This window comes from Streptomyces sp. 549, from assembly GCF_030124175.1.
In the GTDB taxonomy this organism is placed as follows: Bacteria; Actinomycetota; Actinomycetes; order Streptomycetales; family Streptomycetaceae; genus Streptomyces.
This window is the reverse complement of record NZ_JASKMT010000006.1, coordinates 216,648-273,417: the sequence shown is the minus strand read 5'-3', so window position 1 is coordinate 273,417 and position 56,770 is coordinate 216,648. Positions and strand designations below refer to the sequence as shown.

At 71.7% G+C, this 56,770-nt stretch carries 49 protein-coding genes, 1 other RNA gene and 5 pseudogenes (1 of these 55 running past the window's edge); 35 read left to right on the top strand and 20 right to left on the bottom strand.

From position 1 onward, the window contains the following. On the bottom strand, positions 1-390 hold the start of the coding sequence (locus tag QNO07_RS10665; RefSeq protein WP_283991513.1) for a bifunctional glycosyltransferase/CDP-glycerol:glycerophosphate glycerophosphotransferase. 1,821 nt of this gene lie to the left of the window's left edge; the window shows 390 of its 2,211 coding nt (coding positions 1-390); it begins with the start codon at positions 388-390; its stop codon lies beyond the left edge, outside the window. Between the two features lie 243 nt (positions 391-633). Beyond that, the gene (locus QNO07_RS10660; protein WP_283991512.1) at positions 634-3,771 is read right to left on the bottom strand and encodes an FHA domain-containing protein; all 3,138 of its coding nucleotides are present in this window, start codon (positions 3,769-3,771) and stop codon (positions 634-636) included. A gap of 576 nt (positions 3,772-4,347) precedes the next feature. On the opposite strand from QNO07_RS10660, the gene QNO07_RS10655 reads away from it, so the two are divergent. From QNO07_RS10655 to QNO07_RS10635, 5 genes are all read left to right on the top strand, one after another. Further along, on the top strand, positions 4,348-6,072 hold the full coding sequence (locus QNO07_RS10655; protein ID WP_283991511.1) for a serine/threonine-protein kinase: 1,725 nt from the start codon (positions 4,348-4,350) through the stop codon (positions 6,070-6,072). Positions 6,073-6,193: 121 nt separating this feature from the next. After that, on the top strand, positions 6,194-7,393 hold the full coding sequence (locus QNO07_RS10650) for a serine/threonine-protein kinase (RefSeq protein WP_283991510.1): 1,200 nt from the start codon (positions 6,194-6,196) through the stop codon (positions 7,391-7,393). A gap of 40 nt (positions 7,394-7,433) precedes the next feature. Continuing rightward, on the top strand, positions 7,434-8,549 hold the full coding sequence (gene prfB, locus QNO07_RS10645; RefSeq protein ID WP_283991509.1) for a peptide chain release factor 2: 1,116 nt from the start codon (positions 7,434-7,436) through the stop codon (positions 8,547-8,549). Positions 8,550-8,784: 235 nt separating this feature from the next. Then, positions 8,785-9,399, top strand: a complete 615-nt coding sequence (locus QNO07_RS10640) for a LuxR C-terminal-related transcriptional regulator (protein ID WP_283991507.1) — start codon at positions 8,785-8,787, stop codon at positions 9,397-9,399. A 344-nt stretch (positions 9,400-9,743) separates the two neighbouring features. Next, positions 9,744-10,424 carry a hypothetical protein gene (locus QNO07_RS10635; protein ID WP_283991533.1) on the top strand — a complete coding sequence of 227 codons (681 nt, stop codon included), beginning with the start codon at positions 9,744-9,746 and terminating at the stop codon, positions 10,422-10,424. Positions 10,425-10,577: 153 nt separating this feature from the next. Here the strand turns inward: QNO07_RS10635 and QNO07_RS10630 are convergent, their stop codons facing one another. Beyond that, on the bottom strand, positions 10,578-10,775 hold the full coding sequence (locus tag QNO07_RS10630) for a hypothetical protein (RefSeq protein WP_283991505.1): 198 nt from the start codon (positions 10,773-10,775) through the stop codon (positions 10,578-10,580). Between the two features lie 263 nt (positions 10,776-11,038). Between QNO07_RS10630 and ftsE the strand changes: the two genes are divergently transcribed. The 5 genes from ftsE (at position 11,039) to ssrA (ending at position 14,906) form a co-directional block, all read left to right on the top strand. Continuing rightward, entirely contained in the window at positions 11,039-11,728 is a 690-nt protein-coding gene (gene ftsE / locus QNO07_RS10625) for a cell division ATP-binding protein FtsE (protein ID WP_283991504.1), read from the top strand. Between the two features lie 9 nt (positions 11,729-11,737). After that, positions 11,738-12,649, top strand: a complete 912-nt coding sequence (gene ftsX / locus QNO07_RS10620) for a permease-like cell division protein FtsX (protein ID WP_283991503.1) — start codon at positions 11,738-11,740, stop codon at positions 12,647-12,649. Positions 12,650-12,727: 78 nt separating this feature from the next. Next, complete coding sequence (locus QNO07_RS10615) at positions 12,728-13,873, top strand: S41 family peptidase (protein WP_283991502.1); 1,146 nt, start codon at positions 12,728-12,730, stop codon at positions 13,871-13,873. A gap of 17 nt (positions 13,874-13,890) precedes the next feature. Next, positions 13,891-14,370 carry an SsrA-binding protein SmpB gene (gene smpB, locus QNO07_RS10610; protein WP_283991500.1) on the top strand — a complete coding sequence of 160 codons (480 nt, stop codon included), beginning with the start codon at positions 13,891-13,893 and terminating at the stop codon, positions 14,368-14,370. Between the two features lie 163 nt (positions 14,371-14,533). Next, positions 14,534-14,906, top strand: a transfer-messenger RNA (tmRNA) gene (gene ssrA / locus QNO07_RS10605). 82 nt (positions 14,907-14,988) lie between these two features. On the opposite strand, the gene QNO07_RS10600 is transcribed toward ssrA, so the two are convergent. Continuing rightward, positions 14,989-15,300: a 4a-hydroxytetrahydrobiopterin dehydratase gene (locus tag QNO07_RS10600; RefSeq protein WP_283991499.1), complete on the bottom strand. Its 312-nt coding sequence runs from the start codon at positions 15,298-15,300 to the stop codon at positions 14,989-14,991. A 308-nt stretch (positions 15,301-15,608) separates the two neighbouring features. Between QNO07_RS10600 and QNO07_RS10595 the strand changes: the two genes are divergently transcribed. Next, entirely contained in the window at positions 15,609-16,517 is a 909-nt protein-coding gene (locus QNO07_RS10595; RefSeq protein ID WP_502961812.1) for a glycoside hydrolase family 19 protein, read from the top strand. Positions 16,518-16,558: 41 nt separating this feature from the next. On the opposite strand, the gene QNO07_RS10590 is transcribed toward QNO07_RS10595, so the two are convergent. After that, positions 16,559-18,025, bottom strand: a complete 1,467-nt coding sequence (locus tag QNO07_RS10590) for an MFS transporter (RefSeq protein WP_283991498.1) — start codon at positions 18,023-18,025, stop codon at positions 16,559-16,561. A gap of 85 nt (positions 18,026-18,110) precedes the next feature. On the opposite strand from QNO07_RS10590, the gene QNO07_RS10585 reads away from it, so the two are divergent. Next, complete coding sequence (locus QNO07_RS10585) at positions 18,111-19,070, top strand: LysR family transcriptional regulator (protein WP_283991497.1); 960 nt, start codon at positions 18,111-18,113, stop codon at positions 19,068-19,070. Positions 19,071-19,415: 345 nt separating this feature from the next. Here QNO07_RS10585 and QNO07_RS10580 read toward each other — a convergent pair whose 3' ends face one another. After that, positions 19,416-20,372: an LAETG motif-containing sortase-dependent surface protein gene (locus QNO07_RS10580; protein WP_283991495.1), complete on the bottom strand. Its 957-nt coding sequence runs from the start codon at positions 20,370-20,372 to the stop codon at positions 19,416-19,418. 588 nt (positions 20,373-20,960) lie between these two features. On the opposite strand from QNO07_RS10580, the pseudogene QNO07_RS10575 reads away from it, so the two are divergent. From QNO07_RS10575 to QNO07_RS10560, 4 genes and pseudogenes are all read left to right on the top strand, one after another. Further along, positions 20,961-21,308 (top strand): annotated as a pseudogene (locus tag QNO07_RS10575) (LysR family transcriptional regulator); the annotation flags it as partial. A 277-nt stretch (positions 21,309-21,585) separates the two neighbouring features. Next, positions 21,586-22,170, top strand: a complete 585-nt coding sequence (locus tag QNO07_RS10570) for a hypothetical protein (protein WP_283991494.1) — start codon at positions 21,586-21,588, stop codon at positions 22,168-22,170. Further along, positions 22,171-24,345 (top strand): annotated as a pseudogene (locus QNO07_RS10565) (bifunctional polysaccharide deacetylase/glycosyltransferase family 2 protein); the annotation flags it as partial. A gap of 569 nt (positions 24,346-24,914) precedes the next feature. Beyond that, the gene (locus QNO07_RS10560) at positions 24,915-26,066 is read left to right on the top strand and encodes an acyltransferase family protein (RefSeq protein ID WP_283991493.1); all 1,152 of its coding nucleotides are present in this window, start codon (positions 24,915-24,917) and stop codon (positions 26,064-26,066) included. Positions 26,067-26,112: 46 nt separating this feature from the next. Here QNO07_RS10560 and QNO07_RS10555 read toward each other — a convergent pair whose 3' ends face one another. From QNO07_RS10555 to QNO07_RS10530, 6 genes and pseudogenes are all read right to left on the bottom strand, one after another. Continuing rightward, positions 26,113-26,385: a hypothetical protein gene (locus QNO07_RS10555; RefSeq protein ID WP_283991492.1), complete on the bottom strand. Its 273-nt coding sequence runs from the start codon at positions 26,383-26,385 to the stop codon at positions 26,113-26,115. Between the two features lie 233 nt (positions 26,386-26,618). Continuing rightward, positions 26,619-27,017, bottom strand: a complete 399-nt coding sequence (locus QNO07_RS10550) for a hypothetical protein (RefSeq protein WP_283991491.1) — start codon at positions 27,015-27,017, stop codon at positions 26,619-26,621. Positions 27,018-27,139: 122 nt separating this feature from the next. Next, complete coding sequence (locus QNO07_RS10545; protein ID WP_283991490.1) at positions 27,140-28,258, bottom strand: helix-turn-helix domain-containing protein; 1,119 nt, start codon at positions 28,256-28,258, stop codon at positions 27,140-27,142. Positions 28,259-28,503: 245 nt separating this feature from the next. Continuing rightward, positions 28,504-28,632: pseudogene (locus QNO07_RS10540) on the bottom strand (helix-turn-helix domain-containing protein); the annotation flags it as partial. Between the two features lie 42 nt (positions 28,633-28,674). Further along, positions 28,675-29,331 (bottom strand): hypothetical protein, encoded by a 657-nt coding sequence (locus QNO07_RS10535; RefSeq protein WP_283991488.1) that lies wholly within the window; start codon positions 29,329-29,331, stop codon positions 28,675-28,677. 117 nt (positions 29,332-29,448) lie between these two features. Further along, positions 29,449-29,853: a hypothetical protein gene (locus QNO07_RS10530; protein WP_283991487.1), complete on the bottom strand. Its 405-nt coding sequence runs from the start codon at positions 29,851-29,853 to the stop codon at positions 29,449-29,451. Positions 29,854-30,592: 739 nt separating this feature from the next. Between QNO07_RS10530 and QNO07_RS10525 the strand changes: the two genes are divergently transcribed. Continuing rightward, a complete protein-coding gene (locus tag QNO07_RS10525) occupies positions 30,593-31,192 on the top strand; it encodes a dihydrofolate reductase family protein (protein WP_283991486.1) in 600 nt (199 codons plus the stop codon). Positions 31,193-31,474: 282 nt separating this feature from the next. Continuing rightward, positions 31,475-32,278, top strand: a complete 804-nt coding sequence (locus tag QNO07_RS10520; RefSeq protein WP_283991485.1) for an SCO4225 family membrane protein — start codon at positions 31,475-31,477, stop codon at positions 32,276-32,278. A 117-nt stretch (positions 32,279-32,395) separates the two neighbouring features. Here the strand turns inward: QNO07_RS10520 and QNO07_RS10515 are convergent, their stop codons facing one another. Both QNO07_RS10515 and QNO07_RS10510 read right to left on the bottom strand, forming a co-directional pair. Further along, entirely contained in the window at positions 32,396-32,644 is a 249-nt protein-coding gene (locus QNO07_RS10515; protein ID WP_283991483.1) for a DUF397 domain-containing protein, read from the bottom strand. Continuing rightward, a complete protein-coding gene (locus QNO07_RS10510) occupies positions 32,641-33,477 on the bottom strand; it encodes a helix-turn-helix domain-containing protein (protein ID WP_283991482.1) in 837 nt (278 codons plus the stop codon). The genes QNO07_RS10515 and QNO07_RS10510 overlap by 4 nt, the downstream gene beginning before the upstream one ends. Positions 33,478-33,590: 113 nt before the next feature. On the opposite strand from QNO07_RS10510, the pseudogene QNO07_RS10505 reads away from it, so the two are divergent. Next, positions 33,591-34,019, top strand: a pseudogene (locus QNO07_RS10505) (ATP-binding protein); the annotation flags it as partial. Positions 34,020-34,092: 73 nt separating this feature from the next. Here QNO07_RS10505 and QNO07_RS10500 read toward each other — a convergent pair. Beyond that, positions 34,093-34,845: a peptidoglycan-binding domain-containing protein gene (locus tag QNO07_RS10500; RefSeq protein ID WP_283991480.1), complete on the bottom strand. Its 753-nt coding sequence runs from the start codon at positions 34,843-34,845 to the stop codon at positions 34,093-34,095. 259 nt (positions 34,846-35,104) lie between these two features. Continuing rightward, positions 35,105-36,145 carry a helix-turn-helix transcriptional regulator gene (locus QNO07_RS10495; RefSeq protein ID WP_283991479.1) on the bottom strand — a complete coding sequence of 347 codons (1,041 nt, stop codon included), beginning with the start codon at positions 36,143-36,145 and terminating at the stop codon, positions 35,105-35,107. Between the two features lie 165 nt (positions 36,146-36,310). Here QNO07_RS10495 and QNO07_RS10490 point away from each other — a divergent pair, with 165 nt between their 5' ends. The 11 genes from QNO07_RS10490 to QNO07_RS10440 all read left to right on the top strand — a co-directional run bounded on the left by QNO07_RS10490 (position 36,311) and on the right by QNO07_RS10440 (position 48,075). Continuing rightward, a complete protein-coding gene (locus QNO07_RS10490) occupies positions 36,311-36,457 on the top strand; it encodes a hypothetical protein (protein WP_283991478.1) in 147 nt (48 codons plus the stop codon). Between the two features lie 40 nt (positions 36,458-36,497). Further along, on the top strand, positions 36,498-37,703 hold the full coding sequence (locus QNO07_RS10485; RefSeq protein ID WP_283991477.1) for an ATP-grasp domain-containing protein: 1,206 nt from the start codon (positions 36,498-36,500) through the stop codon (positions 37,701-37,703). Continuing rightward, positions 37,700-38,566 carry an ATP-grasp domain-containing protein gene (locus QNO07_RS10480; protein WP_283991476.1) on the top strand — a complete coding sequence of 289 codons (867 nt, stop codon included), beginning with the start codon at positions 37,700-37,702 and terminating at the stop codon, positions 38,564-38,566. Before QNO07_RS10485 ends, QNO07_RS10480 begins: the two co-directional genes overlap by 4 nt. Before the next feature lie 283 nt (positions 38,567-38,849). Further along, positions 38,850-40,238, top strand: coding sequence for a nitrate/nitrite transporter (locus QNO07_RS10475; RefSeq protein ID WP_283991475.1), 1,389 nt, complete (start codon positions 38,850-38,852; stop codon positions 40,236-40,238). 258 nt (positions 40,239-40,496) lie between these two features. Beyond that, positions 40,497-41,627: a uroporphyrinogen-III synthase gene (locus QNO07_RS10470; protein ID WP_283991474.1), complete on the top strand. Its 1,131-nt coding sequence runs from the start codon at positions 40,497-40,499 to the stop codon at positions 41,625-41,627. Positions 41,628-41,898: 271 nt separating this feature from the next. Further along, a complete protein-coding gene (locus tag QNO07_RS10465) occupies positions 41,899-43,101 on the top strand; it encodes a hypothetical protein (RefSeq protein ID WP_283991473.1) in 1,203 nt (400 codons plus the stop codon). Between the two features lie 59 nt (positions 43,102-43,160). Further along, positions 43,161-43,850, top strand: a complete 690-nt coding sequence (locus QNO07_RS10460) for a hypothetical protein (protein WP_283991472.1) — start codon at positions 43,161-43,163, stop codon at positions 43,848-43,850. A gap of 65 nt (positions 43,851-43,915) precedes the next feature. After that, the gene (locus QNO07_RS10455) at positions 43,916-44,056 is read left to right on the top strand and encodes a hypothetical protein (protein WP_283991471.1); all 141 of its coding nucleotides are present in this window, start codon (positions 43,916-43,918) and stop codon (positions 44,054-44,056) included. Positions 44,057-44,394: 338 nt separating this feature from the next. Next, on the top strand, positions 44,395-44,934 hold the full coding sequence (locus QNO07_RS10450; RefSeq protein WP_283991470.1) for a sigma-70 family RNA polymerase sigma factor: 540 nt from the start codon (positions 44,395-44,397) through the stop codon (positions 44,932-44,934). Further along, positions 44,931-45,629 (top strand): anti-sigma factor family protein, encoded by a 699-nt coding sequence (locus tag QNO07_RS10445; protein ID WP_283991469.1) that lies wholly within the window; start codon positions 44,931-44,933, stop codon positions 45,627-45,629. The genes QNO07_RS10450 and QNO07_RS10445 overlap by 4 nt, the downstream gene beginning before the upstream one ends. Positions 45,630-45,768: 139 nt before the next feature. Continuing rightward, complete coding sequence (locus QNO07_RS10440; protein ID WP_283991468.1) at positions 45,769-48,075, top strand: HelD family protein; 2,307 nt, start codon at positions 45,769-45,771, stop codon at positions 48,073-48,075. A 280-nt stretch (positions 48,076-48,355) separates the two neighbouring features. Here QNO07_RS10440 and QNO07_RS10435 read toward each other — a convergent pair. Next, positions 48,356-48,556: pseudogene (locus QNO07_RS10435) on the bottom strand (cold-shock protein); the annotation flags it as partial. A gap of 257 nt (positions 48,557-48,813) precedes the next feature. Between QNO07_RS10435 and QNO07_RS10430 the strand changes: the two are divergent. Both QNO07_RS10430 and QNO07_RS10425 read left to right on the top strand, forming a co-directional pair. Next, positions 48,814-50,238: an NAD-dependent malic enzyme gene (locus tag QNO07_RS10430; protein ID WP_283991467.1), complete on the top strand. Its 1,425-nt coding sequence runs from the start codon at positions 48,814-48,816 to the stop codon at positions 50,236-50,238. A 300-nt stretch (positions 50,239-50,538) separates the two neighbouring features. After that, positions 50,539-50,820: an HU family DNA-binding protein gene (locus tag QNO07_RS10425; protein WP_007382399.1), complete on the top strand. Its 282-nt coding sequence runs from the start codon at positions 50,539-50,541 to the stop codon at positions 50,818-50,820. A 159-nt stretch (positions 50,821-50,979) separates the two neighbouring features. Here the strand turns inward: QNO07_RS10425 and QNO07_RS10420 are convergent, their stop codons facing one another. The 3 genes from QNO07_RS10420 to murA form a co-directional block, all read right to left on the bottom strand. Beyond that, positions 50,980-51,699 carry an HAD family hydrolase gene (locus QNO07_RS10420; RefSeq protein ID WP_283991465.1) on the bottom strand — a complete coding sequence of 240 codons (720 nt, stop codon included), beginning with the start codon at positions 51,697-51,699 and terminating at the stop codon, positions 50,980-50,982. Between the two features lie 124 nt (positions 51,700-51,823). After that, complete coding sequence (locus QNO07_RS10415; protein ID WP_283991464.1) at positions 51,824-52,564, bottom strand: GntR family transcriptional regulator; 741 nt, start codon at positions 52,562-52,564, stop codon at positions 51,824-51,826. A 344-nt stretch (positions 52,565-52,908) separates the two neighbouring features. Further along, a complete protein-coding gene (murA, locus tag QNO07_RS10410; RefSeq protein WP_283991463.1) occupies positions 52,909-54,237 on the bottom strand; it encodes a UDP-N-acetylglucosamine 1-carboxyvinyltransferase in 1,329 nt (442 codons plus the stop codon). A 180-nt stretch (positions 54,238-54,417) separates the two neighbouring features. Here murA and QNO07_RS10405 point away from each other — a divergent pair, with 180 nt between their 5' ends. The 3 genes from QNO07_RS10405 (at position 54,418) to QNO07_RS10395 (ending at position 56,693) form a co-directional block, all read left to right on the top strand. After that, positions 54,418-54,978, top strand: coding sequence for a YqgE/AlgH family protein (locus tag QNO07_RS10405; RefSeq protein ID WP_283991462.1), 561 nt, complete (start codon positions 54,418-54,420; stop codon positions 54,976-54,978). An 85-nt stretch (positions 54,979-55,063) separates the two neighbouring features. Then, a complete protein-coding gene (locus QNO07_RS10400) occupies positions 55,064-55,357 on the top strand; it encodes a DUF3039 domain-containing protein (RefSeq protein ID WP_283991461.1) in 294 nt (97 codons plus the stop codon). 112 nt (positions 55,358-55,469) lie between these two features. Continuing rightward, the gene (locus tag QNO07_RS10395; protein ID WP_283991460.1) at positions 55,470-56,693 is read left to right on the top strand and encodes a tetratricopeptide repeat protein; all 1,224 of its coding nucleotides are present in this window, start codon (positions 55,470-55,472) and stop codon (positions 56,691-56,693) included. Positions 56,694-56,770: the final 77 nt, after the last annotated feature.

The following is a 56,770-nucleotide window of genomic DNA, read 5'->3' as shown; positions in this document are numbered from 1 at the left end:
GTCGCTGCCGCCGTGCCAGAAGGCGCGCAGGTGCTCGAAGACCAGCACGTCGGGGTCGGCGGTGTCCTCCAGCCGGTCGGCGACCGCCTGGAGCGCGCCGGGGGCGAGGGCGTCGTCGCTGTCGAGGAACATGACGTAGTCGCCGCGGGCGTGCGCCAGGCCGGCGTTGCGGGCCGGGCCGGGGCCGGACTGCTCCGGCAGGCGCAGCACACTCATGCGGGGGTCGGCGGCGGCCGTCTCGGTGAGGATGCCGGCGCAGGCGGCGGGTGAGCAGTCGACGACGGCGATCAGTTCGAGGTCGGTGAAGCACTGGGTGAGGACGGACTCCAGGCACTCAGGCAGGTACGCCTGGGCCTGATGGGCGGGAACGATGATGCTGAATCGAGGCACGGCGGCACATCCAGGGGGCACCTCCCAGCCCGTCCAGGCTGGGGGAGGGCGAGCGCGGTCAATTAAGCCGATAATGCGCGCTTTGCCTATCTGTGCCGCATGACCTGGCGGGGCCGGGACCAGAATGGTCCGTTCGGCCCAACGACTGCTCGGGAATCCGCAGGGCCCGGTGCCGGGCGGCACCCGGGCGGCACCGCCCGGGTGCGCGGTGCGCGGCCCTGTGCGCCGCGCACCCGGTTGCGCTCAGACGGGCGGTGCGACCGGGGTGGCGCCGGACTCGCGGGCGGCCCGCTCGGTGGCGCTGGCCAGCAGCGCGAGGTCGGTCGGGCCGTTGCCCAGCTCCCGCACCGGGCGGCGGGACGGCGGATCGCCGGCCCTGGCCCAGTCGAGCGGCACCACGGTCGGCCGCAGGGTGGCGGTGCGCGGAATGCGGCCGGTGACCCGGCCGCCCTGGAACGGCGTCACCGAACCGTCGGGCCGGTGCAGCACACCCCGCCCCGGCTTGGGCTCCTCCGACGCCGGGTCGCTGCCCAGCGCCACCCGCATCGTCGCGGCCTGGTCGGCCGCCGTCTGCGCGGTGCGGTCCGGGCGCCCGGTGGCGGCGATCAGGTGGACGCCCAGCCGCACGCCCTCCCTGGCGACGGCCTCCAGCGCCCGCACCACCGAACCGGCGGCCGGGCGGCCCGGATTGCCGAGCGCCGGATCCACCAGCACGTCGAAGTCGTCCACCAGCACGACCAGCCGGGGCAGCGCGTTGGCCGCGACCTTCGCGGCACCGCCGGGAGCGGACCTGGCCCGCAGCCGCACGGTGCCCCGGTCGCTGTCCGGCCCGGCCGTACCGGCCGGAACAGCCGCGGCGGTGCCCTGCACGAACGCCTCGTAGTGCGCCTGGCCCAGCAGCTCCGAGCGCCGCTTCACCTCGCGGCTCAGCGACTGGGCGAACTCCCGCATGCCCACCGGCTCCCCGGCGCTGAGGTACCGCACGGCGTGGGGCAGTTCCGCGCACACCCGCAGGCCGTCGCCGTCGCCGTCGACCAGGACCAGGCCCAGCCGGTCCGGACGGTCGCCCGCCGCCAGCGCGGCGGCCAGCGAGCACAGCAGCTCCGTCTTGCCGCTGCCGGGCGCACCGCTCACCAGCAGGTGGCTGCGGTCGGTGGCCAGGTCGGCGGTCAGCGGCCCGCGCGGCCCGGCGCCGAAGACCAGGGCGGCGCTACCGCCGCTGCGGTCGGGCACCGCCGACCAGCGGGCCAGCAGCGCGGCGGGTGTGGCGCGGGCCAGGCCCAGTTCCTCCAGCAGACGGGAGGACGGCGGCAGCGCGGCCGGGACCCGCGCGGCCGGCACCGCGCCGGTGGCCGGCTCCGGTTCGCGCACCGGTGCCAGCGCCCGGGCGAAGCGTTGCGCCCATGCGGCGGACACGCCGTCGACCGTGGCGACACCGCCGGCCGGTTCGCCGCCGCGCGCCACCACCCGGACCGCGGTGCCCACCGCGCCGCTGAGCAGGGCGGCGGTGCCGCACTCGCGGAACGCGGGGGAGGCGGCGTAGGCCGTGGCGAGGGTGTCCGACAGCGGAGAGGAGGGGGTGGCGGCGGGCGCGTCGGCCAGGCACAGCACGTGCACGCCGACGACGGAACCGCCCCCGGCGAGCCGCGCCACCGTCTCGCGCAGCGCCGCGGTGCCCGGATCGCCGTCGACGACCAGGACCGTCGACGGGCCGCGGTGCCGTGCCGCGGCGGCGGCGATCTCGGCGCGTTCGGCGGTGACCCAGCCGGCGCCGAGCGGGCCCTCGTCGACGCGGCGCACCAGTTCCTCGGTGCGGGCCGCGGCCTGGTCCCGGTCGAAGCCGAACAGCAGCCGGCAGTCCTGCCCGTGGGAGGGGCGGGTGTGCGGCAGCCAGCCCAGCCACGACCAGTCCTCGGCCCGGCCGCAGCGGCCGGACGCGACCAGCACGATCTCCAGCGTGCTCGGCGGGTGCAGCGCGGCGAGCTGCGCCAGCGCCGAGCGGACCAGCGGCAGCAGGCGCTCCCGAGGCCCGGCCAGGCCCAGCGAGCCCGCCTCGCGCAGCGAGACGGTGACCGGCACGTCGGGTCGCGAGGTGTGGTGGGCGGTGCCGAGCCGCACCGCGAGCGCGTCGGGGTGGTCGGCGCCGCGCTCCCACAGCCTCGGGCCGGGCCCGAGCGCGGTGAGCAGCACCTCCGCCGAATCCGGCCAGCGGCCGGGGGGATCGGCGTCCGCAGGCGGGCCGGTGAAGCCCGGCGCGGGCTCGGCCGGGTGGATCGTGCGGCCGGGGGGCTCCGGCGCGGGCGCCTCGGCGCGCCGACCGCCGCCGAGACGGCGGGCCCAGCCGCCTATGCCGCGTCGCCGCTCCTCGGCGGCGGAGGCCGCCGGGCCGACGGGCGGCCGGACGAAGCCGGCGCCGTGCGTGCCGCCGGAGGCGGGGGGCGCCGGCGCCCGGCCGTGCTCGATGTGCTCGGCGCCCTCCGGCCTGGCGACCGGAGCGGCGCGCTGCCGGGGCGGGCTCTGGGGCGGCTGGCTCTGGGGCGGCGGGGGAGCGGCGGCCGGCTGCTGCGGCACGAAGGGCGCGGCGGTGCCGCGCAGCGGGGTGGGGCGGCGGGCCGTGCCGCCGGGTGGGCTGTTGCGCTGCGTCGCCGCGGAACCGACCCGGGCCGCCGGCACGGCGGCCTCCGAGCCGGGACCGCCGCCGGTGCCGCCGCCGGAACCGATTCCGGGGCCGCCGGGCCCGCCTGCGGCAGCGCCGGAGGCGTCGGCCAGGGCGGCCGGGCCGGCGTGCAGGCGCAGCAGCGTCTCGCCGACGCGCAGCGCGGCGCCGGGACGCAGCGGGAGCGGGCGGCCCAGGACGGGTACGCCGTCGACGGTGGTGCCGTTGGTGGAGTCGAGGTCGGTGACCGTCACCGCGCCGGTGCCCGCCACGGTGACGGTGCAGTGCAGCCGGGACACGTCGGGGTCGTCCAGCACCACGTCGGCGTCCGCGGAGCGCCCGATCCGGACGTGGCCGCCGTGCAGCAGGTGCACGCCGCCCGAGTCAGGGCCGGCGACGACGTCGAGCCGGACGCCGTCGGGCAGCGGGGTGGCGGGCTGCTCGCTCGGGCCGTGCAGCGAGATGACGGCGCCGTCGACCAAGGGCGGTTCGCCGACCATCTGGCGCTGCGGGTCGAGGCGGCGCGGGCCGAAGTAGACGGGGACCGGGTCGCCCGGGGCGGCCGGGGTTCCGGTGACCGAGGCGAGCGCGGTCGCCAGGCCACCCGCCACCGCCGCCAACACCGTGCCGGGCGGGGCGGTGACCAGTACGTCGCAGCACTCCGCTCCGGCCTGCTGCGGGCCGCAGCGCGGGCCACGCACAGTGAGCCGGATCTGGTTCGGCATCGGCCCCTCCCGGTTCATTCACCTTGCGCCAGACCGTAGCCGCATCCTCGCACCTGTGACTGACATTCCGTCCCGCGACCGTCATTCAATGATCTTGATTGGCTGGGGGGATACAGGCCGGTGCTCACATGTGGTCGAGTTCACATCCGATCGGCGGCGCATTGTGACCGGGTTTGTCACTCGGTGGGCGCCGTGCCTGTACGGAATGTCGTTTCGGTCCCGCCTCGCCAGGCTCCGGGCGGCTTCCGCCGCAAACCGCGCCCCCGGCGGCGCCGGGCGCGATCGGCTCGGAATCTGGCCGGAACACGCCGGTCCGCTATCCCGTCCGACACCGGCTGCGCGAGGTTGACGCACGCGGTCCGCAGGCGTGCGCCGGGCGCTGCCCGCAGCCCTCCGCGCAACCGAAGACGCGGCCCGTACGTCTGGAGGAGCAGAGCGGTTTCGACCGGACGGCGGTCCGCGACGGACCTGTGGACAGCGCCCGCCCGGCTGTCGAGACCGCACTACAGTGGACCGGAACCGGCCGCCGGGCAGGCGGCCGACCGGGACAAGCGACACGACCAGGGAGCCGATGACGTGCGGCCGGTAGGCAGCAAATACCTGCTCGAGGAGCCGCTGGGACGCGGCGCCACGGGCACCGTCTGGCGCGCCCGCCAGCGGGAGCGGGCGGGCGCCGAGGCAGCGGTCCCGGGGCACCCCGGGGAACTGGTCGCCATCAAGGTCCTCAAGGAGGAGCTGGCCGGCGACGCCGACATCGTGATGCGCTTCCTGCGCGAGCGCTCGGTGCTGCTGCGGCTCACCCACGAGAACATCGTGCGCACCCGCGACCTGGTGGTCGAGGGCGACCTGCTGGCCCTGGTGATGGACCTGGTCGACGGCCCCGACCTGCACCGCTACCTGCGGGAGAACGGCCCGTTCTCACCGGTGGGCGCGGCGCTCGTCACCGCCCAGATCGCCGACGCGCTGGCCGCCAGCCACGCGGACGGCGTGGTCCACCGGGACCTGAAACCGGCCAACGTGCTGCTCGCCGAGACCGAGCAGGGCATGCGCCCGATGCTCACCGACTTCGGCATCGCCCGCCTCGCCGACTCCCCGGGGCTGACCCGTACCCACGAGTTCGTCGGCACCCCCGCCTACGTGGCCCCGGAGTCCGCCGAGGGCAAGCCGCAGACCTCGGCCGTCGACATCTACGGCGCCGGCATCCTGCTCTACGAACTGCTCACCGGCCGGCCGCCCTTCGGTGGCGGGTCGGCGCTGGAGGTGCTGCACCGGCACCTCAGCGAGGAGCCGCGGCGCCCGCCGCACGTGCCCGAACCGCTGTGGACGGTCGTCGAGCGGTGCCTGAGCAAGAGCCCCGACCGCCGTCCGTCGGCGGACGCGCTGGCCCGCGCGCTGCGCACGGTCGCCGCCGGGCTCGCCCCCGGAGCCGGGGCCGAGGCGTACGCCGCCGCGCTCGGCGTCGGCGCGCTGCTCGCGCCGGACCCGCGTCCGGCCCCGGTGCCGGGCACCGGCGGCGGCGCCGACGACGCCACCCAGATGCTGGGTGCGGCGGGTGCGGCGGGTGCGGCCGGCGGCTACGACCCGAACGCCGCCACCAGCTTCATCCCGCACACCACCTCCGACGCCGACCCGACGTCCGTGCTGCCGCGTTCCGGTGGTCCTGACGCCGAGGCCACCTCGGTGCTGCCGCAGTCCGGCGGCCCGGGTGAGGACCGCACCTCCGTCATGCCGCCGGTGCCGGACGGCCCGCGCGCGGAGGACCCGCACCCCTGGCAGAACCAGTTGCGGGCCGCCCGCGACCGCAACGAGCAGACGCAGCTGCGCCCGCTCGACCCCGAGCAGGACCCGCTGCGCCGCCGTCCGCCGCGCCGCCCGCAGCAGCCGCAGGCCTACGGTCAGCAGGGCTACGGCCAGCAGGGACAAGGACAACAGGGACACGGGCAGCAGCAGGGGTACGGCCAGCAGCAACAGCAGGGCTACCGGCAGCAGCAGGCCCCGCAGCAGCAGCGGTACGCGCCGCCGCCGCAGCAGCAGCCCCCGCCGCAGCGCTACGAGCCGCAGCGCCCGGCCCCGCGGCCGCCGCGGGAACCGCGCCAGCCGCGGCAGCGCAGCTCCAGCCCGATGCGCATCCCGGGCCTGGGCTGCCTCAAGGGCTGCCTGTTCATGATCCTGATCATGGCCGCCATCGTCGCGCTCATCTGGAACTTCACCCCTGTTCCGGAGTGGGTCGCCGGAGGCCGCAGCTTCTGGCAGACCATGAAGGACTGGTTCAACTCGGCCCGCGAAGCCGTCGGCTACTGAGCCACCGGGGTCGCCCGGTCCGGTGATTTGTCGACATATGAAGGGGTCTTTACCGCCCAGAAGTGGCGCTTGTCGTCATCCGGGCCCCCCGAGGTGCCTCCTGCCGCGTAACTTTGTCGTCATGGCACGGAAGATCGGCAGCCGGTACACCGCCCACCAGATCCTGGGGCGCGGCAGCGCGGGCACGGTGTGGCTCGGTTCTGGACCGGACGGGCCGGTGGCCCTCAAGCTGCTGCGCGAGGACCTGGCGGCCGACCAGGAACTCGTCGGCCGCTTCGTGCAGGAGCGTGCGGCGCTGGTCAGCCTGGACCACCCGCGGGTGGTCGGGGTGCGCGACCTGGTCGTGGACGGCAACGACCTGGCACTGGTGATGGACCTGGTCCGCGGCACCGACCTGCGCACCCTGCTCGACCGCGAGCGCCGCCTCACGCCGCACGCCGCCGTCGCCCTCGTGGCCGACGTCGCCGACGGCCTGGCCGCCGCCCACACGGCCGGGTACGTGCACCGGGACGTCAAGCCGGAGAACATCCTGCTCGACGAGGGCACCGGGCGCGCCCTGCTCACCGACTTCGGGGTCGCCAAGCTGATCGACGAGCCCCGCAGGGGCGGCGGCGGTCGGGTGGTCGGCACACCCGACTACGTGGCGCCGGAGATCGTCGAGGGACTGCCGCCGCGCGCGGCCGTGGACATCTACGCGCTCGCCACGGTGCTCTACGAACTGCTCGCCGGGTTCACCCCCTTCGGCGGCGGCCATCCCGGCGCGGTGCTGCGCCGGCACGTCACCGAGGCGGTCGCGCCGCTGCCCGGCATCCCGGACGATCTGTGGCGGCTGATCCACCAGTGCCTGGCCAAGGCCCCGGCCTCCCGGCTGCGGGCGGCGGAACTGGCCGCACGGCTGCGGGAGCTCCAGCCGTCCCTGGCCGGGCACCCCGCGCTGCAGATCGACGAGCCGGAGCCCGAGCCGGTCCACGAACCCGAGCCGCCGGTCCACGAGCCCCCGGTCCGCGGCGCCGTCCCGCTGGTGCACGGCACGGCCGCGCCCGACTCGGCGAACCGCGAGACGCACACCAGCATGCGGGTTCCGGGCGCGGACGAACTGGCGGGTGGCGCGCACGGCACCGCGCGGGCGCCCCGCGCGCCCGGTCAGCCCCGCGCCGGGTCCGCCCGCCACCGCGCTGCCGAGCGCCGACGCCGGATGAAGATGGCCGTCGCCGCGACGGCTGCCGCCGCGGCGCTGGGCGTCGGCGGCTGGCTCGCCTTCGGCCCCTCCGACTCCGCCCCGCCCCAGCCCGCGCCCCCGGCCGACACCTCCACACCATGACCGTGGACGCCCCGGCCGGGGCAGCCGGTAGGCTGGAGCCGTGGCAGTCCTCGATGTATCCGAAGCGCTGAAGTCCCTCTCCTCCACCATGGAGTCGATCGAGGCCGTACTCGACCTCGACAAGCTGAGGGCCGACGTCGCCGTGCTCGAGGAGCACGCCGCGGCGCCGTCCCTGTGGGACGACCCCGACAACGCCCAGAAGGTGACGAGCAAGCTCTCCTTCCTCCAGGGCCAGCTGCGAAAGATCGAGGAGCTGCACAGCCGGATCGACGACCTCGGCGTGCTCTTCGAGCTGGCCGAGGGCGAGAACGACGCGGACACCCGTACCGAGGCCGAGGCCGAGCTGGCCTCGGTGCAGAAGTCGGTGGACGAGCTGGAGGTCCGGACCCTGCTGTCCGGCGAGTACGACCAGCGCGAGGCCATGGTCAGCGTGCGGGCCGAGGCGGGCGGCGTGGACGCGGCCGACTTCGCCGAGCAGCTCCAGCGCATGTACCTGCGCTGGGCCGAGCGCCGGGGCTACCCGACCGAGGTGCTGGACACCTCCTACGCGGAGGAGGCGGGCATCAAGTCCACCACCTTCTCGGTGAAGGCGCCCTACGCCTACGGCACGCTCTCCGTCGAGCAGGGCACGCACCGCATGGTGCGCATCTCGCCCTTCGACAACCAGGGCCGCCGCCAGACCTCCTTCGCGGGCGTCGAGGTGCTGCCCGTGGTGGAGCAGACGGACCACATCGACATCCCGGACAACGAGCTGCGCATCGACGTCTTCCGGTCCTCCGGTCCGGGCGGTCAGTCGGTCAACACCACCGACTCGGCGGTGCGCATGACGCACCTGCCGACCGGCATCGTCGTCTCCTGCCAGAACGAGAAGTCGCAGATCCAGAACCGCGCCGCCGCGCTGCGCGTGCTCCAGTCCCGGCTGCTGGCCCACCGCAGGGCGGAGGAGCAGGCCAAGATGGACGCGCTGAAGGGCGAGGGCGGCAACTCCTGGGGCAACCAGATGCGCTCCTACGTGCTGCAGCCGTACCAGATGGTGAAGGACCTGCGCACCGAGCACGAGGTCGGCAACCCGCAGGCCGTGCTCGACGGTGACATCGACGGTTTCCTGGAGGCCGGTATCCGCTGGCGCAAGCAGCAGGACCAGGCCGCCGGCTGACGCCCGCCGCACCCGTTCGTGCGGGCCGTACCCCGCGGGGTACGGCCCGCAGGGCGTTCCCGGCCCGCTGCGGCGCCGCGTCGCGGCACGACCGCGCAGGTGGGGAGGGGTGATAGTGCCCGGCGATAGCGTTGCCCGCACTCTTCGTTACCCATCCGGTGCGTACCGTGCACAACCCTCGGTGCGGCTGGGGGATCTGCCTTGGTGGGCGTGTGCCGTGGCGGAGGGAGAGCGTGTGACCAGAGTGCTGGTGGCCGGCGACGAGCGGATGGTTCGGGAGCTGATGGTGGCGGCCCTCGACCGCGAGCCGGACCTGCGAGTGGTCGCCGAGGTGGCCACCGGGGCCGAGGTCGCCCCGGTGGCCTGCCGGGTGGGGCCCGACGTGGCGGTGCTCAGCGCCTCGCTGCGGGACCTCGACGGCGTGGACGCGGTGACGGCGCTGCGGCGTTCGGTGCCGGGGTGCCGCTCACTGGTGCTCGCCGCGCGGCCCTCGCCGGGCCTGGTGCGCAGCGCGCTGGCCGCCGGCGCCTCGGGGCTGGTCCACACGGACCTGTCACTGGCCGAACTGCTGGGCGCGGTCCGCGGGGTGGCCGCGGGGCGGCTGGTGGTCGCCCCCGAACTGCTCGGCGCCGCAGCGGAGGTGGGACGCAGTCCGCTCAGCGCCCGGGAGACCGACGTGCTGCGCCGGGTCGCGGAGGGGCGCCATCCGACGGACATCGCGCGGGAGTTGAGCCTGACCGTCGGCACGGTCCGCAACCACCTCAGTGCGGTGCTGCGCAAGCTCGACGCCCGGACCCAGATCGAGGCGCTGGCCATCGCGCGGGACCGCGACTGGCTCCGACCGGGCTGACGGGACTGTCGGAACTCTCGGGGCTGTCGGGCGGGACGAGTGGCCCCGGGAGCCGACGACGCGTCAGGTCATGCGTGTGCTCGATCACACCTGACGGAAAGGTTGGGTAAGTGACCGTCCACTGCGGACATTTCGACTGACCCGGCTTGACGCTGTTGTGAAAAGTGGGAAGGGTGTTGGCTCGGCAGACGTGTGCAGGGACATGTGCGTTGCGGGGGCGAACGGACGGCCCGGTCACCGAGGTGGCATCGGGCTCCGTGGCCGGCCTCCCGATGATCCGCGTCCGGTACAGCTGCTCCATCAACCATGACTACTGGGGGTAGTTGGTAGTGACCAATTCCAAGATGCGGGTGCGCATCGCGCGGATCGCAGCCGGTGCGGTGTTCGCCGCCGGCGTTTCGCTGACCGCGGCGGGCGTGGCGCAGGCCGTCGACCTCGGCGTGGACGCCAAGATCGACATCGCCGCGGACGACGACCCGGACAACCCCGGCGACCCGGAGCCGGACCCGGACGACCCGACCGACCCGGACCCCGTGGACCCGGACCCGACCGACCCCGACCCGACGGACCCGGACCCCGTGGACCCGGACCCGACCGACCCCGACCCGGGTCAGACCACCGGCGGTAACGGCGGCGGCAACGCCGGCGGTTCCACCGGCGGCAACGCGGGTGGTGGCGACAGCGGCGGCGGTTCCACGGGCGGTTCCACGGGCGGCTCGACCGGTGGCTCCACCTCCGGTGGCAGCACAGGTGGCGAGGGCGGCTCCACCGGCGGCCTGAACCCGGACACCACCGGCGGCACCGGCGAGACCGGCACCACGCCGGACGGTGCCGGCAAGGAGCAGATCAGCACGCCGGAGCAGCCGGCCGCGGCGGGCAACGCTCCGAAGGAGCAGCTGGCCGAGACCGGTGCTGCGGAGACCACCTTCCTGCTGCTCGGTGCGGCGACGATGATCGCCGGCGGCGTCGGCTTCCGCATGCTGCCGCGCCTGGTGAACCGGGACGGTGGCGCCGCCGCGGCCTGACCCGGCAGCTCCCGGCGTACGCTCGGTCGCCTCCCGGACCCCGGGAGGCGCTGACGCGGGCGTCGGCGGCCACGCAGAAGTGAGGGTCCGGACACTCTGAGTGTCCGGACCCTCACTCGTGCTGTGTGGTCGGTTCGGGGCGGGCGCGCAGGCTCAGAAAGCGGCGGCCTCGCGGGCCAGCAGGGCCACGGCCAGCAGCGTCAGCAGCAGTGCCAGCAGGGCCGCGGGCGGGAGGCCCGCCAGGGGGCTCTGCTCGCGGTGCTGACGGGCGCGCTCGGCGCGGCACACCGAGCAGCGGGCCTCGCTCACCGGGCCCGCGCAGTTGGCGCACACCAGTCGATCGCATGTCATGCGAACTCCTCCTCCTCTGCGCCAACGCCACGGTGGGGTGAAACGTTCCCCAATGGTCCGTGTCTCCACTGTGCCAGCATTCGCCGCAGAACGCAGAGGGGCGGGAAAGGAGGTGTTTTTGCGGGGGAATGTCCTGTGGGGATCACACCAAAAGACGGATGCCGTCTGCGGGCCCTCCCCGGCTTCGCGTAGGGTCGCTCCACCGACGGCCAGCCGTTCCGCGGTTGCCGATGCCCCTACCCAGGTCGACATGGTGTGAATCAGTGATTCGGTTCGACAACGTCTCCAAGAGCTATCCCAAGCAGACCGGCCCCGCGCTCCGCGACGTCTCGCTGGAGATCGAGCGCGGCGAGTTCGTCTTCCTGGTGGGCTCCTCCGGCTCCGGCAAGTCCACGTTCCTGCGCCTGGTGCTGCGGGAGGAGCGGGCCTCGCACGGCCAGGTGCACGTGCTCGGCAAGGACCTCAACCGCCTGTCCAACTGGAAGGTGCCGCAGATGCGGCGCCAGCTGGGCACGGTCTTCCAGGACTTCCGCCTGCTGCCCAGCAAGACCGTCGGGGAGAACGTCGCGTTCGCCCTGGAGGTCATCGGCAAGTCGCGGGGCCAGATCCGCAAGACGGTCCCCGAGGTGCTCGACCTGGTCGGCCTCGGCGGCAAGGAGGACCGGATGCCGGGCGAGTTGTCCGGTGGTGAGCAGCAGCGGGTGGCGATCGCGCGCGCGTTCGTCAACCGGCCGCTGCTGCTGATCGCCGACGAGCCGACCGGCAACCTGGACCCCCAGACGTCCGTCGGCATCATGAAACTGCTCGACCGCATCAACCGGACCGGGACGACGGTCGTGATGGCGACGCACGACCAGCAGATCGTCGACCAGATGCGCAAGCGAGTGATCGAACTCGAAAAGGGCCGTCTTGTGCGCGACCAGTCGCGCGGTGTCTACGGCTACCAGCACTGAAAGGACGCCATGCGCGCCCAGTTCGTTCTGTCGGAGATCGGCGTCGGTCTCCGCCGCAATCTCACGATGACCTTCGCGGTGATCGTCTCGGTGGCGATCTCGCTGGCGCTGCTCGGTGGTGCGCTCCTCGCCCGGGAGCAGGTCAACTCGATGAAGGGCTTCTGGTACGACAAGGTCCAGGTCTCCATCTACCTCTGCAACAAGAACGACGCGGAGACCGACCCGCAGTGCGCCAAGGGCGCGGTGACCGGTCAGCAGAAGCGCGAGATCAAGGCGGACCTGGAGAAGCTCAAGGTCGTCGACACCGTCTTCTACGAGTCCAGCGACGACGCGTACAAGCACTACAAGGAGCAGTTCAAGGACTCGCCGCTGGCGTCCTCGCTGACTCCGGACCAGATGCAGGAGTCCTACCGGGTCAAGCTCAAGGACCCGACCAAGTACGACGTGATCCAGACGGCGTTCGGCGGCCGGGCCGGCATCCAGGAGGTGCAGGACCAGCGAAGTCTGCTGGAGAACCTGTTCAACCTGCTCAACGGCATGAACCTGGCCGCCCTGTTCATCATGGCGCTGATGCTGGTCGTTGCGCTGCTGCTGATCGTGAACACCGTCCGGGTGTCCGCGTTCAGCCGTCGCCGCGAGACCGGGATCATGCGCCTGGTCGGCTCGTCCAGCTTCTACATCCAGATGCCGTTCATCCTGGAGGCCGCCATCGCGGGGCTGCTGGGCGCGGGCATGGCCTGCCTGCTGCTGTTCAGCGGCAAGTACTTCCTGGTGGACAACTGGCTGGCGGACCGCATCCCGTTGATCCAGTTCATCGGCTGGGACTCGGTCGTCAAGGTGCTGCCACTGATCCTGGCCGTGGGTGTGCTGATGCCTGCCGTTGCCGCCTTCATCGCGTTGCGCAAGTACCTGAAGGTGTGAAGAAGGTGTGACGAACGACGCGGGCGCCCCCGGGCCAAGCTGCCCTACGGCGCTCTGCTCTGTCCTAGACTCCGCAACATGTCGGGTCCGTGGATGTTCGTCCAACCTCACCGCTTCCGCCGTGGGGCGGCCCTGACGTTGGTGTTCGCCGGTGTCCTGGTCACCGGCTTCGCCTCCGGTTCCTGGACCGGCGGTGCCGCGCAGGCCGGTCAGGGCCCCGAGGGCTCGCCGATAAGCCCCAGAGTCGTCGAGGAGCAGCACCCGGCGGACGCGCACCGGCTGGTCAGCCGCAGCGGCGACCGCTGGTCAGCCGCCTACACGGCCCGCGAGTACGAGGGCCTCCAGCAGGAGCTGGAGGGCAGCTACGTCGGTGTGGGCATCGCGGTCCGCGCCGGCCGTGACGGCCGGGTGGAGGTCGCCCGGGTCACCGGCGGCAGCCCCGCCGAGCGGGCCGGGGTGCGGCCAGGGGACCGGGTGCACACGGTGGACGGCGAGGACGTGACGGGTCTGCCCGTCACCGAGGTGGTGGCCCGGCTGCGCGGCGCGGAGCCGCAGGACGCCGCGCCCGCGGCGGGCGAGACGGTCGTGGTCGGCCTCGGCCGGGACGGCCGCCGCTGGGACGAGCCCCTGGAACGGGCGGTGCTGGAGACCGAGTCGGTCACCGTGCGCAAGCTCGGCCAGGACGTGGTCCGGCTGCGGGTGGAGTCCTTCACCAAGGGCTCGGGCGCGCGCGTCCGGGAGGCACTGGACGAACTCCCCGAGCGCGGCGGTGTGCTGCTGGACCTGCGCGGCAACTCCGGCGGCCTGCTGCACGAGGCAGCCGCGGTGGCCTCGGCCTTCCTCGACGGCGGCCTGGTGGCCACCTACGACGACGGCGGCGAGCAGCACGCCCTGTACGCGGAGGCGGGCGGCAGCCAGGACGTGCCGCTGGTGGTCCTGGTGGACGGCGGCACGATGAGCGCCGCGGAACTGCTGGCCGGCGCCTTCCAGGACCGGGGCCGGGCCGTGGTGGTCGGGTCGCGCACCTTCGGCAAGGGCTCGGTGCAGATGCCGATGGAGCAGCCGGACGGCTCGGTCGCGGAGCTCACCGTCGGGCACTACGCGACGCCTGCGGGCCGGGAGCTGGAGGGGCAGGGGCTGACGCCGGACGTCGAGGTCCGCGCCGGTCAGCGCGTCGAGGACAAGGCCCGGACGGTATTGGGTGGCCTCGCACGCCGCGGGTGAGGAACAATGGCACGGCTATGGCTAAAGAGACAGGTCGCAAACTCATCGCGCAGCACAAGAAGGCGCGGCACGACTACCTGATCCTGGACACCTGGGAATGCGGGCTGGTCCTGACCGGTACCGAGGTGAAGTCGCTGCGCCAGGGGCGGGCGTCCCTGGTCGACGGCTTCGGCCAGGTCGACGGCGGTGAGGTGTGGCTGCACAACGTGCACATCCCCGAGTACAGCCAGGGCACCTGGACGAACCACAGTGCGCGCCGCAAGCGCAAGCTGCTGATGCACCGGATGGAGATCGACAGGCTCGTCGGCAAGCTCCAGGAGAGCGGCCTGACGCTGGTGCCGCTGCAGCTGTACTTCAAGGACGGCAAGGCCAAGGTGGAGATCGCGCTGGCCCGGGGCAAGCGCGAGTACGACAAGCGGCACACGCTCCGCGAGAAGCAGGACCGCCGGGAGACCGAGCGGGCCGTATCCGCCGTCCGCCGCCGCCAGAAGGCCTGAGCCCGGGGCCCGTGCCGGGCTGACCAGCGGGCCCTACCAGCTGGGCCGGCGGCTCGCGCGCCGGGAATGCGCTGGCCGTTCCCGGGGTTGTTCCCGTACGATGGACGCAGTGCCACCGGGGCGCACCGCAAGGTGGGTCCGGGTGTGCTTGTCAACACAACATGGGGATGATCGGTTTCGACAGCGGATGTCGGAGCAGGGGAAGCGAGCCGAGGAACGCGGCAATGATCTCGTTAACCATCTGCCGCAAAAAAAATAATCGCCAACACCAAGCGCGATTCCTTCGCCCTCGCTGCCTAAGTAGCGACTTGCGAAGTGTCAGCCCGGGTGCGTTCCCGACCCGGTTCCTGGCATCAGCTAGGGAACTCACCGCGTAGGCCCGGTCACGGGGTCTGCCGGGACATCAAACAGTGACTGAGCCCGTCGGCAGCTTGTCTGCGTGACTGCCGGGGCTGAGAAAAGCGAAGCAGACTGCGCTCGGAGAAGCCCTCCTTCTTCACCGTTGGACGCGGGTTCGATTCCCGCCATCTCCACTCATCCCATGTGGGCCTCCGCCCCGCGAGTTCTCTCGCGGGGCGGAGGCTTTTCTGTGCCCGGGCTGTTCCGCCTCCCGTTGCCTCAGTCCGTCGGTTCGGCGTGGTGGGTGGCGGCCAGGGCGCTGATGCGTGCGGCCAGGGCGGTGTCCTTCTCGGTGATCGCGCCACCGGCACTGTGAGTCGTGAGGGCGAGGTCGACCGTGCCGTACAGCACGGTGATCCTGGCGTGGTGGTCGGCCTCGTCCTCGGCGGTGGCGACAGCGGCGTAGAAGGCGGGCACACGGGCCCGGTCGGCACGGTAGGAGGCGGTCAGTTCGCCCTCCTTCACCGTCCAGCCGGGCAGTCGGCCCAGGGCCGCTTCGAGGTCGGCTTCGGTGAGCGGGGTCGGGGGCACGGTGTTCTCCTTCGGTTGCTCCCAGGCGGTCGCGTACGGTCGCTTCCCACTTGCTCATGTCGGCCTGCCCGGCGTCCAGTTCCACCGCGGGGCGCGTCGCCTGTTTCTGCCCGCTGCCACCGGTGAGCGCCGTTGGCGGGCAGCGGGCGGGCGTCGGGTGTGCCCGCTCGGGGGTGCGGAAACGTTCAGGCTCTCGAATCGCTGTCAGTATTGGTCTATACCTTGACTGGTTCAGACCAGACCCTTTGACTGTCCTCCAACAACCCCCCACGCCTGCGGCGACGCCGCATGGAGGTACCAGTCACGTGCTGAAACAACGGATCATCGCGTTCTTCGCCGCGTCCGCCCTGCTCGGCGGCCTCGCCGCCGTCATGCCGGCGGCCACGGCCACGGCAGCCGCCGCACCGGCCTGCGCCCCCTCCTGGAGTGCGTCCACCGTCTACTGGGGTGGTGACACCGCCTCGCTGAACGGGACCAACTGGCGTGCCAAGTGGTGGACGCAGAACGAGCGTCCGGCCGCGGGGGTCGCCGTCTGGGAGAGCCAGGGCGCCTGCGGCGGCAGCGGCCCCGGTGACCCGGGCAACCCCGGGAATCCGAGCGGATTCGTGGTGAGTGAGGCGCAGTTCAACCAGATGTTCCCGAACCGGAACCCCTTCTACACGTACCAGGGCCTGACCTCGGCGCTGAGTGCCTACCCGGGCTTCGCCAAGACCGGTGACGACACCACCAAGCGCCGCGAGGCCGCCGCCTTCCTGGCCAACATCAGCCACGAGACCGGCGGTCTGGTGCACATCGTGGAGCAGGACACCAGCAACTACCCGCACTACTGCGACTCCTCGCAGCCCTACGGCTGCCCGGCCGGCCAGGCCGCGTACTACGGCCGCGGCCCGATCCAGCTCAGCTGGAACTTCAACTACAAGGCGGCCGGTGACGCGCTCGGCATCGACCTGCTCAACAACCCCTGGCTGGTGCAGAACGACCCGGCGGTCGCGATGAAGACGGCGCTCTGGTACTGGAACACCCAGTCCGGTCCCGGCACCATGACCGCGCATCACGCGATGGTCAACGGGCACGGTTTCGGCCAGACCATCCGCAGCATCAACGGCGCGCTGGAGTGCGACGGCAAGCAGCCCGCCAAGGTGCAGAGCCGCATCACCAAGTACCAGCAGTTCACCCAGATCCTGGGCACCACCCCGGGTGGCAACCTGAGCTGCTGACCACATCCGCCCCGCCGCGCACTCGCGGCAGCGGCGGTGGTCTAGACGGAGGGCGCGGCCGAACGGCCGCGCCCTCCGCGCGTGTTGCGGCGGGTGAACCCGGCGGTGGCGAGCGCCGCCCCGAGCAGAGCGGCGGCCACCGGGGCGGCGTAGCCGCCTGCGCCGGGCAGCTTCTCGGCGGCCCAGCCGCCGACCGCCGCCCCGGCCGAGATGCCGGCCAGCAGCGCGGTCACGGCCAGCGTCATGCCCTCGTTGAGCCGGGCGGGCGGGGTGTGCCGCTGGATCAGCGTCATGCCCGTCACCATCGTGGGCGCGGTCGCCATGCCGGCCAGCAGCAGTGCGGGGGCGAGCAGCAGCAGGCTGCCGCCGCCCGCGGCCCACGCGGGCAGCAGCATCAGCGCGGCCATCGCCGCCACACACCGCACGAACCGGCGCTGCGGCGGGCCGGACAGCCGCAGCAGGCCGAAGCCCAGTCCGGCCGCGCAGGACCCGGCGGCCTGGAGCGCGAGCAGGACTCCGGCGGCGCCCTTCGCGCCGAGCCCGTCGGCGAAGGCGATGGTGGCGACCTCCATGGAGCCGAACACCGCGCCGATGCAGACGAAGGTCAGCAGCAGGATGGGCATGCCGGGCAGGCGTGCGGGGGACCGGCCGCTGCTCGCCTCCCGGGGCGCGACCGGGGGTTCGGTCCGGCGCTGCGCGGCGAACAGCAGCGTGCCGCACAGCAGCAGCACGCTTGCGGCGAGCGTGCCGGCGGTGGGGAAGAGGCCGACGCACAGGAACGCGGCCAGTACCGGTCCGGCCATGAAGCACAGCTCGTCCAGGGCCTGTTCGAAGGAGTTGGCGGTGTGCCGGGCAGCGGCGGCTGCCGGGTCGCCGCCCCGGTGCAGGTGCGCCCAGCGGGCGCGGGCCATGCCGCCGGTGTTGGGTGCGGTCGCCGCCGCCGCGGAGCAGGCGAACAGGGTCCAGGTGGGTGCGCCGGTGCTGACGCACAGCACCAGCAGCAGCTGGGCGAGGACGGCGAGGAGCACGGCGGGAACCGCCACTCGGGCCTGCCCGTGCCGGTCGACGAGCCGGGCCGTCAGCGGTGCCAGCAGCGCGGTGGCCGCCAGGCCGGACGCGGAGACCGCTCCGGCGAGGGCGTAGGAGCCCCGGGTCTGGGAGATCATCAGCACCGCCGACACCCCGAACATGCCCATCGGCAACCGGGCCAGCAGCGCTCCGGCGCTGAAGGCGCGGGTGCCCGGGGTGGCGAACAGCGTGACGTAGGGCGCACACCAGGCCGGGCGGCGTGGTCGCCTCTTCCGCCGGGGCGCGAACGCGCGGCGGTCGGGGCTGCGGTGGCCCTGGTAGCCGTGCTGGTCGGGGCGGTAAGGGCGGTCGGGCTGGTCGGCGTGGCGGAGGTCCACCGCGACGAGGGTGGAGCCGCTGACCGCGAGCAGGGCGGAGGGCGTGCGGGAACCGGAGGAGGGCGGGAGGTGCAGGGGTGTCGGGGAGGTGGAATGCGGCATGGCTTCACCCTCAGGGCGGCCACCGGCAGCCGTCCAACACCTGATGAACGGATATTCACATCGCAGGCGTGTCAGTATGGGACCGATGCCACAGGACCCCGACCCGCGACTGCTGCGTGCGTTCACCACCGTCGCGGAGGAACTGCACTTCACGCGGGCCGCCGCCCGCCTCCACACCGCGCAGCAGGCGCTCAGCCGGGACATCCGGCGGCTGGAGCAGCTGTGGTCGACGCCGCTGTTCGCGCGGACCACACGACAGGTCTCGCTGACCGCCGACGGGGAGCGGCTGCTGCCGCACGCCCGCCGGGTGCTGTCCGCCTACGGTGATCTCGGTACGGCCGTCCACGGCGCGGGGTTGCCCCTGGTGGTGGACGTCTCGGCGCCGGTCGCCACCGGGCAGCTCGTCCTGGACGCCGCCCGGGAGGCGTCGCCCGACGCGGAGTTCGTCGCCCGCTTCCGCAGCGGCCTGACCGGTGCCGCCGCCGAGATCGCCGCGGGTCGCATCGATGTGTCGTTCGGCCGGGTGGCCGGTCTCGACCCGGCGGTGCTGGCGCTGCTGGAGCATCGGCTGGTGCGTTTCGAGCGGGTGGCGGTGCTGCTGCCCGCCGGCCACGGGCTGGCGCCGTTGGTCGAGGTGCCGCTGCACGCGTTGGCGGGCGAGACGTTGTACGCGGGGGCGGGTAACGCGGACACGGCGGAGTGGACGGACTACGCCAGGCTGTTGTTCGCGGGTCGGGGTATCGAGGTGGCGGACCCGTATCCGCGGATCGACGGCGGGGAGGAGTTCGCGCGGGCGGTGGCCCGGCGCGGCTGGTCGGTTCTGGCCAGCGAGGTGTTCATGGACCTGCCGGGCATGGTGCTGCGACCGCTGGTGGACCCGGTGCCGCTGTCGCCGATCTCGCTGGTGTGGCGACGTGGTCTGCGTCACCCCGGGCTGGACGCGCTGCTCGGCGCGGCCCGCTCGCTGGCGGCACGCCATCACTGGCTGGAGCGCCCGCCGGGAGCCTGGCTGCCGGACACCGACCGCCGAGTACTCACCGGGTGATGGCCGAAGGTGCCCGCTGACGTGCCGTAACCCGTGACGCACCGCTCTTGGCCGGTCCGAGGCGAGTGGCTTCCGTCCTCGTGTGTGAGGTGGGAGGCGCGCCTGCCTTGTGGCGGAAGCGGGTTCAACCGGCTGGTTGGCACTGGCAGGCCGTGACGGGCCGGTGCCGACATCAGTGACAGAAGGCGATGTCCACCGAGCGTCTTCCGGTCGAGGTCGTCCTGGCCCCGGGACCTGCCCGTGGCCGGACGATCGTCGACCGCCGCCCCTGCCCGAGGCGGCCGAGCCGCACGACGGCCCGGGGCTGAGGGAACCGCGGGCCGTCGTGGGGTGTTCCGTGCGGAGTTACGCGATGCGCTTCGCCGCGCGGCGGCGGGTCGCGATCACGAGGGCCGCGCCGCCCGCGAGGAGCGCCGCCGCACCGATGACGATCGGGCCCGTGTTGCCGTCGGCGCCGGTCTCGGCGAGGTTGCCGCCACCGTTCGGCTTGGGGGCCGGAGGCGAGGTCGACTCTGAGGTGGACGGGGTCGGGGTGGACGTGTCCGTCGCCGGCGGGGAAGACGGCTCCGCCGGCTCGGACGGGGTCGCCGGCGGGGTCTGCTCGGCCGGCTCCGTCGGGGTCGCGGGCGGCGGGGTCGCGGGCGGTGCGGAGACGGGCGGCGTGGAGGCGGGCGGCTCCTCCGCCGGCGGCGTCGTGCAGTCCTTCGTGCCGCCGTTCCACGCCGCGATCAGCTTGTCCTTGATGACCGGGCGGTCCGGGCCCTTGGGCAGCTCGCCGTGCTCGAAGCCGTCCTTCGCGTCGAGCCGGCCGTCGAACTTCACCGCGCCCCGGTAGAGGTCGATCTGCCCGTAGCAGCCCTTGTCGGGGATGGCGATCTTGAGCGAGTCGGTGCCGCCCGGCTTGACCGTCACCGTGTCGAAGTCGACGAACACCTGCTCGCCGGAGGTCGCGAAGGTCGGGCCGTGGGCGAGGTAGGACGCGAGGGAGGCCGTGCAGGTCGCTGCGTCACCGGCGGTGCGGACCTTGATGCGGACCTTGCCGTCGTCGGTCGGCTTCAGGTTCTGGTCGTCGAGCTTGACCGAGTCGTGGAAGTTCGTGCCGTCGAGTGAGAACTGGCAGCGATCGGTCCCGGTCTCCGTGCCCGGGCCCGCCCCGGGCTTGTAGCTGCCGCCGGACGACCAGCCGTCGCCACCGGGTGTGCTGGTGGCGAACGCGGTCGTGGCGGAGGCGGCGCAGAGGGCGAGGGCCGCGGCGCCCGTCCCCAGCAGGCGTCGCGCGGTGACACGTCTCGTTATGGACATGCGGATCCCATTTCTTGGCGTGTGCCGGAACCCGGTGACGGCATGCGGGCAGCGCTCGGCTGCCGGGCCGTACCAAGGGTGAGTGGTCTGAAAAGCACTGGACTCATTGGTCACATGCGCCTCAGTGCGCCCCATCGTGGCCGCGCCGCAGCAGGCTGTCAACCTGCGGGCATGGAGAGGAAGTTGGCCAACCATCACACTTTCATCACAGCGGGAATGGATCACTCCGATCAACCGGATGGCCCGTTTTTCCGGCATTCTGGACAGGTTCCCTGCCGTCGCCGTATGCCCTGCAACGGGGACCACGTGACCGGTCGCTCCACCCTCGACTGTCGTCCCGGGATCGACCGGTGGCGCCAGGCCCGTCGTCTGCCAGGCCTGTCCCCGCAGCTTCGCCGACGCCGACGGCCTCGGCGACCCGTGCGGCATCACCCGCCGCCTCACCCACCTCGCCGCCCTGGGCGTGGACGCGCTGTGGCGCCTGGGAACGGGTGCCCGACGGCCAGCGGCACCTGCACCTGTTCGCCGCCGAGATCGCCGCGGGTCGCATCGATGTCTCGTGGCCGGGTGGCCGGTCTCGACCCGGTGGAGTGGACGGACTACGCCGGGCTGTTGTTCGCGGGTCGGGGTATCGAGGTGGCGGACCCGTATCCGCGGATCGACGGCGGGGAGGAGTTCGCGCGGGCGGTGGCCCGGCGCGGCTGGTCGGTTCTGGCCAGCGAGGTGTTCATGGACCTGCCGGGCATGGTGCTGCGACCGCTGGTGGACCCGGTGCCGCTGTCGCCGATCTCGCTGGTGTGGCGACGTGGTCTGCGTCACCCCGGGCTGGACGCGCTGCTCGGCGCGGCCCGCTAGCTGGCGGCGCGGCACCACTGGCTGGAGCGCCCGCCGGGAGCCTGGCTGGCGGACGCCGACCGCCGGGTACGCACCGGGTGATCATGAGTGAACGCCTTCTGACGTGCTGCGACCTGCGGAGCACGCCCCTCCGGTGATTCCGCTTCCGGCTCCGACGACCCGCGGAAGTGCCGTGTGGCGCGCCTGCCGAAGCGGCGGAAAGTGACGAGACGGGCGGGGCGGCGATAACGGGCTCAAACGTTTGACACCTCCCGATACCAAAGTGTCATCTGATTTAATCAGCGCCCTGTACAACCCTGGCTGCCACTACCTTGTCTGGCTCTCAGGACAACTGTGAGCCCGGGGGCGAGTGCAAGACGTGAACAACACCACCCAAGAGGTCCGCGGCAACGCGGATGAGCCAGTATTCGTCGACGAAAGCGGCAGGCGGCGGCGGACACTGCGCAGACTCGGCTGGGTCCTCGGACTCGCCTGCGCCTGCTACGCCGTGGTGCTCGTGGTGAGCCTCGCAGGGGGCAACGCCGCCGCGCCCTGGCTGCCGATAACCGGGCAGGCGGACCAGGGCACCGAGAAGGTCACCGTGGAGGGCGAACCGGAGGCCGACGAGGAGGCCGAGAAGGTCGAGGAAGAGACCGTGGACGCCACTCCTGTGGCCAACCCCGGGGAGATTCCGGTTTCGCCCGGCACGAGTGCCGGCGTCCCGGCCGCACCGGCCGCCAACAACGGCGTGACCATCCCGCAGCCCACGGCGTCCCAGGGAGTCACCACACCCCAGCCGAGCGCGACCCCCAGCGCCTCTGCGACCAAGACCCAGCCTCCCGGCTCCGCAAGCGGCGGGGGCGGCGGCGCCGAACCGCCCAAGACGCAGGAACCACCGGTCGACGTGCCCGGTCCCACCGAGCCGCCTGTCGGCGAGGAGACCGCAGCCGGTGGTGGCGAGTAGATGACCTCACACTCCCGCAAGCGGCGCCGTCGCAGGCTGCCGCTGCGGTACCTCGTCCCTGCCCTGCTGCTGCTCGCCGTCATCACCATGCTGCTGCTGCGCGGCTACGTGAACAGCGAGTTCCTCGCCGACCACCGGATCAACGAACCGGCCGGCAACCACAAGGTCCCTGCCGAGATCCTCGAGGGCGGGCCGATCATCGACGTCCGCGGCGAGCAGCCGGCCACCCACCGGGTGCCGGACAACACCATGGTGCTCACCTTCGACGACGGCCCCGACCCGAAGTGGACGCCGAAGGTGCTCGACGCCCTCGCCCGCCACGACGCGCGCGCGGTCTTCTTCATCACCGGCACCATGGCGTCCAAGCACCCCGACCTGGTCCGCCGGATGGCCGACGAGGGCCACGAGATCGGCCTGCACACCTTCAACCACCCCGACCTCTCACTCCAGTCCAAGGCCCGCATCGACTGGGAGCTGGCGCAGAACCAGCTCGCGCTGGCCGGCTCGGTCGGGGTGCGCAGCTCGCTGTTCCGACCGCCGTACTCCTCGCACTCGTACGCGCTGGACAACAACTCGTGGCCGGTGACGGAGTACATCGGCAAGCGCGGCTACATCACCGCGCTGAACGACACCGACACCAAGGACTGGTCGCGTCCGGGCGTCGACGAGATCATCCGCCGGGCGATGCCGGAGAACGACGGCGACGGCGCCGTGGTGCTGATGCACGACTCGGGCGGCGACCGGTCCCAGACCGTCGCGGCGCTCAACCGGATGCTGCCGGAGCTGAAGAGCAAGGGCTACCGGTTCACCAACCTCACCGAGGCACTGGACGCGCCCAGCGCGCACACCCCGGTCACCGGATTCGAGCTGTGGAAGGGCAAGGCGTTCGTCGGCGCGGTCGGCGTCTCCGAGCGGGCCATGGGCGTGCTCACCGTCGCGCTCGCCATCGTCGGCTCGCTGGTCTTCGCCCGGTTCGGTCTGATGCTGATCCTTTCGTGGGTGCACGCCCGCCGGGTACGGCGCCCCGACTTCCGCTGGGGTGAGCCGGTCACCGAGCCGGTCACCGTCCTGGTGCCGGCCTACAACGAGGCCAAGTGCATCACCCACACCGTGCGTTCGCTGATGGACAGCGACCACCCGGTGGAGATCCTCGTCATCGACGACGGCTCCAGCGACGGCACCGCCGAGATCGTCGAGGCCCTGGGCCTGCCCGGGGTGCGGGTGCTGCGGCAGCAGAACGCGGGCAAGCCAGCCGCGCTCAACAACGGCATCCGCAACGCCTCGCACGACATCATCGTGATGATGGACGGCGACACCGTCTTCGAGCCGTCCACCGTGCGCGAACTGGTCCAGCCCTTCGGTGACGCCCGGGTGGGGGCCGTGGCGGGCAACGCCAAGGTCGGCAACCGCGACAAGCTGATCGGCGCTTGGCAGCACATCGAGTACGTGATGGGCTTCAACCTGGACCGCCGCCTGTACGACGTGCTGCGCTGCATGCCGACGATCCCCGGCGCGGTCGGCGCGTTCCGCCGCGAGGCGCTGGACCGGGTCGGCGGCATGAGCGAGGACACGCTCGCCGAGGACACCGACATCACCATGGCGCTGCACCGCGACGGCTGGGACGTCGTCTACGCGGAGAACGCCCGCGCCTGGACCGAGGCGCCCGAGTCGGTGCAGCAGCTGTGGTCGCAGCGGTACCGCTGGAGCTACGGCACCATGCAGGCGATCTGGAAGCACCGCCGGGCGGTGATCGAGAGCGGCCCGTCGGGCCGGTTCGGCCGGGTCGGACTGCCGCTGGTGTCGGCGTTCATGGTCGTCGCGCCGCTGCTGGCGCCGCTCATCGACGTGTTCCTGCTGTACGGCATCATCTTCGGCCCGACCGGCAAGACCGTCGCCGCCTGGGGCGCGGTGCTCGGCATCCAACTGATCTGCGCGGCCTACGCGTTCCGCCTGGACCGGGAACGCATGACGCACCTCATCTCGCTGCCGCTCCAGCAGATCCTGTACCGGCAGCTGATGTACGTGGTGCTGCTCCAGTCGTGGATCACCGCGCTGACCGGTGGTCGGCTGCGGTGGCAGAAGCTGCGCCGCACCGGCAACGTCGAGGCCGCCCCCGGCACGTCCGGCCCGTCCGGCGCCGGTGGCGCCCCCGCCCCCGCCGCCCGCCCGGTCGCGGCGGCGACGGGCGCGCGGCCCGCCGCGCCGCCCGTCGCGCAGCCCACCGCGGACGACGGCACCCGGCCGCTGCCGCAGGCGCGGCGCGACACCCCGTCGCGCGCCTTCCCCTACGAGGACGGAAGCCCCTACGTGGACGGCAGCCCTTACGTGGACGGCAGCCCTTACGTGGACGACAGTCCCTACCAGGACGGCAGCCGTCACGAGGACGACACCACCGCGCCGCACACCGCGCCCACACCCCAGGGCGGCGCGCGCTACGCGCTCGACGACCTGTACGCCCGCGACGAGCGATACGGGCGCGGCATCCCCCGCCCCGACCCCGGCCCGGACCACCTGGCCCAGCCCGTCCGCGCCCCCGGCCACCTGGCCGACCACGGCACCGGCCAGGACGGCCGCCCCTACCCGGGTGGCTTCCCGGACGACGGCTTTCCCCGCGGTGACGCCCGCCCGTACGGCGGCCACCCCGGCGGCGGCTTCCCGGACGGTGACGGCTTCCCCGGCGGCGGCTTCCGGGACGGCGGATACCCGGACGGCGGCTACCCCAACGGCGACAAGAGGCCCGTCGTATGACCACCAGCACTCCCGCCCGTCCCGGGGCGGAGGCGGCGCGCCCGCCTGTCGTCCGGGACCGCTACCTCGACCTGCTGCGGGCCCTCGCCCTGGTACGCGTGGTCGTCTACCACACGTTCGGCTGGGCCTGGCTGACGTTCCTCTTCCCGTCCATGGGCGTGATGTTCGCGCTGGCCGGCTCGCTGATGGCACGTTCGCTGCAACGCCCGGCGCTCGGCGTCATCCGCAGCCGCGTCCGGCGGCTGCTGCTGCCGCTGTGGCTGTACGGCGTGCTGGTGCTCAGCATCCTCTTCGCCCAGGGCTGGGGCCCGGCGAAGGGCGAGGAGACGTGGTTCTGGCTGCGCATCGTCTGCTGGGTCGTGCCCGTCGGCAGCCCGCCGTTCCCGTGGCACATCGGCAGCGAGGACGGCTTCCTCACCGACACCTGGGCGGTGCAGGCCGCCGCCCCGCTGTGGTACCTGCGCGCCTACTTCTGGTTCGTGCTGCTGTCGCCGCTGCTGCTGAAGGCGTTCCGCCGCATGCCGTGGACGACGCTGCTGGCGCCGCTGGGCCTCACGGCGATCGTCGGCACCGGCCTGGTCACCATTCCCGGCCAGACCGGCAGCGCGGTCACCGACTTCGCCACCTTCGGCGCCTGCTGGGTGCTGGGCTTCGCCCACCAGGACGGGCTGCTGAAGAAGATCCCCGGCTATCTCGCACCCTCGGTGGCACCGTTCCTGATGGTCTTCGGGCTGTGGTGGGCGACGGCACATCCAGGGCCGGACGGCCTGGACCTGAACGACATCCCGCTGGCACAGGCTTTCTGGTCGTTCGGCTTCTGCCTGATCCTGCTCAGCTTCAGCCCGAGCTGGGAGCGGCTGCCGGGCCGGCTGGCTCGCTGGGAGAAACCCGTCACGCTCGCCAACAACCGGGCGGTGACGCTCTACCTGTGGCACGAGATCGCGCTGATCGCGACCATCCCGCTGCTCGACCCGCTGTGGAAGATCCCCGGCGTGTGGCCCGACCACGCGGACCTGCTCACCAGCATGTACCCGCCGCTGATGTTCATCCTGGTGTGGCCGCTCACCGCGCTGTTCATCCTGCTCGTCGGCTGGGCCGAGGACGTGGCGGCCAAACGCCGCCCCCGCCTCTGGCCCACCACCCGCTGAGCCGCTGAGCCGCAGGGCGCCCGGACCACGCGGTCCGGGCGCCCGGTCAGTTGAGGAGGTAGAGCGACACCACCGCGCTGACCGACCACGCCACGAGAACTCCGACCAGCAGCCCGCCGATCCACTCCCGCCGCCTGACGGCCGGGACCGCGTACGCGGCGAAGACCAGCACGCCGAGCAGTGCCGAAGGCCAGTGCCGGAACGGGAGCACGACGGTGCCCCACCCGGCGTCCCGCACGTCGCGCACCCACGGGTAGGCCGCGATCAGCGCCATGCACACCAGCCACGCCCCCAGGGCGACGCGACGTCCGGTGGACATCGTCCCGTCCTCACGGACAGGTCCGGCCTCTGACTGCGACACGGCGCTCCTCCTTCTGACGTGGCGGGTTCTGCTGGGGGCGTGCTACCAATAACGGCGCGGCTTGGCGTGTTCGCCGTACTGGCTTGGTGCTCGTAACACCGTGACCCGAGGCGTCCTCGCGGCCTCAAGGGGTTCACCTGGTATCCAGCCGATCGTGAGGGTGATGAAGCCCTATTCGGGGGCTGCCCGTTTCAACAGCCGTTGCTCACCCGGGTGACAAGGCCAGTCGTTCCGTGTGAGTACTTCTTGCTTCCCACCTTGTTCGCGGGCACGAGTAGGCACTCGATGTGGTATTCGTCTGCGCTTGCCATCCGCACCTCCACGTAGAAGTTCCGCAGACACGGATTGTTGTAGTGCACAGTGGTAGTGGTTATTCCCTTCTTCCAGCGCAGGGTGGCCTGGCCAGCGACCGGTGTGGGCCCGCAGAGGATAGTCAGGCTTCTGGAAGAACTGGACTCGATAGGGGCTACCGTCTCCGCAGTCTGCTCAGAACCGGCATTCGGGGTAGCGCCGGCCACGCCGGCGTTCAAGGACATCGCTATGGCGGCGGCTGCGACCACGGGGAAGACGCGCGGGATCGTACGAGGCATACGTTTGATCTCCCAAAGTCGACGGCTTGTGGGAGCAAGGCTTCCAGGAGTTGTGACGCGCGTCTTCGACCACCGGTGCACGGCCAGTTGATTGTCCGTGCCAGCGGTCAGGAACGAACCGTTCACTCTGCGCGGCGGGAAGCCGAATCCTCGAGCCGACCGGAACCCGGTGGTGGGCATGGCCATGCGGAGTCGGTGGCGGCACCGGAGACAGGGGGCGAGCCTTCGGGGCGTGTTGGGGGTGTGCTGCGGGGCGTTGGTGAGTCGGCTGGAGCGATGTTGCGGTGCTCGGAAGGGGACACGGCAAATGTGTTGCGGAAGGATCGGGTGAATACGGCTTGATGCCGAAAGCCCCAGCGAGCGGCGATTTCATGGACCGGCACCGCTGCTAGCGCTGGGTCGGACAGGTCACGATGCGCTCCTGCGAGTCGCTGTCGGCGGATGCTCTGCGCTACCGGCTCCTGCTCGCCCTCGAACAGTCGATGCAGGTAGCGGACCGAGATGTGGTGGGCACCTGCCACCAGAGCGGGGCACAACTCGGGGTCTGCCAGGTTCTCCTGTATGAATGCCCGAATCCGTAACCGCAGTACCCGGCTGCGGGTCTCCGGCGGCTGCGTGTTCTCCGTGTCGGATGCCCGAGCGAGAAAGGCGGTGAGAAGGTCGAGAAGGATCAACTCAAGTCGTGGGGCGTCGGCCGCTTGGTAGCCGGAGTTCCGACAGAGTTGGGTCAGGCAGAGCGCAAGCAGTGCCCCTACGCCTTCACGGCCGGAGAGGCGCTGGCCGACTGCGCGGTCCACCTGGCGGGGAGCGAGCGGGATGGCAGTTCGTGGTACCTCCACCCCGACCGACTGCACGAGTGCGCCCTCGGCGGCGGGTCCGGTCCGCACCCGCGCGGGTGCGGAGGACACCGTGGTGAGCAGGTCGTCACTGCCGTAACGGGTCCCGGACTTCCCCCAGGCGGCCTCCGCGCCGCCGCTCACTATGAGGAAGACATGGCACGTCTCGGGGTCCGTCTGCCTGACCAGGCTCGCAGAACGGTCGAAGGTCAGAGCGTGATAGCTCGCCGGCCACACGGAGAGCGCGCCCAGCTCCAGCACCCGTAGCTCCGCGCGGAAATCCTGGTGATGGGGGCTGTGCACTTCCATTGGAGACAGCGAACCCGCCATGTACTCCCGCCACCGCTCGAACCGTTCCGCAGCCGGCACCTCGGCCGTGTTGAAATAGAGCTTCTCCGTCAGCACAGTTCCCCCTGGTCACGCGGTCGCCCTCAGGCTTCGCACCAACGGCAGGAAGCTGGAGGTCACCAGTTGCCTTTCCCGATCGGTGTGGCCTGCCTACAGTCTCCCAGCCCTTGGAGCGATCGGTAGAGGCAACCTGGCCATCCACAAAGCCAGCGAGCACTCTCAGCGCCGTCTCTCCAGGGTGAGAACGGCCTTGGTGATGACTGTCAGCCGTTCGGGCTGATGTGCGGGCTCTGCGGAAGATCTGCCAGGACGGATGCGTGGGCGGTGCCGACGGATTTCCCGGATCCGGCCGCGATACGGGCGAGGGCGTCGTGGCGGCGCAGGTACAGCAGAGCGGCGAGCGCACGCTGGTCCGGCGGGAGTGTGCACCGCCCTCACCAGCGCCACCCGATCAGTGGCCACGCTGAGAACGCTCACTCAGCCGGCGCCGGTGCCGCGCATGACTTCCACCCCTCCCCCCACCGAGGCGCATCGGTGCTGGCAGCAGTCACGACCTCACTGATTCGACTTCCGCCACCGCCGTCAGGTCCGATAGTGGTGACCGTGCGGTCGGGGTATTCACCACCATGATCCACGTATTCGAAAGTGATGAATCCGTCATTCCGCTCCCATTTGGCCCCACCTTTGGTGACCTTGGCGTCATCAGGGATCGCCTTGGGTCCGAAGAGCTCCTTCAGTAGTACTCGAACGGTGATTGGATGGGGTTCAGGCATGACGTCTGTGGACTGGGAACATGCACGCCAGTCACGGATCTCCAGTTTCTCAGGGCTCTCCGATTCCCACCAGCGCTCCTCGGCCAGGCCGTAGTCACCTTCGATGCGGAAGTGGATTACAGATATATCACCCGACCGGTGGAGGGCAGAGATGTTGACGCTAGTGCCCGTTGAGCCTCGGGGGTCATCCCGAGGCGTACTTCCAAGATCTGACGTCTCACGAAAAGTCACCCGAAGCGTTTCTGTGTCCCTGTCGGCCGAGGGCTGCGACTCGGCGCATCCAATCGGGATCAGGATGCCGCCAAAGACCGCAACGACCACCAGGACAAGCGGCGACGCTTTCTTCGCTCTTTCCACGCCATCCACCCCCACTGCGCTCCACAATGAGCTGCGAGATTCCTCGGAACTGGTGCTACGGGGTGGCCGGCTCCAACTGTGACCAGCCACCCCGACCTGCAATTCCAGCGTTACCGATCAGCAGGTGAAGCGATTTGAGGGGCTTGAACCGCTACCACTCTGGGTGCCACGACGCACCGTGCCGTGAGTTCGGTAGTTCTGGTTCCCGCTGTCCTTGCAGCTTTTCACGAACCTGACGTGGAGGTAGTCACTCTTGTCCTTCACCGAATCCATCGTGCTCCACCCATGCCACCGATGACGCTGCAGATAGCCGGAGAGCTTGTGGTACTTGCAGTAGTTGTTCGACTGGACGACACCCTCCACGTTGCTGCCGTTCTTGTATGGCTGATACGTCCTGAGCAGGCACTGATTGAGAGCCGAGAAGTCACCCTCGGCCTCCAGGCCTACCATGGCAGGGGAGGCGCTGTTCTTCTCCTGGGAGGCCACTGCCGACCCCGACAGCGACAGGACTGTCGTCGCCACCAGGAGCACACCAGTTCCCGTACTGACGATCCGTGAAGAGAAAGACAATTTCACTCCTTTGTCAAGGAGGAGCACTCACGAGCTGGAAAAAGCCCCGTACCCCCCCCGCTCGTCGGGCAATGAGACCACCGCCCGAATCAACACGCAGCTACTACACGGTTGGCTGGTAGCCGTGGGGCCGGATCACCTCATCGCCCTGGAAATTCTCAACGAATACAGTGAAGCGGCTGAATTTCTGATCAGTAGGAGATTGACACCGTGGCGAGGCAAGGACAGGCGGGAGAATCTCGCATCGACGGATTCCCAAGCCATCCTCCCTGCGGCGGCGACTGCCGCGTGCCGGTCCGATCAGCCCTCCCCATCCTCGACCGACACCGAGTGCCACTGCCGACAGCGAACGAGCAACCATTCCGCGCTCATGCTCCGCCTCTTCCCTTTAGGGTCATCGCCCGATGTCGAACGCCGGGCCATGCGCAAGGCGCTCACCCCGCCCCCGGCAACCGCCTTCCCTTGAAGATTCCCAGAGACCCACGTGTTCGTCTTTGACCGGTGACGCACGGATGGTTGACCGGCAGTGCACAGCCGGTCGAACTCCGGCACCCGTGCCCGTGCGCGGCGATGCCGTGAATGCGGCAGATCCGGCTGGCAGTCGGACTCGGCGTTCCACGCGCGATGAGTTCTGCCATGCGCCCTCGTCCGTATCCACAACGCGCCATCAACCGCATGCGAGGAGAGCGCCATGACCGCTGCCTACACCTGGGACGTCTTCACCACGCTCGACGGATACGGCTCCTACGGGCCCGACGGCGACGGGGGTGGCTACTGGGGAAAGCAGGGGCCCGAGTTCCTTGAAGACCGCCTTGCCTCGATCAGCGAGGAGCAGCGGATGGTTCTCGGGGCCAACACCTTTCGCCAGTTCGTGGAGCTGCTGGGCCCGATCCCGGAGGCCGACCTCGACCCGGTGAACTCCCGGATGCGAAGCATGCCGACGACGGTGGTGTCGAAGACGCTCGCGGGACCCGTCGCAGGGCCGGACGTGACCGTGGCGGCTGGCGACGCCGTTGAGGTCGTCGCCCGGCTCAAGGAGGAGTCCGAGGTGCCGCTGCGCTCGCACGGCAGCCTGTCGCTGAACCGGGCGCTGATGGCCGCAGGGCTCGTAGACCGCGTCCAGGTGACCGTCTTCCCCGTGATCAGCGGCAGGACCGGAACCGACCCGGTCTTCGCGGGTGCAGCCGACTTCGACCTCGAACTGCTCGGGAGCCGGACGTTCGACGGCCGCATTCAGGAACTCGTCTACCGGCCCGCCCCCGCGCCGGTGAACACGCCCATTCCCAGCTGAGCCTCCGGGCGCCCGACCCCCGTGCGGGCGCCCGGTCTCAGCGGCCTGCGGCGTCAGATGGCGTAGGAACCGGTCGAGCGCGTCTGTGGGGGCCTCGCCGGTACATGGGGAAAATGGCTGCTCGGTTTCTCTGCGGTAGTTGTCGTGCTGGGCGGCGATTTCACGCTCACCGAGGTTGCTTTTCTCCCTGGCCACCTCCGGACGCGGCCAGAAGCGATGCATGAATCGCGGTGGGGGTTCTGGCACTCTTCGAAACCCGTGCCGCTGTGAGTACCTGTACTCATGCTTGATCGCGCATCCCGGTCCAGTGTGGAGAGCGTCAACCTGAGCAACCCGAAGGAACTCGCGATGCCGCATGCCTCCACCCCGCGCCGCCTCCCGCGCACGCGTCGGCTCCTTGTGCTTGCCACGGACAACTGGCTCGCCCGGGGCTACTTGGCCCTCGTCGTCGCCTCGTTCTTCTTCCCGGCGAGTGTCTTCTTTCCAAACCCCCTGATGCTCACGGCACCCCTCTCCTTTCTAGTCCTGTTCCTCCCCTTCGGCCCCGGCACTGCGAGCAGCATGGCGGTCGGGGTGCTGGCCCTCGGCCTCTGGACCGTATGGCTTCTCCTGTGTGCCTTGGCGAACGCCGCCGTGCTCGGTGCCCTCGTCAAGAGGGTCCCCGCATCACCCAGCCTGCGTGAGTCGCTCCCGCAGCTCTCGGTTCCTTCCACACGGCAGGTGTCGGAAGAGGCGCTTACTGCACACTCCCGCCTGCGGAGGGCCCGGACCCTGCTGGCGCCCGCGGTGGACAACTGGCTCGCGCGCGGGTACCTGGTCGTGGTTGCGGGGGCGCTGGGTCTCTACCTCGGCACCATGTATCTGATGCCGGACCCGGGATACACCGCGGCCTGGACGATCTTGGCCACGGCGCCGTTCGGTCTCCTGGCCTTCCTGGTGTCGATACCGGCGGAGTATTCCTCGCTTATCTGGCTGCACCCGCTGGTGTTCATCGTCGGCGCGGTCCTGTCCGGGCTGTTCAACGCCGTGCTCCTCGGTCGGCTCGCACGCACTCTGAGGGCACCGGAGCTGCGCCCGGCCGCCTGAGGGGGCGTTGGGTCCGACTCCGGTGATGCCACGTCCGGGGGATACCGCCGATGCGGCGGTCCGCGTGGGACGTCCCACGCGGACGCGCGGCGTTCGGGGCGCCCGGAACGCCCGGGGTCAGTGGGACTGGCGGCGGGCGTGGGTGGTGAGGGCGGTGAAGGCTGCGGGGGTGACGGTGAGGACGGGGCCGTCGGGGTTCTTGGAGTCGCGGATGTGGACGGCGTCGGGGCAGGTGGCGACCTCGACGCAGTCGCCGCCCTCACTGCCGCTGTAGGAGGACTTGCGCCACTGGTAGGCGACTTCGAGGCAGGCGCCGCCTTCGTCGCCGCTGTGGCTGGACTTGAACCAGTTCAGTGCGGTGCTCATGCCTCTCCCAGCAGTCGGTCCAACAGGTCCCTGCTCTCCTCGGAGTTGAGAGCCTGGGTCCGCAGCATCGCATATTTCCTGGCCAGGATGCTGACCTCGTCGGGCTCGGAAACCAGCTGACTGCCGCGCTGGGTCTCGGTATAGGCCAGGTGTTCGTGGTCGGGGGTCTCCAGCAGGACGAAGGGCCCGTCCAGCCCTGCGTGGGTGCGGCGGCCGAAGGGCATGATCTGCACGGTGACGCCCGGTGTGCCGCAGCTCGCCCGCAGGTGGCGCATCATCTCCCGCCAGGTCTCCATGCCGCCCAGGCGGTCCATCAGCACGGCGTGGGAGACCACAAAGCTCACACTCGGCGGCACCCGTTGCTGGAGGATCTCCTGGCGTTCCATCCGGGACGCCACCTGCTGCTCGATCTCGTCCTCGTCGAGCACGGGGACGCGGCTGCGGAACACCGCTCGTGCGTAGGCCTCGGTCTGAAGCAGACCCGGCACCACCTGGTTCTGGAACGACGAAAGGGTCAGCGCCTCGCGTTCGCGGTCTACGAACTCGGCGGCCCAGACCGGGTACTTGTCCATCTCCGGCAGGTGCTCCAGTGCCACCGCCAACGCGCCGCCGGTGTGCAGCAGGGTGTCCAGTTCCTCGGCCAGCTCCGGTTTCAGCGGGCGCCTGCCCTGCTCGATCGAGGCGACCGTCTCGTACTCGGCGCACACCCGGGCCGCCAACTGCTCCTGGGTGAGTCCGGCGTTGCGCCGGAACAGGCCCACCTGGGCGCCGACCAGCCTCATCGCCGAGGCGTTCTTCCTGCGCTGCTTGCGCGGTGATGTACGTGGCTGCATACGTGCGTTACTCCCCCTGCCGACCCGGAAACGACCGGAAATCGACCCGTACGGACAATCTGTACGGGATCACTCCGTGGTGAAGGCTAGTCACTGGACGCGACCATCGGGGCATGCAAGAGGACTTTCAACACAAGCGGCTCCGGGAACGCCTCTTCCGCCGGGAGCGCCGCTCGGTACCGGCCGCTCGGGTGTTCGCCGCCCGCGCGCTCCTGGAGTGGGACCAGCTCGGCCGTGCCGAGGACGTACTGCTGTGCGTCAGCGAACTCGCCACCAACGCCCTGCTGCACGGCGTGCCGCCGGGACGCGGCTTCCGGATGCGCGTCGGGCTGACCCTGGACGGGTGCCTGACGGTGGAGGCCCATGACAGCGGTGGCGGACAGCCGCACATCCCGCAGCTATCGGATGGGGACGAGGCCGGGGCGGAGGCGGCGGCTCGCTGTGAGAGCGGGCGCGGGCTGCTGCTGGTTCGGGCGCTGGCGGACGAGTGGGGTGTGCGGGACCGTTGCCCTGGCAAAGTCGTCTGGTGTGTGTTCGACCCTCCCGAGCCGGTGCGCACACCGGGCCCGGCAGGGGCGTGCGGTCCGGCGGGGGCGCCGGGGGCGGTCGTCCCGCTCAGGTACGTGCTTCCAGATCCGCCCGGGTCCGGTCGCCGTACACCCCCGGTGCGTCACCGGTGATGCCGAAGAACGTCTGGTACTGGGCGACCGCGCGGCTCAGGTCCTCGTCGAACGTGCCGTCCACCCGCCGCTGCGGGTAGATCGACGGGAGGCCGCTCAACCGGGTCTGGAGGTCGGACACCGCCGGGCCGGTGTCGCCGCGCTGCAGTGCACCGCCGACCGTGTCCGGTTCCGGCTGCGGCGGCACGGGTGCGGCCGGCGGCAGCGGGGCCGTGATCGGTGGCTCCGCGTCCTCGTCCGCGCCGCCGTTCACACCCGTGCCGCCGTCCGCACCCGCGCCGGCTGACGGGTCGCCCGCCCCGGCGCTCGGCGGTGCGCCGGGTGCGCCCTGCTGGGCCGAGGACTGCTGCGAGGTGCCGAACGCGCCCCACTCCTCCAGCGGCGGCAGCGCGCCGGAGGACAGCAGCGTGATGGCGAGCGCGAAGCCCGCGCTGCCGGTCAGCACCGTCCAGGCGGCGGCCCGCAGTGGGCGGCGGCGCCTGCGCTGCGCCTGTTCCCAGTCGGACTCGTGCCGCATCGACGGCAGGAAGCCGGGGTCCTCGTCCCGGATCGGCGGAATGAGCCGGGTCGCGGACATCACCTGGGTGGCGTCCTCCGGCCCGGCCGGTCCGGGTGCGGACCGGCCGTCCGCGTTGCGGAACAAATGCAGGTCGTCCTCCCACGAGTGGGACCCGTGCCGGGGTGCCATCACAACCTCCTGTGCCGCATGCCTGCGCGGGTGGCTCCGCATGTACTGCCTGACCTGACCTGACCTCACCCCGCCCGGCCCGCCAGTTCTCCGCAGCCGTGCGAGTTCCCTCCGACGGAATACGCAGCGCGGCGGCGGGACGCTCAACGCAGCCGCGGATCACTTCGCCGAATCGTTCTCGGCGACCGGGGTGCGCGATCCTTTCGGCGACCGGGGGTGCACGGCCGGGCACCGGCACTCCCGCCGGGCGGGACGCGCGTCAGGAGAGCCAGCCGTTCATGGCGGCGCGCACCCCGGCCTGGAAGCGGCTGGTGGCATCCAGCCGGTCCATCAGGTTGGCGACGATGCGGCTGACCGAACGCGGCGAGATGCCGAGCTGGTGCGCGATCACCTCGTTCTTCTTGCCGCCCGCCATCAGCAGCAGCACGTCCCGTTCCAGCTCGCTCGGCTCGGAGCCGCCACCTTCCAGTCCCACACTGCCCACACCGCCCTCGTCGCCTCCGGCGCCCTCCCGCTCGGCCTCCTGCGGCGCGGTGAACTCCAGGCCGCGCTCCCAGTGGTGGTCGAACAGCCGCCGCAGGAAGCCCAGCATCGCCGGGTCGCGGACCAGGACGACACCGGCCGCCGGGTTCGCCGGATCGACCGGCAGCACCGCCGAACCGCGGTCGGTGATGAGCATGCGCGACGGCAGCACCCCGGTGCTGCGCACCTGTGCGCCCGCCGCGCTGATCCGCGCCGCGTACCGGGCGGTGGGCCGGTGCTTCTGCGCGCTGTGCTGGAACAGGGTGCGCATCCGCACGCCGCGGGCCAGCGTCTCCAGGTCCAGGGGGAGGGCCGAGCCGATGCTCGCCTCGTTCATGCCGCCGCCCGGCACCAGAGCGTCGACCGCCGTCGTGCAGTGCCGCGCCAGGTCGTCCATCACCGAGCGGATGCTGTCGATGCCCTCGATGACCTCGATGCTGCCCTTGTCCGAGCGCATGCTGCGGGCTTCCAGGTACTCGCCGGTGAGGGCGTGCAGCCGCGCCCGGGTGCTCGCGATGGCCGTCTGGCGCTCCAGTACGTCCTTCTGCGCGTTGGCCAGCAGCGTGTCCGCGGCGGTCTCCGGGCTGACCGCGGCCCAGCCGCCACCGGGCGCCGTCTGGAGCAGGCCCAGCGCGGCGAGCCGGGCCTCCGCCGCGGCGACGGCCTCGGCGGTGAGTCCGGCACGTGCCGCGATGCGTTCGGCGGTGTCGGTGGCGTGGATGACCCGAAGCCGGTAGACCCGGGAGGCCGTCGCGTCTATTTCGCCTGTCTCCAGCACAGTCCCAGCTTCCTTGATCTCATCCGAGCCTCCTGAGGCGACAACGTGCCAGGCGACATGCCGCCAGGGCAAACCCCTTGGAACCGCTGCCGCGCCACGTGAATATCAACCGTGGAATGCAGCGGTCGGTTGGGGACGCTGCCGAGTTCAACAGGGAGGAATCTTGTGAAGAGGTTCACTCGCGTCTTTGCCGTACCTTTCATCATCGCGCTGGCGTTCGGCGGCGCCCAGCTGGCCTCCTCGGGGGCGAGCCAGGCACCCGTCGCGGCACAGGTCGAGGCGTCCGGGGACACCAGCTGGTCCTGGGGCTGACACTCCCGTCGCAGCCGGCTGACACTCGGAGAATCTGCAGATGACCACGCTCGTCGTCAACGGTGGTCCGAGCGACGACTACGCGGAGATGCTTCCGGAACTCGCCTCCGACATGGTGGTGTTCACCGGGAATCCGCTGCCCGGACCTGAGCGGTACGCGCACTACGAGCAGGTCACCGGCATCGCGGCCGGGTCTTACGCCGAGCTGGCCGCTCTGCGGATGGCCGCCCGGGCAGTCGGTCAGGCGCCCTTCGAGCACGTCCTCACGGACAACGAGTACGACCTCGAACGGGTCGGCCGGCTGCGGGACCGGCTCGCCGTGCCCGGCCAGAGCGAGGCCAGCGCCCGGGCCTTCCGGGACAAGGCACTGATGAAGGACCTGGCCGCGCAGGGGGTGCCCGTTCCGGCGTACACCCGGCTGCGGTCCTTCCGCGACCTGGAGGGGTTCGTCGCCGAGCGGGGGTACCCGGTGGTGGTGAAACCCGTCAGCGAGGGCGGCTCGCGCGGGGTGACGGTACTGAGGTCGCAGTCGGACCTCGCCGCCTTCGGCGCACGGAGGTGGCGGCACGACCTGATGGCGGAGGAGTTCGTCCGCGGCGAGGTGTACCACGTCGACGCGGTCATCGCCCCGGACTTCCGCTTCGTGTCGGCCGGCCGCTACTACACCGGCTGCCTGGAGGCGCTGTCCGGCGCCAACAACGGCTCGGTCCTGCTCCACCCGCACGAACCGATGTCGGCACGGCTCGCCGACTTCTTCGACACGCTGATGAAAGTGATGCCCGCGCCGGAGGTCGGCGCATACCACCTGGAGGTGTTCCACACACTCGATGATCGCCTGCTGCTCTGCGAGGTCGCCTCGCGGGTGGGTGGAGCTCGCATCCCGCAGCTCATCCGCCGCACCTACGGCATCGACCCGAAGGAGACCTGGTTCCGGCTCGCCACCGGACTGCCGCTCCGCGCGGAACCCCTTGAGGTGCCGCGCGCGGTGCACGGAGAACTGTGCATCACCCCCCGCCCCGGACGGGTGGTGTCCGTCCCCGGGCCGCCGCCCTTCGACTGGGTGCGGGAGCACGTACCCAACCTCGCACCCGGTGACGTCAGTGCCGGACCGCTGCACAGCGCCGCAGGCGTCTGCTGGACCATCGTGGCCGGCGGCGACTCCAGCGAACTGATGGACCGGCTGCACACCTGCGAAGGCTGGCTTGAGGAGCACGTGGTCCACGGCGCTCCGGAGCCCGCCCCATGAGACCACCCCCCACGCCCACCGCCGTCCTGCTCAGCCCCCGCCTGCGGACGGTAAGGGCGGCACGCAGGGTCGGGGCCCGCACCCTCGTGGTGGGCCCCGACCTCGCGGCGCCCGGCATGCGGCAGACCGCCGCAGAGGCCGACGGCATGATCGAGGCCGACTGGAGCGACCGCCGCGCTCTCGTCGGCGCGCTCGGCGCGTTCGCCCGCCACGACCGCGCGGCCGTCTTCGGCTTCGACCCCGCCAGCGCGCTCGCCGCCTCGTGGGCCAACGCAGCGCTGCGACTGCCGGGCAACCCCCCACCGGTGGTCGCAGCGCTGACCGACCCGGCGGTGCTGAGGGACCGCACCAACCAGTTCACCGCCCACCCGGTGCGCTTCGAGCTGTGCGAGCCCGCCGCGCTGGCGAAGGCCGCGGCCAAGGTCGGCTTCCCCTGCACGGTGGTGCCGCGCGGCACCACCCCGGCCGGGAACCACACCCTGCGGGACGCTGCGTCCGCCCGGGAGCTGGCGACCACGCTGCCCGACGACGCGCCGCTGCTCGTCGAGCAGTACCTGCCGGGCCCGCGCTACGAGGCCGAGGCGCACTCCTTCGGCGGCGCACACACCGTGCTCGCCGTCCGTCCCGACCTGCGCCCCGACGAGGACCTCGATGAAGAACCGATTCGCCGCCTGGTCGGTGACGTCCTGGACGCCATCGACTACCGCGTCGGCCCGTCCCTGGTGTCCGTCGCCGCCACGCCCGACGGGCCGCGGCTGCTGACCGCCCGGCCCGGCGCCGGCCGCGACAGCGGGCTGTGCGCGCTGACCGTCGCCGCACAGCTCGACCTGCCACCACCAGCCGACCACGCCCAGGCCGGCTGACCCCCAGACGACCCGGCCGGGTCCGCCCGCGTCCCCCACCGCGGCCGGACCCGCCGGGTTCCCCCTCCCCGCAGGGCGCCACCCGAGCGCCACCGCCGGGCGCCACCGCGGGCGCCATCGCTGGGCTCCGCCGCCGGGCGTGCGCCGGGCGCGGCAGGGCCGCTCACCGAGCGCCCGCACGCCGCGTGAGAGCAAGGTTTCGCCCACGTCACGTGCCGCCACAACCACGAAACCCGCGCTTCCTACCTTCGGGAGTCACACCCCGAACCCTCCAGGAGGCGCCATGACAGCCCGGCCCGGCACACGCGAGGGAGGCCGCTGGATCGAGAAGTGGGACCCGGAGGACGAGACCTTCTGGAAGTCCGGCGGCGAACGAGTCGCCCGCCGCAACCTGATGTTCTCCATCCTGTCCGAGCACATCGGCTTCTCCATCTGGACGCTGTGGTCCGTCCTGGTGCTCTTCATGGGACCCGAGTACGGCATCGACCCGGCCGGCAAGTTCTTCCTGGTGGCCATGGCGACCCTGGTCGGCGCCTGCATCCGGGTCCCGTACACCTTCGCCGTCGCCCGGTTCGGCGGGCGCAACTGGACGGTGTTCGCCGCAGGCATGCTGCTGCTGCCGACCATCGCCGCCTTCGTCGTCATGGAACCCGGCACCTCCTACACCACGTTCATGCTGGTCGCCCTGCTCACCGGCATCGGCGGCGGCAACTTCGCCTCCTCCATGACCAACATCAACTCCTTCTTCCCGCTGCGGAAGAAGGGCTGGGCGCTGGGCCTCAACGCGGGCGGCGGCAACATCGGCGTGCCCGTCATCCAGCTCGTCGCGCTGCTGGTCATCGCCACCGCCGGAGCCGGCTCGCCCCGGCTGCTGCTCGGCATCTACCTGCCGCTGATCCTGCTCTCGGCCTACTGCGCGTGGCGGTACATGGACAACCTGGCGCCCGTCCGCAACGACACCGGCGCCGCCCGCGAGTCCGTCCGCGACCCGCACACCTGGATCATGTCGTTCCTCTACGTCGGCACCTTCGGCTCGTTCATCGGCTACAGCTTCGCGTTCGGCCTGGTCCTCCAGAACCAGTTCGACCGCACCCCGCTCCAGGCCGCCTCGCTCACCTTCATCGGACCGCTGCTGGGCTCCCTGATCCGCCCGGTCGGCGGCTGGCTCGCCGACCGCTGGGGCGGCGCCCGCATCACGCTGTGGAACTTCGCCGCGATGGCCGCCGCCACGGGCATCGTCATCGCCGCGTCCGTCCGCGAGTCGCTGCCGGTGTTCCTCATCGGTTTCGTCTGCCTCTTCGTCCTCACCGGCCTCGGCAACGGTTCCACCTACAAGATGATCCCCGGCATCTACCACGCCAAGGCCGTCTCGCTCGGACTCACCGGCGAGGAGGCGTCCCGCTACGGACGACGCCTCTCCGGTGCCGCCATCGGCCTCATCGGAGCGGTCGGCGCCGTCGGCGGGCTCGGCATCAACCTCGCCTTCCGGCAGTCCTTCCTCACCTCCGGCAGCGGCACCAGCGCGTTCGTCGTCTTCCTCGGCTTCTACCTGGTGTGCGGCGCAGTCACCTGGGCCGTATACCTGCGCCGCCCGCGCCCCACCTCAACCGCACCCGCCGCCGACGGCACCGCCCAGCCGGCCGAAACCGCCCCCGCCTTCGCCCGGGTCTGACCCCGACCGCCCGTCGCACCCCGGTGCGGCGGGCACGGCGACCCGCACCCCGTAACGCAGCGGAAATCCAGCCGAACCGAGCCTGTCACGCCGCACCGGCAGGCTCGGTAGCGGTCGGGCGGAAAGCCACCCGGCGACCGGCCAGGACACCTGGTCACACCGGGCCGGGGCACCTGGTCACACCGGGCCGGGGCACCGGGTCACACCGGGCCGCCGGGCCACACCGAGGCACACAACGCAGGACGAGGGCCGCAACCCATGCACGAGGTCAAACCACTCGACGGATTCACCATCGGGGTGACCGCTGCCCGCAGGGCCGAGGAACTCGGCACCCTGCTCACCCGCCGCGGCGCGACCGTGCAGCACGCACCGGCGCTGCGCATCGTGCCGCTCGCCGACGACAGCGAACTGCTGCGCGCCACCGAGCACCTGCTCGCCGACGCCCCCGACACCGTGATCGCCGCCACCGCCATCGGCTTCCGCGGCTGGATCGAGGCCGCCGACGGCTGGGGCCTGGGCGAGGCGCTGCTCGCCCGCCTGGGCACCGTCGAACTCCTCGCCCGCGGGCCCAAGGTGCGTGGCGCCATCCGGGCGGCGGGCCTGAAGGAGAAGTGGTCCCCGGCGTCGGAGTCCATGGCCGAGGTACTGGACCGGCTGCTCGCCGAAGGCGTCGCCGGCCGCCGCATCGCCGTCCAGCTCCACGGCGAACCCCTGCCCGGCTTCTGCGAGGCGCTGCGCGACAGCGGCGCCGAGGTCGTCACCGTGCCCGTGTACCGCTGGAGGCCCCCGCAGGACCTCACTCCGCTCGACCGGCTCGTCGAGGCCGTCATCGGCGGCGGCGTCGACGCCGTCACCTTCACCAGCGCACCCGCCGCCGCGTCCCTGATCGACCGGGCCGAACAGCTCGGCGTGCGCGAGGAACTGCTCGGCGCGCTGCGCCGCGACGTGCTCTGCGCCTGCGTCGGACCCGTCACCGCCATGCCGCTCCAGGCCCACGACGTGCCCACCACGATGCCCGACCGCTACCGGCTCGGGCCTCTGGTGCAGCTGCTCTGCCACGAACTGCCCGGCCGCACCCGCGTGCTGCCGCTGGCCGGGCACCGGGTCGAGATCCGTGGCCACGCCGCGGTCGTCGACGGCGACCTGCGTCCGGTGCCCCCGGCCGGCATGGCGCTGCTGCGCGCCCTCGCCCGGCGCCCCGGCTGGGTCGTGCCCCGGGCCGAGCTGCTGCGGGCCCTGCCCGGCTCCGGGCGGGACGAGCACGCCGTCGAGACGGCGATGGCCCGGCTGCGGTCCTCCCTCGGCGCGCCCAGGCTCATCCAGACCGTCGTCAAGCGCGGCTACCGCCTCGCCATGGACCCGACGGCCGACTCCAAGTACGCGGGCTGAGCCGCTCTAAGGGCTGTCGCACCGTATAAAGAGGAACCGTCCTTTCCGGTACGGCGATTACGTGCCTCGTCTGTTCGGGCCCAAGCGGGGGATACCTCAACTGATCCTCAAGTTCACGGACGGCCATTGATCGTGGCCAGTCAATGCTTTAGGTTGAAGGTGACCATTGAAGGGCGGTCGAGGGCCGCTGAAGGGCGGTCGAGGGCCGCCCTTTGTCCTCGCACGGACACCAAAACCGGGGGCCGGTACGAACATGAAGAACAACAGAAGAATGAAGCACTGGAAGGGGATTGCGGGAGGGGTCGCATGCACCCTCACCGTGCCGTTGGCGCTCGGCGGTGCGCCTGTCGCGCACGCTGCGGGGGCGGGGGGAGGCGCCGAGGCGCCTTTGGCTCTCGTCGGTGAACTTCCCGGTGACGTATCGCTGAATAACGCACGGTTCACGGTCCGGGCGCAGCCGGCGTCGGAGATCGATGAGGCGGTGAATGTCGGTGAAGTGGTTCCTTCGCTGGAACTTCCCGCCGAACTGGTGAAGGTGGAAGGCAACGAGTTCTCGCTCGGTGTCCGGCCCGCAGACCTCGGAGACCGCTTCATCGGGAGCGATGGCCTCGCGACCGTGAGTGTGGAGGTCTACCTCCCCGACACGAACTCCATTTCCGTGACGATGGCGAGTTTGCGGCTCGTTGACGGGAAGAGCTGGAGTGACCCGAACCACGTGGTGGAGACTGCGAAGAGCGGGGCCGGGGTCAGGGCCGCCGCCCCTGTGGCCTCCAAGCCTGTCCGGGTGAAGATGAAGCCGCACCCCCTGCCATCGGCCGTGACCAAGAAGGCCACCCGAAGTGCGGCGGCCCGGTCCGCTGGGGACGTGGGTACGCAGTCGGCCATCGAGAGGCTGCTGAAGACGTCCAACCGAACGGCCGTCATCGGGGCGACCTACCCGATCGGCGACCAGAAGGCGTCGATGTTCCACGGTTCCAACAGGGCGATCACCTACGGCGCGGCTGTCAACTACTCGAGCTGGACCGCCTCGGGCAGCAAGAGCATCAGCAACGGCTACGAGTTCACCTGGGCGTCGAAGAAGTCCATGCGCTCCCACCGTACCCAGGTGCGGTACGGGCTCTACTCCCACATGAACAAGGACGGGATCGAGCTTTACCGTACGTGGCGACCGATCGTGGAGACCGGAGTCACCGGTGAGGCCACATTGAGCAGCCGTCCGACCTGGAACAAGAAGGCGGCTCACTGCGGCACGCTGCCGACGGGCAGCTGGAGCAGGACCAGTTCCAGCGGCAAGAGCTACTCCCTCGCCGGCGGCGTGAAGATCAAGAAGGTCATCGGCATCGATCTCAGCACCAACCGCAACTACGCGTCGAACTCGAAGCTCACGTACAACCTCTCGTCGTCCACTCGCAAGCTGTGCGGCAACAACGAGAAGCCCGGTCTGGCAGGCAAGATCGCCCAGTACCGCAACTGAGCAGTACCGCGACCAAGAGGAACGGTGCAGTGAGAAGAACAGAGGACGCCCGCCGGAGCATGCCGCAGGCACGCTTCCGGCGGGCTTCCCGCTCGGCGGGACTGGCGCTGGTATCCGCGATCCTCTTCGTGGCCTCCTGCTCATCGGCCGATGGGGAGAGGGTGAAGCACGCGGACGGTGAAGGTCCGCTCTCCGATCAGTCGATGGGGACGACCCTTTCGGCACACGCCCCGAAGTCCACTCCCTGGGACGTGGCCTTCGGCGGCCATCTGCTGTGCACGACGGACGGCTCCGAAATCGAGATCGAGCGCTTTCGGCTGTCGATGGAGGTGGAACCGCTCAAGGAGGAACTGCTGCTGCGGACGCTGCGGCCCGCTGACCTGCCCGCCGACTGGGAGGACGGGGACACCACGCCGTACATCGTGCAATACGGTGGAGTCGGCAGGCTACCGGTCCTCGAAGGGGTCAAAATCGCCGGTCGGATCTCCCAAGCGAAGCCCGGTATGAAGGTCTCCCAGCACTGCGATGAGATAAGTGAGAAGACCGAGAACGGTTATACCGAACTCTTCACTCAATTCCGCGTGGACAAGCGCGGAGCCTACATGACAAACCTCCTGATCGACTACCGGGCGAACGGCAGGTCCTACACCCTCGACACGGAGTGGAGCGCCATCGCCTGCGGCAACGGCATTCCCCGCGTGGACGGCCAGGACTACTGCGACGGCACTCGGGACGATGACCCGCAATAAGGTCTCCGAGTGCCGGCCGCAATCGGGTTGTTCCTGATGCCGCTATCACAGCTGGAGTGGCGATCGTGCTGGGTCCCCTCGCCATCACGTTCGGAGTCCTGGGACTCCTCAACAAGGTGAACCAGGGCACCTCAACCATCTGGTTGCTTGTCGGGCTGGTCCTGACTGGCCACCTGCTGCTGCTGTTCGGCGGGGCGTCTCCCTGAGGGCTGTCCCGCTCCCTGAGGGCTGTCCCGCGTTCATGAGTCCCCCGTCGTTTCGCTGACGGGGACTTCGCTGACGGGGACTCCGTGCTCGTGTGGTGAGGCCCCCTCGGAGCGGGGGCACTCCGCAGGGCCCGCGTCCACCCGGCCCTCTCACCGCATGTCCCCGCCCACCATCTCCGGCTCACCCCTGACCAGCGGTGACGGCCCGCACGGGGCGGTGCCCCGGCGGGCCGCCGGAAAGTCGACGACGGCGAATCCGGTCGGCGCTGAACGCCCCCGGCCAGGACTGCGTATGAGTGTGACAAGAAACGTTGCACGGTATCGACCAGGGGGCAAGCGTGAGTGAGGATGCCTGCGTGGCTGACAGAACGTCGCAGGACGACGCCCTCATGAAGGCCCTCTACGACGAGCACGCCGGGCCTCTGCTCGGATTCGTCCTCAGACTGGTGGGCGGAGATCGTTACCGGGCAGAAGACGTGGTGCAGGAGACCCTGCTGCGCGCTTGGCGCAACGCGGACCAACTGCAACGCGCAACCGGCTCCATACGTCCGTGGCTGGTGACGGTTGCCCGGCGCATCGTCATCGACGGGCACCGCAGCCGGCAGGCACGGCCGCAGGAGGTGGACGCGGCTCCGCTGGAGTCGATGCCGGCAGCGGACGAGATAGATCGGGCACTTCGCCTGATGACGATCTCCGAAGCTTTGTCAGACTTGACCGACGCGCACCGCGAGGCGCTGGTCGAGACGTACTTCAAGGGGCGAACGGTGAATGAGGCGGCGGCAGTGCTCCAGGTCCCTCCGGGAACGGTGCGTTCCCGGGTCTTCTACGCGCTGCGCTCCATGAAGCTCTCGCTTGAGGAAAGAGGAGTGACAGCATGACCTCGCCGCCCGCGCACCACACCGACGTCGGCGCATACGCGATCGGTGCGCTCGACTCGGCCGACGCGGCCCGCTTCGAGGAACATCTCGCAGCCTGCCAGCGCTGCGCCATCGAGCTGGAAGAACTGATGGGCCTCGGCCCGCTGCTGGCCGAGTACAGCCACACCGCCCCCGACATCCCCTCCCTCACCCCCCGTCCCAGCAGGCAGCTGATGGACAACCTCATGGGGACCGTCGTCGCCGAACGCCGGGGGCGCAAGCGCCGCCGGCTGTACCTGGTGGCGGCTGCCGCGGCACTGGTCGTCGGCGGCCCGCTGGCCGGCGCCGCACTGCTCGGCGGCGGCGACCAGGCGCCGCAGAACAGTACGGTTCAAGCCATGTTCGAGAGCGGCGACAAACTGACCGCCACCGATCCGAACACCAAGGCCGACGCCGTCGTCTCGCTCAACGACAAGGAGTGGGGCACCGAGGTCTCCCTCAAGCTGGCCAACGTCTCAGGGCCGCGCGTCTGCGGGCTTGTCGCGGTCGGCAAGGACGGCACCGAGCAGACCGTCACCACCTGGGCGGTGCCCGAGGGCGGCGGTTGGAAGAAGGCCCGCATCTACCACGGCGGGGCCGCCTACGAGCGGGACGAGATCGACCGCTTCGAGGTCCGCACCATCGAAGGCGAGAAACTCGTCACGGTGACCGCCTGACGCTCCACCGTGACCACCTGACGACGCGCGCCCCCTTCACGCCTACCGTGTGCGCCATCACCTCCGCAGTCGCGTACGGTTAACGGCTGCCCTGGGTGACAGCAGAAGGGGGCCCGCGTTGAAGGCGCAGGACACAGGCGTGCGTGACCGCGAAGTCAACGGTGAGCAGGCCCATCTGGACGCGGTGTACCGCCGTCTGGAGGAGAAGATCCACGAGGCGGAGTTCCTCATGGACGACGCCGCCAAGCGTGCCCAGGTGGGCACGCCCGGCGCGCTCGCCGAGCGGGACGCCCAGGTGTTCCAGGCGGGAGTCCACCTCAGCCGGCTCAACAACGAGTTCGAGGACTTCCTCTTCGGCCGCATCGACCTGCTCGCCGGCAAGGACGGCAAACGCGGACCGGACGGGGCGTTCACCTCGGTCGAGCCCGCCGACGACGCACTGCGCCCGGACGGCACCGCCGACATCGCCGAGACGCTGCACATCGGGCGGATCGGCGTGCTCGACGCCGAGTACACCCCGCTGGTCATCGACTGGCGGGCACCGGCCGCCGCGCCCTTCTACCGGTCCACCCCGGTGGCGCCGGGCCGCGTCGTCCGGCGCCGGGTGATCCGCTCCCGGGGCCGCCGCGTCCTGGGCGTCGAGGACGACCTGCTGCGCCCGGAGGTGACGGCCGCGCTGGACGGCCGGGAACTCGCCGTGGTCGGCGACGGCGCGCTGATGGCCGCGCTCGGACGGGCCCGCACGCACGCCATGCGCGACATCGTGTCCTCCATCCAGGCCGAGCAGGACATGGTGATCCGGGCGCCCGCCGCCTCCGTCACCGAGGTCGAGGGCGGCCCCGGCACCGGCAAGACCGCCGTCGCCCTGCACCGCGCCGCCTACCTGCTCTACCAGGACCGGCGCCGCTACTCCGGCGGCATCCTCATCGTCAGCCCCACCCCGCTGCTGGTGTCCTACACCGAGGGCGTGCTGCCCTCGCTCGGTGAGGAGGGCCAGGTCGCCATCCGCGCGCTCGGCTCGCTCGTCGAGGGCGCCGAGGCCGAGGTGTACGACCCGCAGCCCGTCGCCCGGGTCAAGGGCTCGGGCCGGATGTGCAAGGTGCTGCGCCGGGCCGCGCGCGGCACGCTGGAGGACCGCGCCGCAGCCGCGGCGGCAGCCGCCGGGGCGGGGGAGCGGCTGCGCGTCGTCGCGTTCGGCGCCCGCGTCGAACTGGACGCGGACCGGCTGGCCGCCATCCGCGAGACCGCCTTCGGCGGCACCGCGCCCGTCAACCTGCTGCGCCCGCGCGCCCGGCGGCTGCTGCTGGACGCGCTGTGGGAGAAGTCCGGCGCCCGCAGCCGCTACAGCGACCCCGAACTCGCCGCGGAGGCCCGCGAGGCGTTCGACGAGGACATCTCCACCGAGGACGACTTCACCGGCTTCCTCGACGCCTGGTGGCCCGAGCTGACGCCCCGGCAGGTGCTGGCCGCGATGGGTGACGAACGGCGCCTGGGGCGCTGGGCGCGGCGCATCCTGTCGCCCCGCGACATCCGGCGGCTGGCCCGCTCGCTGTCCCGCCTCGACGCGCAGGGCAGCGGGCCGCTGTCCGTGCACGACGTGGCCCTGCTCGACGAGCTCCAGACCCTGCTCGGCCTCCCGGCCCGGCCGCGCAAGCGGGTCGCCGACCCGCTGGACCAGCTCACCGGCCTGGCCGAACTGAGCACCTTCGCCGACCGCGACCCCACCCGCCGACGGCACCGCTCGGAACGCGCCGAACGGCCCGAGGACGAGCGCCGCGACTACGCGCACGTCATCGTGGACGAGGCGCAGGACGTCACCCCCATGCAGTGGCGCATGATCGGCCGCCGCGGCCGGCAGGCGACCTGGACGGTGGTCGGGGACCCGGCGCAGAGCTCCTGGTCCGACCCCGAGGAGGCCGCCGAGGCCCGGGACGAGGCGCTGGGAGCCAGGCCCCGGCGCCGCTTCGAGCTGACCGTCAACTACCGCAACCCGTCCGAGGTCGCCGAGCTGGCGTCCCGCGTTCTGGCGCTCGCCATGCCGGGCGTGCAGCCGCCGCGCGCGGTGCGCTCAACCGGGCTGGTGCCGCGCTTCGTGACGGCGACGGCAGGTGGACTGGCCGCCGCCGTGCGGGAGGAGGCCGCCCGGCTGCTCGGTGAGGTGGACGGAACGGTGGGCGTGGTGGTGGCCATGACCCGCCGTGAGGAGGCCGCGCGCTGGCTGGACGGCTTGGGCGACCGGGTGGTGGCGCTTGGCAGCCTGGAGGCCAAGGGCCTGGAGTACGACGCGACGCTGGTGGTCTCCCCGGCGGAGATCGCCGACGAGTCGCCGGCCGGGCTGCGGGTGCTCTACGTCGCCCTCACCCGGGCCACCCAGCAGCTGTCGATCGTCGCGACCGAGCGCGACCTGCCCGACGCCGAGGGAGTGCCGGACCTGCTCCGCGACTGAGCGCGCGGGCCCGCTCCCCGTCCCGGAACGCCCGGGAGCGGGCCGTTGCGCCTCCGGGGTCGACGGCCCGCTCCCGGGCGTTGTCCCAGTTCACGCGCGGGAGACAGTTCGGGCGGGGGTTTGTTAGCCTGGTCTTGGCACCGGCCCGATCCATGCCCCCGGGCCCAACCATCGTCGCTCAGAGCGACCACTTGCCGCGAGGCGAGCTGGCGGGTCGGTGCCACCTACTTCCACTAGGTCCGCGCCTGCACCCGGTCCGCGCCTGCAAGCGCTGCCAGCCGAGGACGCGCACCTGGTCCGCCTGCGGGCCCTTCTGGCCCTGCGAGATCTCGAACTCCACCCGCGCCGCCTCGTCGAGGCTGCGGTAGCCGTTCCCGGTGATCGAGCTGTAGTGGACGAATACGTCAGGTCCGCCGTCCGCCTGCTCGATGAAGCCGAAACCCTTCTCGGCGTTGGACCACTTCACGGTTCCCTGGACCATGCTGCTGCTCCTGGAGGTCTTGAGGCTGTGCGAGGCAGAGCCTGAGGGCTGTGGGATTCGCCGCACGGCCCCCGGAACGGATTCCCGGCGGAGATTTCCCGCTAAGGAGTGGTGGCGGCACCGGTGCTGACGCCCTCTCGCATGGTGGAAACTTTATTTCCAGAACTCCGGGGTGGTTACCTCGTACCGGACGGTAGGTGGGACCATTCGGGAGCACGCGCGAACAAGCGATCCAGGAACAGCAGAGGGACACGACCATGGCAACGGCGCCCAGCGTCTCGTACTCGATGACCGTCCGACTGGAGGTCCCGGCCGGGGGCAGTTCGGTCGGGCAGCTCACCACGGTCGTGGAATCCTCCGGCGGGCACGTCACCGGCCTCGACGTCACCGCCTCCGGTCACGAGCGCCTGCGCATCGACGTGACGGTCGCGGCCCGGTCCACCGACCACGCGGCGGAGATCGTCGAGGAGCTGGGCCGCATCGAGGGCGTCGCCCTCGGCAAGGTCTCCGACCGGACCTTCCTGATGCACCTCGGCGGCAAGATCGAGATGACCTCGAAGCATCCCATTCGCAATCGCGACGACCTCTCGATGATCTACACGCCGGGCGTGGCGCGGGTGTGCACGCAGATCGCGGAGAACCCCGAGGACGCGCGCCGACTGACGATCAAGCGCAACAGCGTCGCGGTCGTGACCGACGGCTCAGCCGTCCTCGGCCTGGGCAACATCGGGCCCAAGGCCGCGCTGCCCGTCATGGAGGGCAAGGCGGCGCTGTTCAAGCGGTTCGCCGGGATCGACGCCTGGCCGCTGTGCCTGGACACCCAGGACACCGACGCCATCGTGCAGATCGTCAAGGCCATCGCGCCCGGCTTCGCCGGCATCAACCTGGAGGACATCTCCGCGCCGCGCTGCTTCGAGATCGAGGCCCGGCTGCGCGAGGCCCTCGACATCCCGGTCTTCCACGACGACCAGCACGGAACCGCCATCGTGGTGCTCTCCGCCCTGTACAACGCGCTGCGGGTGGTCGGCAAGGACATCGGCGCGGTGCGGGTCGTGATGTCCGGCGCCGGGGCGGCCGGCACGGCGATCCTGAAGCTGCTGATGGCCGCAGGCGTCAAGCACGCCGTGGTCGCCGACATCCACGGCGTGGTGCACGCCGAACGTGCCGACCTGGCCGGCGACGGCAACGGCTCGGCGCTGCGCTGGATCGCGGACAACACCAACCCCGAGGGCGTCACCGGCACGCTCAAGCAGGCCGTCGCCGGTGCGGACGTCTTCATCGGTGTCTCCGCCCCCAACGTGCTGGACGCCGAGGACGTCGCCAGCATGGCGGAGGGCGCGATCGTCTTCGCGCTTGCCAACCCCGACCCCGAGGTGGACCCGGCGGTGGCACGGCAGACCGCCGCCGTCGTCGCCACGGGCCGCTCGGACTTCCCCAACCAGATCAACAACGTGCTGGTCTTCCCGGGCGTCTTCCGCGGCCTGCTCGACGCCCAGTCGCGGACCGTCAACGACGAGATGATGCTCGCCGCGGCCCGCGCGCTCGCCGACGTGGTCGGTGAGGACGAGCTCAACGCCAACTACATCGTGCCCAGCGTCTTCAACGAGAAGGTGGCCGGCGCGGTGGCCGACGCCGTCCGGGAGGCCGCCAAGGCCGCCGCGGACCGCTCCGAAACGGTGTGAGCACCGCCACGAACGCCTGATCCCCGGCGCGTCGCGGGCCCTGCGGGGCCGTCCGCGCGCTTAGGGTTGCGGCAGACGTGACGGGCCTCGGGCCCGGGAGCGCCACCGCGGTGAAACGCCGGTGCTGTGGCAGGGCCCGGCAGGGCGCCGGATTGGCTTTCCCGCCGCTGGTGGGGGCAGGATGCGTTCCGGGCGCGAGGGTCTGTGCGCAGACCCGGTCCGGGGATTGTCCTAACGCCCTGGCAGCATCGGCTTCGATCTCACGCCTCATCGGCAAGAAGAACACGGGAGTAACAGACTATGAACCGCAGTGAGCTGGTGGCCGCCCTGGCCGACCGCGCCGAGGTGACCCGCAAGGACGCCGACGCCGTGCTGGCCGCCTTCGCCGAGACCGTCGGCGAGATCGTCGCCAAGGGCGACGAGAAGGTCACCATCCCGGGCTTCCTGACCTTCGAGCGCACGCACCGCGCCGCTCGCACCGCCCGCAACCCGCAGACCGGCGACCCGATCCAGATCCCGGCCGGGTACAGCGTCAAGGTCTCCGCGGGCTCCAAGCTCAAGGAAGCCGCCAAGGGCAAGTAAGTCCCACGACGGACGACGGGGCGGCCATCCCACAGGGGTGGCCGCCCCGTCGTGCTGTCACCGGCCTGTTGCCGGGCCTGCCATCGCGTGTCACCGGGCCTGTCGTCGCCTGTCACCGGGCCTGTGGCCGCGGCTGTGCTGCCACGGCGCTGCCGCAGGTCAGGCCGGCGGCAGGGCCGTGCCCGCGGGCGCGTCGAAGGGGAAGTCGGCCAGCCGCACCGAGCGCAGCGAGTCCGTCACCGTCGTGCGCGGGCCCGGCTCGATGCCCGGCACCGACGGCACCGCCAGGACCCGGCAGCCCGCCGCCAGAGCCGCCCGTACGCCGGTGGGGGTGTCCTCCACGGCGAGGCAGTCCGCCGGATCGACACCGAGCCGTGTGCAGGCGGCCAGATACGGCTCCGGGTGGGGCTTGCCCCGGGCGCTCTCCCCGTTGGCCACCGACAGCACGAACCGCTCGGTGCCCAGCGCCGCCAGCACCAGGTCCGCCACCGGCCGCTCCGACGCGGTCACCAGCGCCACCGGAACCCCCATCGCGCGGGCGGCGTCCAGCAGCTCCAGCGCGCCCGGCTGCACCCGCACCCCGGCGGCCACCCGGCGGGTGAACTCCGCGTCCAGCCGCCCGGCCGCGTCCGCCTCGGTCAACACGGTGCATGCCGCCACACGGGTGGCGGCGTCAGCCACCGTCAACCCCGCGAACTCCGTCACCCCTGAAACACCGGTGCCCTTCTCCGCCCCGACATGCTCCAGCAGCTCGGCGACGGTCAGCAGCCACTCGTGCTCGGTGTCGACAAGCGTGCCGTCCATGTCGCACAGCAGCGCGGCGGGACGGCCCGGGACGGGACGGCCCTGAGGGGGAGGGGGAGGGAAGGAGGCGGGCATGCGGCGTCGCTCGATTCTGCGCGGAGGCGTACGGGACGGGCGGGGCGGAAGGGACGGGCGGGGCGGTCCGGGGACGGGCGTACAGCGGCTGGGGACCGGCGGGGCGGCCCGGGGCCCGGTGGGCTCAGGACCTCGTGTTGCGGGCGAGCGGGTTCACCTGGGTGGAGTTGCGCACGGTGAAGACGACCGAGCCGGGCCGGTAGCGGTCGTCGGAACTCTCCACCGGACGGCCCTCGGCCGTGGTCGTGGTCCGGCGCACCCGCAGCAGCGGACTGCCGCGCCGCACCGACAGGCGGGCCGCGTCGACCGTGCCGGCGGCGACCGCGTCGATGTGGTGCTCGCCGTGCGCGCACACCAGCCCGGTGTCGGCGTACAGCTGCTCGGTGACGGAGACGCAGTCGTCCGCGAGGGCCTGCACGGCAGGGGCGATCCACCCCGCGTACACCGTGCGCTCCAGCAGCACCGGCGAGCCGTCCAGGGTGCGCACCCGCAGCACGCGCAGCACGTCCGCCCCGGGGGCCAGTTGCAGCAGTGTGGCCTCCTCGCCCGTGGCGGAGCCCACCGCCGACTCCAGGACCAGCCCGCCGGGGCGGTGGCCGCCGGCGCGGGCCCACTGGGCGAAGCTGCGCAGCTCGGCGAACGACTGGCTGGGCGCGGCGGAGAGCACCACCCGGCGGGCACCCTGCCGCGAGCCGATCAGCCCCTCCGACTGGAGGGCGCTCACCGCCTGCCGCACGGTGCCGCGCGAGACCTGGTGCACGTCGGCGAGTTCGGCCTCCGACGGCAGGGTGGTGCCCACCGGGTACCTGCCGCGGGCGATCGCCCGGCGCAGTTCCTCGGCGATCTGCTCGTGCCGTCGGATCACGGGGCTCCTCGCATCGTCGTGCCGCCTGCCACACCGCTGCCGATGATGCCACCTGTGTGCAGCGGCGGGCCCACCCGGGCGGGCGGCGGGAACCGGCGGCCGTACCGCGAGCCGCATCCGGCCCGCCAAGGGAGCCAGGTCGCAAGGCAGTTCACGGTCCGGGACGGCGCGGCGCGGGGGAGTGGGCACAGGACGGGTCCCGCGCACCTTGTCCATACAGGTGACGCCTCCGGTGGGCCGGCGGTGGCGCGTCCGCCGGGGCGGCGCGGCAGGCCGCCGGGACGCCGAAGGGGGCGGTCGCGCACGGCGACCGCCCCCTTCGGGACGCGGGAGCGACGGACCGCCTAGGCGGGCAGCTCCACCTTGGCGCCCAGCGCCGGGAGCTTCTCCATGAAGTTCTCGTAGCCGCGGTTGATCAGGTCGATGCCGTGCACCCGGGACGTGCCCTGCGCGGCCAGCGCCGCGATCAGGTACGAGAAACCGCCGCGCAGGTCGGGGATGACCAGGTCGGCGGCCTGGAGCTTGGTCGGGCCGGAGACGACCGCCGAGTGCAGGAAGTTGCGCTGCCCGAAGCGGCAGGGCGTGCCGCCCAGGCACTCGCGGTAGAGCTGGATGTGTGCGCCCATCTGGTTGAGCGCCTCGGTGAAGCCCAGCCGGGACTCGTAGACCGTCTCGTGCACGATCGACAGGCCCGACGCCTGGGTCAGCGCGACGACCAGCGGCTGCTGCCAGTCGGTCTGGAAGCCGGGGTGCACGTCCGTCTCCAGCGCGATGGCCTTCAGCGGGCCGCCGGGGTGCCAGAAGCGGATGCCGTCGTTGTCGATCTCGAACTGGCCGCCCACCCTGCGGTAGGTGTTGAGGAAGGTCATCATCTCGCGCTGGCCGGCGCCGCGCACGTACACGCTGCCCTCGGTGGCCAGGGCGGCGCAGGCCCAGGACGCGGCTTCCAGCCGGTCGGGCAGCGCCTGGTGGTTGTAGCCGCCGAGCTTGTCCACACCGGTGATGCGGATCGTGCGGTCGGTGTCCATCGAGATCATCGCGCCCATCTTCTGCAGCACGCAGATGAGGTCCTCGATCTCGGGCTCGACGGCCGCGTTGGAGAGTTCGGTCACACCTTCGGCCAGAACGGCCGTCAGCAGCACCTGCTCGGTGGTCCCGACCGACGGGTACGGCAGTTTGATCTTGGTGCCGCGCAGGCCGTGCGGTGCCTCCAGGTACTGGCCCTCGGGGCGCTTCTCGATGACCGCGCCGAACTGGCGTAGCACGTCGAAGTGGAAGTCGATCGGCCGTCCGCCGATGTCGCAGCCGCCCAGACCGGGGATGAAGGCGTGCCCCAGGCGGTGCAGCAGCGGGCCGCAGAAGAGGATCGGGATGCGGGACGAACCGGCGTGCGCGTCGATGTCGGCGACGTTGGCGCTCTCCACGTGCGAGGGGTCGAGCACCAGCTCAGCGGCCTCCTCGCCGCCGCGGACCGTCACCCCGTGCAGCTGGAGCAGGCCGCGCACCACCCGAACGTCGCGGATGTCGGGCACGTTGCGCAGGCGGCTCGGCTCACTGCCGAGCAGGGCGGCGACCATGGCCTTGGGCACGAGGTTCTTCGCGCCGCGGACGCGGATCTCGCCCTCGAGCGGGGTGCCGCCGTGGACGAGCAGTACATCATCGGTGCCGGTCATGGAACTCGCGATCTCTACATGCGGGCTGGGGACAAAAGGAATGCTAACGGCCGACGGCAGCGGATCCGTAGACCCGCGCACCGGTGCCACGCTCCGCGTGCGGGCGAACGCGTGAGGTGACCGGCCCCGGTTCTCCCCGTTGGCGTCCCGGAAACCGCCCCCGTGCGGGATCATTGGGGCATGCCCGAGGCGTCCTTGCTCACCGGACGGCTGCTGGTCGCGACACCGGCACTGGCCGACCCGAACTTCGACCGCGCGGTCGTGCTCCTCCTCGACCACGACGAGGAGGGCTCACTCGGCGTGGTCCTGAACCGGCCCACTCCCGTGGGCGTCGGCGACATCCTGGAACCCTGGGCGTCGCTGGCCGACGACCCCGGGGTGGTGTTCCAGGGCGGCCCGGTCTCGCTCGACGCGGCGCTGGGCGTCGCCGTCATCCCCGGCGCCGAGGGCCCTAAGGGCTGGCGGCGGGTGCACGGCGCGATCGGCCTCGTCGACCTGGAGGCCCCGCCGGAGAAGCTCGCCGCGGCGCTCGGCTCGCTGCGCATCTTCGCCGGATACGCCGGCTGGGGGCCGGGGCAGCTGGAGGACGAGCTGGCCGAGGGCGCTTGGTACGTGGTGGAGTCCGAGCCGGGCGACGTCTCCTCGCCGTCCCCCGAACGCCTGTGGCGCGCGGTGCTGCGCCGACAGCGCAGCGAACTGGCCATGGTCGCCACCTACCCGGACGACGCCACCCTCAACTGAGCCCGTCCGGCGCCGGGACGCCCCGGGCGGAGTCGGGGCGCGGGGTGCGGACGCGGCCAACCCGGCTTGAGTACCCTTGGATTCCATGAGCACTCTTGAGCCCGAGCGCGGCACGGGAACCGGCACCCTCGTCGAGCCGACCCCGCAGGTCTCCCACGGCGACGGCGACCACGAGCGGTACGCCCACTACGTCCAGAAGGACAAGATCATGGCCAGCGCGCTCGACGGTACGCCCGTCGTCGCGCTCTGCGGCAAGGTCTGGGTGCCGGGCCGGGACCCGAAGAAGTACCCGGTCTGCCCCATGTGCAAGGAGATCTACGAGTCCATGAACTCCGGCGGCGACAAGGGCAAGGACGGCAAGGGCGGCGGCAAGAAGTAGCCGCACGCCACGGCGGACGCTGACCCGCAGGGCTCGGACCGGCCCCCGGCGCGCCTCGGTGCGCCCGGGGGCCGACCTGTCGTCACGGCGGGCTGACGCGGAGGGGACGAGGGTGGCCGAAGGCGAGCTGGCCGACGAGGACCGGGTGCGGCTCGTGCAGGAGCTGTGCGGCGCCGGACTGTTCGGCCAGGCCGAGGCGATGCTCGACGACGACTGGGTGCGCCGGTCCGGCAGCCGCGGCTACCTGCTGCGGGCCTACGTGAACGCCCTGAAGGGCGAGCCGCAGCGTAGCCGCGAGGCCGTGGACTGGGCGCTGCTGAGCATGCAGGACGACGTGCCCGGCCGCCTGGACCTGCTCTGCCTGGCCGGGCACGTGCTGCTGGCGCTGGGCGACGAGCACCGGGCGCTGGCCGTCGCCCGCCGGGCGGCGGCCGACGACCCGCACGACTGGCGTCCGCCCGTGCTGCTCGCCGACGCGTACGTGGAGCTGGGCCGGGTGCCGCAGGGCATAGCCGCGGCCCGGCGCGCGGTGGCGCTCGCCCCGCACGAGGGAGAGGCCCAGCTGGCGCTGGCCCGGTCCCTGGAGCGGTATCCGCAGGGCCTGGGCCGCTTCGGCGAGGGCGCCCGCCGGGCCCGCGCCGAGCGGGACGAGGCGCGGCAGCGCGCGTCGGTGCTGGGCGCCGAGGGCGAGACGACGCGGCGCGGACGCCTGCGGGCCGAGGCGGTGCTGCGGGTCGTGCTGGTGGTGGGGCCGCTCGCCGTGATGACGGTGCACCTGTGGTGGGGCCTGGCCCTGGTGGTGCTGGTGCACGCCGCCTTCGCCGCCGTCGTGCTGCTGGCGCACCGGCGCCGCGGTGGCCGGCCCTTCGACCGGCTCCAGGCGGCGCGGGCGATCGCCCGCGAGGAGTGGCAGACCGATCCGGTGCGGCGCCGGACGGCCGGCCTGGGCGCGGTGGCGCTGGTGCCGCTGGCGGCGTTCGCCACCACCGGCATCGCCGCCGCTTACGGGGCCGAGGGCAGGCTGTGGCCGTGGGCGGGTGTGCTGGCCGCGGCTCTCGCCTCGCTCGCGCTGCTGGCGCTGGGCGCCGCGCTGCTGCGCTGGTGGTACGGCGCCGGTTTCCTGCGGACGGCGGTGGCGCCGCTGCGGCCGGTGGGCTGGCAGCCGGCGGTCAACGCGGCGTTCGCGGTGGTCACGCTGGCGGCGGCCTCCTGGCCGGGCGCGGTCGGTACCGGCTGGTGGTTGGCCCTGACCGGGCTGCACGCGCTCTGGGCGGTCGGCGGCATGCTCGGCAATGCGGTGCGGCAGTTCCGCGTCGCCCGCCTCGCCGCCGGCTGAGCCGCCTCGCCGCCGGCTGGGCCGCCGCGGGCCGGCTGAGCGGGTCGGGCCCCGGGGTACGGACCGCCGCACCGGCG

Excerpts from the sequence above, each read along its gene's own strand:
- QNO07_RS10660 (WP_283991512.1), bottom strand. The coding sequence starts at position 3,771 with ATGCCGAACCAGATCCGGCTCACTGTGCGTGGCCCGCGCTGCGGCCCG.
- QNO07_RS10650 (WP_283991510.1), top strand. The coding sequence starts at position 6,194 with ATGGCACGGAAGATCGGCAGCCGGTACACCGCCCACCAGATCCTGGGG.
- QNO07_RS10635 (WP_283991533.1), top strand. The coding sequence starts at position 9,744 with ATGCGGGTGCGCATCGCGCGGATCGCAGCCGGTGCGGTGTTCGCCGCC.
- QNO07_RS10630 (WP_283991505.1), bottom strand. The coding sequence starts at position 10,775 with ATGACATGCGATCGACTGGTGTGCGCCAACTGCGCGGGCCCGGTGAGC.
- ftsX (WP_283991503.1), top strand. The coding sequence starts at position 11,738 with ATGCGCGCCCAGTTCGTTCTGTCGGAGATCGGCGTCGGTCTCCGCCGC.
- QNO07_RS10615 (WP_283991502.1), top strand. The coding sequence starts at position 12,728 with ATGTCGGGTCCGTGGATGTTCGTCCAACCTCACCGCTTCCGCCGTGGG.
- smpB (WP_283991500.1), top strand. The coding sequence starts at position 13,891 with ATGGCTAAAGAGACAGGTCGCAAACTCATCGCGCAGCACAAGAAGGCG.
- QNO07_RS10590 (WP_283991498.1), bottom strand. The coding sequence starts at position 18,025 with ATGCCGCATTCCACCTCCCCGACACCCCTGCACCTCCCGCCCTCCTCC.
- QNO07_RS10585 (WP_283991497.1), top strand. The coding sequence starts at position 18,111 with ATGCCACAGGACCCCGACCCGCGACTGCTGCGTGCGTTCACCACCGTC.
- QNO07_RS10580 (WP_283991495.1), bottom strand. The coding sequence starts at position 20,372 with ATGTCCATAACGAGACGTGTCACCGCGCGACGCCTGCTGGGGACGGGC.
- QNO07_RS10560 (WP_283991493.1), top strand. The coding sequence starts at position 24,915 with ATGACCACCAGCACTCCCGCCCGTCCCGGGGCGGAGGCGGCGCGCCCG.
- QNO07_RS10555 (WP_283991492.1), bottom strand. The coding sequence starts at position 26,385 with ATGTCCACCGGACGTCGCGTCGCCCTGGGGGCGTGGCTGGTGTGCATG.
- QNO07_RS10550 (WP_283991491.1), bottom strand. The coding sequence starts at position 27,017 with ATGCCTCGTACGATCCCGCGCGTCTTCCCCGTGGTCGCAGCCGCCGCC.
- QNO07_RS10525 (WP_283991486.1), top strand. The coding sequence starts at position 30,593 with ATGACCGCTGCCTACACCTGGGACGTCTTCACCACGCTCGACGGATAC.
- QNO07_RS10520 (WP_283991485.1), top strand. The coding sequence starts at position 31,475 with ATGCTTGATCGCGCATCCCGGTCCAGTGTGGAGAGCGTCAACCTGAGC.
- QNO07_RS10515 (WP_283991483.1), bottom strand. The coding sequence starts at position 32,644 with ATGAGCACCGCACTGAACTGGTTCAAGTCCAGCCACAGCGGCGACGAA.
- QNO07_RS10510 (WP_283991482.1), bottom strand. The coding sequence starts at position 33,477 with ATGCAGCCACGTACATCACCGCGCAAGCAGCGCAGGAAGAACGCCTCG.
- QNO07_RS10500 (WP_283991480.1), bottom strand. The coding sequence starts at position 34,845 with ATGGCACCCCGGCACGGGTCCCACTCGTGGGAGGACGACCTGCATTTG.
- QNO07_RS10485 (WP_283991477.1), top strand. The coding sequence starts at position 36,498 with ATGACCACGCTCGTCGTCAACGGTGGTCCGAGCGACGACTACGCGGAG.
- QNO07_RS10480 (WP_283991476.1), top strand. The coding sequence starts at position 37,700 with ATGAGACCACCCCCCACGCCCACCGCCGTCCTGCTCAGCCCCCGCCTG.
- QNO07_RS10475 (WP_283991475.1), top strand. The coding sequence starts at position 38,850 with ATGACAGCCCGGCCCGGCACACGCGAGGGAGGCCGCTGGATCGAGAAG.
- QNO07_RS10470 (WP_283991474.1), top strand. The coding sequence starts at position 40,497 with ATGCACGAGGTCAAACCACTCGACGGATTCACCATCGGGGTGACCGCT.
- QNO07_RS10465 (WP_283991473.1), top strand. The coding sequence starts at position 41,899 with ATGAAGCACTGGAAGGGGATTGCGGGAGGGGTCGCATGCACCCTCACC.
- QNO07_RS10460 (WP_283991472.1), top strand. The coding sequence starts at position 43,161 with ATGCCGCAGGCACGCTTCCGGCGGGCTTCCCGCTCGGCGGGACTGGCG.
- QNO07_RS10445 (WP_283991469.1), top strand. The coding sequence starts at position 44,931 with ATGACCTCGCCGCCCGCGCACCACACCGACGTCGGCGCATACGCGATC.
- QNO07_RS10430 (WP_283991467.1), top strand. The coding sequence starts at position 48,814 with ATGGCAACGGCGCCCAGCGTCTCGTACTCGATGACCGTCCGACTGGAG.
- QNO07_RS10425 (WP_007382399.1), top strand. The coding sequence starts at position 50,539 with ATGAACCGCAGTGAGCTGGTGGCCGCCCTGGCCGACCGCGCCGAGGTG.
- QNO07_RS10420 (WP_283991465.1), bottom strand. The coding sequence starts at position 51,699 with ATGCCCGCCTCCTTCCCTCCCCCTCCCCCTCAGGGCCGTCCCGTCCCG.
- murA (WP_283991463.1), bottom strand. The coding sequence starts at position 54,237 with ATGACCGGCACCGATGATGTACTGCTCGTCCACGGCGGCACCCCGCTC.
- QNO07_RS10405 (WP_283991462.1), top strand. The coding sequence starts at position 54,418 with ATGCCCGAGGCGTCCTTGCTCACCGGACGGCTGCTGGTCGCGACACCG.
- QNO07_RS10400 (WP_283991461.1), top strand. The coding sequence starts at position 55,064 with ATGAGCACTCTTGAGCCCGAGCGCGGCACGGGAACCGGCACCCTCGTC.